The 55,678-nt window shown below is 63.7% G+C and carries 55 protein-coding genes and 1 pseudogene (1 of these 56 only partly in view); 30 read left to right on the forward strand and 26 right to left on the reverse strand.

Going from position 1 to position 55,678, the window contains the following annotated elements; genetic code table 11:
* A partial coding sequence (locus tag HMPREF9696_RS11605; RefSeq protein WP_002713201.1) for a 50S ribosomal protein L25/general stress protein Ctc occupies nt 1-650 on the reverse strand: 650 nt, incomplete at its 3' end.
* Between the two features lie 344 nt (nt 651-994).
* On the opposite strand from HMPREF9696_RS11605, the gene zigA reads away from it, so the two are divergent.
* From zigA to HMPREF9696_RS11620, 3 genes are all read left to right on the forward strand, one after another.
* The gene (gene zigA / locus HMPREF9696_RS11610) at nt 995-2,209 is read left to right on the forward strand and encodes a zinc metallochaperone GTPase ZigA (protein WP_002713202.1); all 1,215 of its coding nucleotides are present in this window, start codon (nt 995-997) and stop codon (nt 2,207-2,209) included.
* 114 nt (nt 2,210-2,323) lie between these two features.
* On the forward strand, nt 2,324-3,433 hold the full coding sequence (locus HMPREF9696_RS11615) for an HD domain-containing phosphohydrolase (protein ID WP_002713203.1): 1,110 nt from the start codon (nt 2,324-2,326) through the stop codon (nt 3,431-3,433).
* 109 nt (nt 3,434-3,542) lie between these two features.
* The gene (locus HMPREF9696_RS11620; protein WP_002713204.1) at nt 3,543-4,535 is read left to right on the forward strand and encodes a Bug family tripartite tricarboxylate transporter substrate binding protein; all 993 of its coding nucleotides are present in this window, start codon (nt 3,543-3,545) and stop codon (nt 4,533-4,535) included.
* On the opposite strand, the gene HMPREF9696_RS11625 is transcribed toward HMPREF9696_RS11620, so the two are convergent.
* Entirely contained in the window at nt 4,522-5,127 is a 606-nt protein-coding gene (locus HMPREF9696_RS11625) for a TetR-like C-terminal domain-containing protein (protein ID WP_002713205.1), read from the reverse strand. The genes HMPREF9696_RS11620 and HMPREF9696_RS11625 overlap by 14 nt on opposite strands.
* 98 nt (nt 5,128-5,225) lie before the next feature.
* On the opposite strand from HMPREF9696_RS11625, the pseudogene HMPREF9696_RS21295 reads away from it, so the two are divergent.
* Nucleotides 5,226-5,342: pseudogene (locus HMPREF9696_RS21295) on the forward strand (tautomerase family protein); the annotation flags it as partial.
* Nucleotides 5,343-5,354: 12 nt separating this feature from the next.
* On the opposite strand, the gene HMPREF9696_RS11630 reads toward HMPREF9696_RS21295, so the two are convergent.
* On the reverse strand, nt 5,355-5,618 hold the full coding sequence (locus tag HMPREF9696_RS11630) for an accessory factor UbiK family protein (protein WP_002713207.1): 264 nt from the start codon (nt 5,616-5,618) through the stop codon (nt 5,355-5,357).
* Between the two features lie 181 nt (nt 5,619-5,799).
* Between HMPREF9696_RS11630 and lgt the strand changes: the two genes are divergently transcribed.
* From lgt to proC, 8 genes are all read left to right on the forward strand, one after another.
* Nucleotides 5,800-6,648: a prolipoprotein diacylglyceryl transferase gene (gene lgt, locus HMPREF9696_RS11635; protein WP_002713208.1), complete on the forward strand. Its 849-nt coding sequence runs from the start codon at nt 5,800-5,802 to the stop codon at nt 6,646-6,648.
* A gap of 52 nt (nt 6,649-6,700) precedes the next feature.
* Nucleotides 6,701-7,813: a class I SAM-dependent methyltransferase gene (locus tag HMPREF9696_RS11640; RefSeq protein ID WP_002713209.1), complete on the forward strand. Its 1,113-nt coding sequence runs from the start codon at nt 6,701-6,703 to the stop codon at nt 7,811-7,813.
* On the forward strand, nt 7,810-8,577 hold the full coding sequence (gene pgeF / locus HMPREF9696_RS11645) for a peptidoglycan editing factor PgeF (protein WP_002713210.1): 768 nt from the start codon (nt 7,810-7,812) through the stop codon (nt 8,575-8,577). The genes HMPREF9696_RS11640 and pgeF overlap by 4 nt, the downstream gene beginning before the upstream one ends.
* A gap of 55 nt (nt 8,578-8,632) precedes the next feature.
* Nucleotides 8,633-9,565, forward strand: coding sequence for a MerR family transcriptional regulator (locus HMPREF9696_RS11650; protein ID WP_002713211.1), 933 nt, complete (start codon nt 8,633-8,635; stop codon nt 9,563-9,565).
* 154 nt (nt 9,566-9,719) lie between these two features.
* Nucleotides 9,720-10,346: a hypothetical protein gene (locus HMPREF9696_RS11655; RefSeq protein WP_002713212.1), complete on the forward strand. Its 627-nt coding sequence runs from the start codon at nt 9,720-9,722 to the stop codon at nt 10,344-10,346.
* Between the two features lie 185 nt (nt 10,347-10,531).
* Complete coding sequence (locus HMPREF9696_RS11660; protein ID WP_040301992.1) at nt 10,532-11,485, forward strand: ribose-phosphate pyrophosphokinase; 954 nt, start codon at nt 10,532-10,534, stop codon at nt 11,483-11,485.
* Nucleotides 11,486-11,924: 439 nt separating this feature from the next.
* On the forward strand, nt 11,925-12,425 hold the full coding sequence (locus tag HMPREF9696_RS11665; RefSeq protein ID WP_002713214.1) for a type III secretion system chaperone family protein: 501 nt from the start codon (nt 11,925-11,927) through the stop codon (nt 12,423-12,425).
* Nucleotides 12,426-12,562: 137 nt separating this feature from the next.
* The gene (gene proC, locus HMPREF9696_RS11670; RefSeq protein ID WP_002713216.1) at nt 12,563-13,393 is read left to right on the forward strand and encodes a pyrroline-5-carboxylate reductase; all 831 of its coding nucleotides are present in this window, start codon (nt 12,563-12,565) and stop codon (nt 13,391-13,393) included.
* Between the two features lie 152 nt (nt 13,394-13,545).
* On the opposite strand, the gene HMPREF9696_RS11675 is transcribed toward proC, so the two are convergent.
* From HMPREF9696_RS11675 to HMPREF9696_RS11685, 3 genes are all read right to left on the reverse strand, one after another.
* Entirely contained in the window at nt 13,546-14,934 is a 1,389-nt protein-coding gene (locus tag HMPREF9696_RS11675; protein ID WP_002713217.1) for an ATP-binding protein, read from the reverse strand.
* Between the two features lie 226 nt (nt 14,935-15,160).
* The gene (locus HMPREF9696_RS11680) at nt 15,161-15,886 is read right to left on the reverse strand and encodes a response regulator (protein WP_002713218.1); all 726 of its coding nucleotides are present in this window, start codon (nt 15,884-15,886) and stop codon (nt 15,161-15,163) included.
* On the reverse strand, nt 15,883-16,413 hold the full coding sequence (locus HMPREF9696_RS11685; RefSeq protein ID WP_002713219.1) for a MarR family winged helix-turn-helix transcriptional regulator: 531 nt from the start codon (nt 16,411-16,413) through the stop codon (nt 15,883-15,885). The genes HMPREF9696_RS11680 and HMPREF9696_RS11685 overlap by 4 nt, the downstream gene beginning before the upstream one ends.
* A gap of 305 nt (nt 16,414-16,718) precedes the next feature.
* On the opposite strand from HMPREF9696_RS11685, the gene HMPREF9696_RS11690 reads away from it, so the two are divergent.
* Nucleotides 16,719-17,834, forward strand: a complete 1,116-nt coding sequence (locus HMPREF9696_RS11690; RefSeq protein WP_002713220.1) for a branched-chain amino acid aminotransferase — start codon at nt 16,719-16,721, stop codon at nt 17,832-17,834.
* Between the two features lie 15 nt (nt 17,835-17,849).
* On the opposite strand, the gene HMPREF9696_RS11695 is transcribed toward HMPREF9696_RS11690, so the two are convergent.
* Complete coding sequence (locus tag HMPREF9696_RS11695; protein WP_002713221.1) at nt 17,850-18,767, reverse strand: LysR family transcriptional regulator; 918 nt, start codon at nt 18,765-18,767, stop codon at nt 17,850-17,852.
* A 114-nt stretch (nt 18,768-18,881) separates the two neighbouring features.
* Between HMPREF9696_RS11695 and HMPREF9696_RS11700 the strand changes: the two genes are divergently transcribed.
* Both HMPREF9696_RS11700 and HMPREF9696_RS11705 read left to right on the forward strand, forming a co-directional pair.
* Nucleotides 18,882-19,751 (forward strand): pirin family protein, encoded by an 870-nt coding sequence (locus tag HMPREF9696_RS11700; RefSeq protein WP_002713222.1) that lies wholly within the window; start codon nt 18,882-18,884, stop codon nt 19,749-19,751.
* A 144-nt stretch (nt 19,752-19,895) separates the two neighbouring features.
* A complete protein-coding gene (locus tag HMPREF9696_RS11705) occupies nt 19,896-20,549 on the forward strand; it encodes an isochorismatase family protein (protein ID WP_002713223.1) in 654 nt (217 codons plus the stop codon).
* Nucleotides 20,550-20,685: 136 nt separating this feature from the next.
* Here the strand turns inward: HMPREF9696_RS11705 and prmB are convergent, their stop codons facing one another.
* The 5 genes from prmB to uvrC all read right to left on the reverse strand — a co-directional run bounded on the left by prmB (nt 20,686) and on the right by uvrC (nt 25,194).
* Nucleotides 20,686-21,723, reverse strand: a complete 1,038-nt coding sequence (gene prmB, locus HMPREF9696_RS11710; protein ID WP_002713224.1) for a 50S ribosomal protein L3 N(5)-glutamine methyltransferase — start codon at nt 21,721-21,723, stop codon at nt 20,686-20,688.
* Nucleotides 21,723-22,187: a molybdenum cofactor biosynthesis protein MoaE gene (locus HMPREF9696_RS11715; RefSeq protein WP_002713225.1), complete on the reverse strand. Its 465-nt coding sequence runs from the start codon at nt 22,185-22,187 to the stop codon at nt 21,723-21,725. The genes prmB and HMPREF9696_RS11715 overlap by 1 nt, the downstream gene beginning before the upstream one ends.
* Nucleotides 22,188-22,193: 6 nt before the next feature.
* Nucleotides 22,194-22,445, reverse strand: a complete 252-nt coding sequence (moaD, locus tag HMPREF9696_RS11720; RefSeq protein ID WP_002713226.1) for a molybdopterin converting factor subunit 1 — start codon at nt 22,443-22,445, stop codon at nt 22,194-22,196.
* On the reverse strand, nt 22,442-23,056 hold the full coding sequence (pgsA, locus tag HMPREF9696_RS11725; protein ID WP_002713227.1) for a CDP-diacylglycerol--glycerol-3-phosphate 3-phosphatidyltransferase: 615 nt from the start codon (nt 23,054-23,056) through the stop codon (nt 22,442-22,444). Before pgsA ends, moaD begins: the two co-directional genes overlap by 4 nt.
* An 83-nt stretch (nt 23,057-23,139) precedes the next feature.
* Entirely contained in the window at nt 23,140-25,194 is a 2,055-nt protein-coding gene (uvrC, locus tag HMPREF9696_RS11730) for an excinuclease ABC subunit UvrC (protein WP_002713228.1), read from the reverse strand.
* Nucleotides 25,195-25,452: 258 nt separating this feature from the next.
* Here uvrC and HMPREF9696_RS11735 point away from each other — a divergent pair, with 258 nt between their 5' ends.
* The gene (locus tag HMPREF9696_RS11735; protein WP_002713229.1) at nt 25,453-26,079 is read left to right on the forward strand and encodes an outer membrane protein; all 627 of its coding nucleotides are present in this window, start codon (nt 25,453-25,455) and stop codon (nt 26,077-26,079) included.
* 80 nt (nt 26,080-26,159) lie between these two features.
* Here HMPREF9696_RS11735 and HMPREF9696_RS11740 read toward each other — a convergent pair whose 3' ends face one another.
* The 4 genes from HMPREF9696_RS11740 to HMPREF9696_RS11755 all read right to left on the reverse strand — a co-directional run bounded on the left by HMPREF9696_RS11740 (nt 26,160) and on the right by HMPREF9696_RS11755 (nt 29,002).
* Nucleotides 26,160-26,375, reverse strand: coding sequence for a cold-shock protein (locus tag HMPREF9696_RS11740; RefSeq protein WP_002713230.1), 216 nt, complete (start codon nt 26,373-26,375; stop codon nt 26,160-26,162).
* Between the two features lie 284 nt (nt 26,376-26,659).
* Entirely contained in the window at nt 26,660-27,520 is an 861-nt protein-coding gene (locus tag HMPREF9696_RS11745; RefSeq protein WP_002713231.1) for a 23S rRNA (adenine(2030)-N(6))-methyltransferase RlmJ, read from the reverse strand.
* Between the two features lie 167 nt (nt 27,521-27,687).
* Entirely contained in the window at nt 27,688-28,410 is a 723-nt protein-coding gene (locus HMPREF9696_RS11750; RefSeq protein ID WP_002713232.1) for a ribonuclease T2 family protein, read from the reverse strand.
* A 121-nt stretch (nt 28,411-28,531) separates the two neighbouring features.
* Complete coding sequence (locus tag HMPREF9696_RS11755) at nt 28,532-29,002, reverse strand: hypothetical protein (protein WP_002713233.1); 471 nt, start codon at nt 29,000-29,002, stop codon at nt 28,532-28,534.
* Between the two features lie 176 nt (nt 29,003-29,178).
* Here HMPREF9696_RS11755 and HMPREF9696_RS11760 point away from each other — a divergent pair, with 176 nt between their 5' ends.
* Together HMPREF9696_RS11760 and HMPREF9696_RS11765 are read left to right on the forward strand one after the other, a co-directional pair.
* Nucleotides 29,179-29,478 carry a hypothetical protein gene (locus HMPREF9696_RS11760; protein WP_002713234.1) on the forward strand — a complete coding sequence of 100 codons (300 nt, stop codon included), beginning with the start codon at nt 29,179-29,181 and terminating at the stop codon, nt 29,476-29,478.
* 20 nt (nt 29,479-29,498) lie between these two features.
* Nucleotides 29,499-30,026, forward strand: a complete 528-nt coding sequence (locus tag HMPREF9696_RS11765; protein WP_002713235.1) for a DUF3617 domain-containing protein — start codon at nt 29,499-29,501, stop codon at nt 30,024-30,026.
* 83 nt (nt 30,027-30,109) lie between these two features.
* Here HMPREF9696_RS11765 and HMPREF9696_RS11770 read toward each other — a convergent pair whose 3' ends face one another.
* The 7 genes from HMPREF9696_RS11770 to HMPREF9696_RS11800 all read right to left on the reverse strand — a co-directional run bounded on the left by HMPREF9696_RS11770 (nt 30,110) and on the right by HMPREF9696_RS11800 (nt 35,548).
* Nucleotides 30,110-30,325: a hypothetical protein gene (locus HMPREF9696_RS11770; protein ID WP_002713236.1), complete on the reverse strand. Its 216-nt coding sequence runs from the start codon at nt 30,323-30,325 to the stop codon at nt 30,110-30,112.
* Between the two features lie 95 nt (nt 30,326-30,420).
* Nucleotides 30,421-30,816, reverse strand: a complete 396-nt coding sequence (locus tag HMPREF9696_RS11775) for a thioesterase family protein (RefSeq protein WP_002713237.1) — start codon at nt 30,814-30,816, stop codon at nt 30,421-30,423.
* A gap of 33 nt (nt 30,817-30,849) precedes the next feature.
* The gene (locus HMPREF9696_RS11780) at nt 30,850-31,050 is read right to left on the reverse strand and encodes a tautomerase family protein (RefSeq protein WP_002713238.1); all 201 of its coding nucleotides are present in this window, start codon (nt 31,048-31,050) and stop codon (nt 30,850-30,852) included.
* A 30-nt stretch (nt 31,051-31,080) separates the two neighbouring features.
* Nucleotides 31,081-31,491, reverse strand: a complete 411-nt coding sequence (locus HMPREF9696_RS11785) for a DUF2000 family protein (RefSeq protein ID WP_002713239.1) — start codon at nt 31,489-31,491, stop codon at nt 31,081-31,083.
* A 17-nt stretch (nt 31,492-31,508) separates the two neighbouring features.
* Nucleotides 31,509-32,993 (reverse strand): histidine--tRNA ligase, encoded by a 1,485-nt coding sequence (gene hisS / locus HMPREF9696_RS11790; protein WP_002713240.1) that lies wholly within the window; start codon nt 32,991-32,993, stop codon nt 31,509-31,511.
* Between the two features lie 234 nt (nt 32,994-33,227).
* Nucleotides 33,228-34,853 (reverse strand): TadG family pilus assembly protein, encoded by a 1,626-nt coding sequence (locus tag HMPREF9696_RS11795; protein WP_040301996.1) that lies wholly within the window; start codon nt 34,851-34,853, stop codon nt 33,228-33,230.
* A 185-nt stretch (nt 34,854-35,038) separates the two neighbouring features.
* On the reverse strand, nt 35,039-35,548 hold the full coding sequence (locus HMPREF9696_RS11800) for a TadE/TadG family type IV pilus assembly protein (protein ID WP_002713242.1): 510 nt from the start codon (nt 35,546-35,548) through the stop codon (nt 35,039-35,041).
* A 211-nt stretch (nt 35,549-35,759) separates the two neighbouring features.
* Between HMPREF9696_RS11800 and aptA the strand changes: the two genes are divergently transcribed.
* The 3 genes from aptA to HMPREF9696_RS11815 all read left to right on the forward strand — a co-directional run bounded on the left by aptA (nt 35,760) and on the right by HMPREF9696_RS11815 (nt 39,676).
* Nucleotides 35,760-37,103, forward strand: a complete 1,344-nt coding sequence (gene aptA / locus HMPREF9696_RS11805) for an omega-aminotransferase AptA (RefSeq protein WP_002713243.1) — start codon at nt 35,760-35,762, stop codon at nt 37,101-37,103.
* Between the two features lie 222 nt (nt 37,104-37,325).
* Complete coding sequence (locus HMPREF9696_RS11810; protein WP_002713244.1) at nt 37,326-38,768, forward strand: EAL domain-containing protein; 1,443 nt, start codon at nt 37,326-37,328, stop codon at nt 38,766-38,768.
* Nucleotides 38,769-38,800: 32 nt separating this feature from the next.
* Nucleotides 38,801-39,676: a TIGR01459 family HAD-type hydrolase gene (locus HMPREF9696_RS11815; RefSeq protein ID WP_002713245.1), complete on the forward strand. Its 876-nt coding sequence runs from the start codon at nt 38,801-38,803 to the stop codon at nt 39,674-39,676.
* Nucleotides 39,677-39,831: 155 nt separating this feature from the next.
* Here HMPREF9696_RS11815 and HMPREF9696_RS11820 read toward each other — a convergent pair whose 3' ends face one another.
* Entirely contained in the window at nt 39,832-40,227 is a 396-nt protein-coding gene (locus HMPREF9696_RS11820; RefSeq protein ID WP_002713246.1) for a response regulator, read from the reverse strand.
* Between the two features lie 243 nt (nt 40,228-40,470).
* On the opposite strand from HMPREF9696_RS11820, the gene HMPREF9696_RS11825 reads away from it, so the two are divergent.
* From HMPREF9696_RS11825 to HMPREF9696_RS11855, 7 genes are all read left to right on the forward strand, one after another.
* Nucleotides 40,471-41,445, forward strand: a complete 975-nt coding sequence (locus tag HMPREF9696_RS11825) for a bifunctional riboflavin kinase/FAD synthetase (RefSeq protein ID WP_002713247.1) — start codon at nt 40,471-40,473, stop codon at nt 41,443-41,445.
* Between the two features lie 180 nt (nt 41,446-41,625).
* On the forward strand, nt 41,626-44,637 hold the full coding sequence (gene ileS / locus HMPREF9696_RS11830; protein ID WP_002713248.1) for an isoleucine--tRNA ligase: 3,012 nt from the start codon (nt 41,626-41,628) through the stop codon (nt 44,635-44,637).
* Nucleotides 44,634-45,134: a signal peptidase II gene (gene lspA / locus HMPREF9696_RS11835; RefSeq protein WP_009734178.1), complete on the forward strand. Its 501-nt coding sequence runs from the start codon at nt 44,634-44,636 to the stop codon at nt 45,132-45,134. The genes ileS and lspA overlap by 4 nt, the downstream gene beginning before the upstream one ends.
* A gap of 103 nt (nt 45,135-45,237) precedes the next feature.
* Nucleotides 45,238-45,957, forward strand: a complete 720-nt coding sequence (locus tag HMPREF9696_RS11840; protein WP_002713250.1) for a hypothetical protein — start codon at nt 45,238-45,240, stop codon at nt 45,955-45,957.
* 210 nt (nt 45,958-46,167) lie between these two features.
* Nucleotides 46,168-47,511, forward strand: a complete 1,344-nt coding sequence (locus tag HMPREF9696_RS11845) for a M16 family metallopeptidase (RefSeq protein WP_085946842.1) — start codon at nt 46,168-46,170, stop codon at nt 47,509-47,511.
* A complete protein-coding gene (locus HMPREF9696_RS11850; protein WP_002713252.1) occupies nt 47,508-48,881 on the forward strand; it encodes a M16 family metallopeptidase in 1,374 nt (457 codons plus the stop codon). Before HMPREF9696_RS11845 ends, HMPREF9696_RS11850 begins: the two co-directional genes overlap by 4 nt.
* Nucleotides 48,882-48,911: 30 nt before the next feature.
* On the forward strand, nt 48,912-49,361 hold the full coding sequence (locus HMPREF9696_RS11855) for a GNAT family N-acetyltransferase (RefSeq protein ID WP_002713253.1): 450 nt from the start codon (nt 48,912-48,914) through the stop codon (nt 49,359-49,361).
* Here the strand turns inward: HMPREF9696_RS11855 and HMPREF9696_RS11860 are convergent.
* The gene (locus tag HMPREF9696_RS11860; RefSeq protein ID WP_002713254.1) at nt 49,354-50,301 is read right to left on the reverse strand and encodes an alpha/beta fold hydrolase; all 948 of its coding nucleotides are present in this window, start codon (nt 50,299-50,301) and stop codon (nt 49,354-49,356) included. The two genes, HMPREF9696_RS11855 and HMPREF9696_RS11860, sit on opposite strands and share 8 nt — an antisense overlap.
* 421 nt (nt 50,302-50,722) lie before the next feature.
* On the opposite strand from HMPREF9696_RS11860, the gene HMPREF9696_RS11865 reads away from it, so the two are divergent.
* Nucleotides 50,723-51,187, forward strand: a complete 465-nt coding sequence (locus HMPREF9696_RS11865) for an Hsp20 family protein (protein ID WP_002713255.1) — start codon at nt 50,723-50,725, stop codon at nt 51,185-51,187.
* 97 nt (nt 51,188-51,284) lie between these two features.
* Here the strand turns inward: HMPREF9696_RS11865 and HMPREF9696_RS11870 are convergent, their stop codons facing one another.
* Nucleotides 51,285-52,148 carry a hypothetical protein gene (locus HMPREF9696_RS11870; RefSeq protein WP_002713256.1) on the reverse strand — a complete coding sequence of 288 codons (864 nt, stop codon included), beginning with the start codon at nt 52,146-52,148 and terminating at the stop codon, nt 51,285-51,287.
* A gap of 621 nt (nt 52,149-52,769) precedes the next feature.
* Between HMPREF9696_RS11870 and gltB the strand changes: the two genes are divergently transcribed.
* On the forward strand, nt 52,770-55,678 hold the 5' portion of the coding sequence (gene gltB, locus HMPREF9696_RS11875; RefSeq protein WP_002713257.1) for a glutamate synthase large subunit. Its footprint extends 1,810 nt past the window's final position; 2,909 of the gene's 4,719 nt are visible here — the first part of the coding sequence; the start codon lies at nt 52,770-52,772; the stop codon falls past the right edge of the window.

The raw sequence follows: 55,678 nt of genomic DNA on the forward strand, positions 1-55,678 counted from the left end.
GCCGCAGGAGCCGCGGCACCGGCTGCGGGAGCAGCACCGGCCGCAGGCGCAGCGCCTTCGGCACCGGCCGCCTTGGTCTCTTCGCCGTAACCCGACGGCGGCACGACCGTGACCAGCGTCTGGTCGTCGCGAAGGGCCTTCACGCCCTGCGGCAACTGAACGTCGCTGAGGTGAACCGAGTTGTTGATTTCGAGCTTGGAGACGTCGACCTCGATGAACTGCGGAATGTGCTCGACGTCCGCTTCCAGTTCGACGGTGTGATTGACGATGTTCACCGTGCCGCCGCGCTTCACGCCCGGCGAGACTTCAGCGCCGGTGACATGCAGCGGAACGCTGACGCGAATCTTGGCGCCTGCGCCGAGACGCAGGAAGTCGACATGCAGCGGGAAATCCTTGACCGGATCGAGGGAGAAGTCGCGCGGAATCACGCGGTGCTTCTTGCCATCGAGGTCGATGTTGAAAATAGTGGTGAGGAAGTGACCGGCGAAGATCGCCTGACGCGCAGACTTGTCGTCGAGCGAGATGGTCAGCGGGGCCTGATTGTCACCATAGATCACAGCCGGAACACGGCCTGCGCGACGTTCTGCCCGGGCGGCCCCCTTGCCGGCCTTCGGACGAGCGGTCGCCTTCAATTCCTTGACGGTCGCCATTGTTGAATTCCTTGAGTTTTGAAAAGTGAAGGGCCGCAAAGCGGCCCGGTTTTACGCCGCAGCAAGCCTCCAGGGGTGCGGGGGCCGCAGACGTGGCGGGTTCTTAGCCCCAAAGCGCCCGAAACACAAGAAAATCGGCCAATTTTATCGGGGCCCGAAGACCGCAGGCCGAGCTGGCAGCCCGCATTGTCCACGTCTGCCGGCAGCGGCCAAAGCGAAAATCTTACAGGCCTTGTTCCAGCCATTTTACGTGTGTTATGTTATAACATAACAATACCGAAGGCGATCCCTCATGCCGCCACGCCGCCTCTCCCGCATCGCATTGAAAAGGCTGTTTGATTCCGATGAAAAAGCTGCCCGTTACCGTGCTCTCCGGCTTTCTTGGAGCCGGCAAAACCACCCTGATGAATCATGTTCTGAACAACCGGCAGGGCCTGAGGGTCGCTGTGATCGTGAACGACATGAGCGAGGTGAATATCGATGCGGACCTTATTCGCGCTGGCGGTGCGAACCTGTCGCGGACGAATGAAACCCTGGTCGAGATGACCAACGGCTGCATCTGCTGCACGCTGCGGGACGATCTTCTCAAGGAGGTTCGCACACTGGCCCGTGACGGCCGGTTCGACTACCTGCTGATCGAATCCACCGGAATCTCCGAGCCGCTTCCGGTGGCCGCCACCTTCGATTTCCGCGACGAGAGCGGTGAAAGCCTCAGCGATGTCGCGAAGCTCGACACCATGGTGACGGTCGTGGACGCGGTGAACCTGCTGCGCGACTACGCCTCGCATGATTTCCTGCGCGACCGCGGCGAATCCCTCGGCGATGACGACAGGCGCACGCTGGTGGATTTGCTTGTCGAGCAGATCGAATTCGCCGATGTCATCATCCTCAACAAGGTGGATGACGCGACGCCGATGCAGCGCGAAACCGCGCGGCAGATCCTGATCGCGCTCAATCCCGATGCCGATATTGTCGAGGCAAATTTCTCTCGCGTTCCGCCCGAGCGGATTCTCAACACGGGACGCTTCGACTTTGAAAAAGCGCAGGAACATCCGACGTGGTTCAAGGAACTGTACGGTTTTGCCGATCATGTGCCGGAAACAGAGGAATATGGCGTCAGCAATTTTGTCTATCGCGCGCGGCGGCCGTTCGACCCGCAGAAATTCCACGCCTTCATTCATTCAAGCTGGCCCGGCGTGATCCGCGCCAAAGGGCATTTCTGGCTGGCGACGCGGCCGCAATGGGTCGGCGAGTTGAGCCAGGCGGGAGCGATCGTGCGCAACGAAGCGATGGGATTCTGGTGGGCGGCGATCCCGAAGGAGCGCTGGCCCGATCATCCGCAATGGCGCGCGGCGATTGCAAGAAGCTGGTCGGATGTCTGGGGTGATCGTCGGCAGGAAATCGTGTTCATCGGCGCCGGCATGAACACGGCTGACCTGACCCGCCGCCTCGACGCATGTCTCGTGGCCGACAGCGGCAAGGAGGAAATGAGAGTCGCAGCGTGGGCGAAACTGCCCGATCCATTTCCGGTGTGGCGGCGGGCAAACGAAGCGGCGTGACAAATCGCGGCATTATTTCAATGGTCCATTAACGACGCACGTTAAGGGACGGGAACCGGTTTTTCGCTACATCTGCGGGGTAGATACCCACCGAACGCCCCGCAGAGGACGGATATGGCCGCTTTGGCAAAACTCCCGGCTTTGGAACACGCGCAATCGACGCGGCGCCTGCTGCTCGCATCGGATTGCGAAAACCAGAGCGAGGAGCTTGCGCGCATCCTGCGCAACGCAGGCAATGTCGAGGCGATTTCGATTTTCGATCTCCCCGATCATCCGGCCAGCGATTTCGCCGGCGTGGTGATCGACATTGACCTGACATCGGCCGCCGCCGTGCAGCGCGTACGCAGCAAGCTCACCGGCAAGGCATATCAGTCATTGCCCCGGCTGTTCGTGCTGGCCGACGCGCTTCATCACGGATCGGCGCAGGCCTGGGCGCTCGGCGCCACCGACACAATCCAGCGGCCATTCCAGCCGGAAAGCATCCTGCACCGGATCCGCCAGGTGTTTCCGGAAACGCCGGAAGACGAACATGAAGCCGACGCGCGCATCCTGAGCACCGGCGTCACCGCCGCGCTGGTCGTGATGTCGAAAATCTTCCGCCGGCTGCCCGCCGGAATCCCGCTGTCGCTCAACGACGTGATGGAAGCCGAAACGCAGATCCTGCGCGCGCTGAAGCGCTGCTCGCTGCGGCAATGGCTGATCGCGGTGAACAAGCATCACAACAAGAGCTATCGCCACACCCTGCATGTCACCGGCTACGCCGTCGCCTTCGCGCATCATCTCGGCATGCGCGAGGACGACCAGCGCCGCCTGACCCGCGCCGCATTGCTGCACGATGTCGGCAAGGCGTTCGTGCCGCTGCCGATCCTCGACAAGCGCGGCGAACTCACGGACGAGGAACAGAACATCCTCGCCCAGCACACACAGCTCGGCTACAACGCGCTGAAGGAACAGCGCGGCTTTCCGGGCGAAGTGCTGGACGTGGTGCTGCATCACCACGAAATGCTGGACGGCACCGGCTATCCGGACGGCCTTCGCGGGCAACAGATCAGCGACATCGTCCGCATCATGACGCTGGTGGATACCTATGCCAGCCTGCTCGAACCCGACGCCACCACAGCGGCCATGACGCCCGAACAGGCTTTCGGAATCCTGGAACTGATGGGCGGCAAGCTCGACGGCGCCCTGCGTCAGGCCTTCCGGCCGGTGGCGCTGGGGACGTAACCGCGTCCCGCTGCAACACCGTTGCTTTTGGCCTATCCCCGCGATTAGATGCACCTGCAACTAATTGAAGCGCGGACCGGCACGCATCGGCCGCGCAGGGAGGATTTCCATGCCGATCCATGCGCCGCTCACCCGCCGCTCGTTCATGACTGCGACCGCCGCATTCGGCGCGGGGCTGGCGTCACCGTCCTTCGCGCAACAGGCCTATCCGGCGCGGCCGGTTCATCTCATCGTCCCCTACGCTGCCGGCGGCGGCACCGATTTCTTCGCGCGGCTGGTCGGCGCGTCGATGGGCACGACCCTCGGCCAGCAGATCGTGGTGGAGAACCGCCCCGGTGCGGGCACGCAGATCGGCGCGGAAGCCGCCGCCAAGGCGCAGCCCGACGGCTACACCTTCCTGCTCGGCGACACCTCCACCTACGCTTCCAACAAGAGCCTGTATCAAAAGCTCCCCTACGATTCGCAAAAGGATTTCGCGCCGATCTCGCTGACCGGACGTTTCGCCATCGTGCTGCTGGTGAACACCGACAAGCTCAATGTCACCTCGCCGCAGGCACTGATCGACGCCGCGAAGAAAGCGCCAGGCGCCATCGACTATGCCAGCGCCGGTGTCGGCTCGCCGTTCCATCTGGCGGCGGAGCTGTTCGCGCAATCTGCGGGCATCAAGCTCAACCATGTGCCCTACAAGGGCGCCGGTCCAGCGCTGCAGGATCTCGCCGGCGGGCAGATCGGCATGATGTTCGTCGACTTCGCCACCGCGCGCTCACAACTGAATCTGAAATCGATCAAGGCGATCGGCGTGTGCTCGCCGGGCGAATTCTACGGGCTGCCCGGCGTGCCCGCCGTCGCTGCCACGGTGCCGGGCTTCGAGGCGTGGGCTTGGCAGGGTTTCTCCGCCCCGGCGAAGGTTTCGCCCGACATCATCGCAAAATTGCGCGAGGCCTATCTGAAGGCAGTCAACGATCCGGCGATCAAACAGAAGCTGATCGACGCCGGCATCGACCCGCTGCAGAGCACGCCGCAGGAGATGGCCGCCTATGTCGCGTCGGAAACCGCGAAGTGGGAGAAGGTGATCAAGACCGCTGGCATCAAGCTGGATTGACCCGGCCGTCGTTTACCGCAAGCTTGTCTGCTGTGATCGAGGCGTCGCGAAGCGCATCGAGCCCGCTCACGAACATCTCGACAGCGAACACGTAGCTCTTTTGATACTCCATGGGCCGCGCCACCGGCGCGGACATCTCGCCGAGAACGAATCCGCGCACCAGACTCTTGAGAATGCGGATGGCATGCTTTGCGGATTCGTCGGCGATCCCCACGCCCGAGAAAACACGCCGCACCGTCTGCGCCAGTTGTCCGGCGGCCTTCTGGTATTCGGGATTGTCGACCTCCGGATCGCGGAACGACGCGACCGCCAGCCCGGGACTGCCGAGCGCGAAGCTGCGCATCGCAAACGCCATCGCCCGCACCGCATCACGGCCGGTCTTGCCCTCGACCGCCTTTTCGATCTGCCGCCGCAACCCCTGATAGCCTGCGATGGCGAGCGCCTGCTTCATCTGCGGGATGGTGTCGACCTTTCCGAAGAAGGCTTCCATTTCCGTGACGAGATCGGCGGCGATCTTCTTGTCCCAGCGCGAAGCCGGCGCCTTGATGACGCGCTCAACCTCCGGAAAATGTGTGCGGTCGAACGGAACCATGACCACCTCGCAACCAAGGGGGCGATTCTGAACGCCAATGGTCAACGTCCCTGGCGAAAACTCCGGCTTTTTCGATTCAAATGGTTCGCACCACGCGCATCGCCGATGACCTGCACGCGCCACTGAACATCCGCCGCGAAGACGTGTTCATCAATCTGGTGGAAGTGGCGAAGGAAAACTGGTCGTTCGGGAACGGTATCGCGCAGTATGCGTAACGCGCTCCGGCCTCACGTCTCGGCGACGGGGCCGGTCTTCTTCTCCAGCGCCTCGATCCGGGCTTTCAGCGCCTCGTTCTCCTCGCGGGCAAGACGGGCCATGTCCTTCACCGCCTCGAACTCCTCGCGCTTGACGAGATCGAGGTCGCGCAGGATGCGCTCGGCCTGACTGCGCACGACGGTTTCCACCTCGCGCTTGACGCCGGAGGCGGCGCCTGCGGCATCGTTCATCAGGCGCGCGATCTCGTCGAAGAAACGGTTGCTGGTCTGGGTCATCATCAAACTCCGAAGGGCCCCGGTTACCGCAGTTGAGGTGCCCAGACAATGGTGATGGCGCTGCCAGCGCGCAAGATGTCAGGAACACGTGAGTTGTTAATCGTGAATTCTTGTCGCAAACCGGTGTCACATTCACGGATACCGCGCCCTGATTCTCGCACCCGCCGGACACCGCCAACTCATGTTCCTGACCGTCACGTTTCCCGTCTTCGACCCCATTGCCATCGCCATCGGGCCGATTGCGATCCGCTGGTACGCTCTGGCCTATATCGGCGGCATCGTGCTGGGCTGGCTCTACGCCCGCAAGATCATCCGCAGCGAGAGACTATGGGGCGGCAAGCCGCCGTTCACGGTGACGGATTTCGACGACTTCATCCTGTGGGTAACGCTGGGCATCATCCTCGGCGGGCGCACCGGCTATGTGCTGTTTTACAACCTGAGCTTCTTCGCGCAGCATCCCGCGGAAATTTTCAAGCTGTGGACCGGCGGCATGTCGTTCCATGGCGGCTTCATGGGCTGCGTGATCGCGGTGCTGCTGTTCGGCTGGAAGCGCAACATTTCTGTGCTCTCGCTCGGCGACGTCACCTGCGCGGTCGGCCCGATCGGCCTTCTGCTCGGGCGGGTGGCGAACTTCATCAACAGCGAATTGTGGGGCCGCCCGGCGGACGCCAGCGTGCCATGGCGGATGGTGTTTCCGAACGGCGGCCCCCTGCCGCGCCATCCAAGCCAGCTCTACGAAGCGGGACTTGAAGGCATCCTGCTGTTCATCATCCTTGCGCTGCTCATTCGGGGAGGCGCGCTGAAGCGTCCCGGCTTCATTATCGGCGCGTTCGCTACCCTTTATGGCATCGCGCGCATCACCGGCGAATTTTTCCGCGAGCCCGATCCGCAGCTCGGATTTCTCTGGGGCGGGCTGACCATGGGCATGATCCTGTCGGTCCCGATGATCATTGCGGGCCTGGCCTTTATCGCCGCGGCATGGCGGCGCGGGCCGCGCACGGCGGGTGACGAGGCCGCCAAAGCGGCTTAATACGTCAAATCATATTTGAATTTTCCATTCCCGATTTGTCCGAGAGTTTGCCGTGTCCGATTATTCGCCGCTCGAAACCCTGATCCGGAAGCAGATCAAAGCCAACGGGCCGATGCCGGTGTCGCGCTATATGCAGATCTGCCTGACCGATCCGCAATACGGCTACTATCTCAAGCGCGATCCGCTCGGCCGCGACGGCGATTTCATCACCGCGCCCGAGGTCAGCCAGATGTTCGGCGAACTGGTCGGACTGTGGGCGGCATCGGTCTGGCACGCCATGGGCATGCCGGCCGAAGTGAAGTTCATCGAGCTTGGCCCCGGCCGCGGCACCATGATGGCAGACGCGCTGCGGGCGGTGAAAATCCTTCCCGCCTTTCGCGAAGCGATCAGCGTGCACCTCGTCGAGAAGAGCCCGACCCTGCGCGAGAAACAGCGCGACAAGCTCGCCGACGCCGCGCATGTGGAATGGTACGAGCAGATCGAGGACGTTCCCGAAGGCCCTGCCATCATCCTCGCCAACGAGTTCTTCGATGCGCTGCCGGTCCATCAGGCCGTGCGCAGGGACAGCGGGTGGCATGAACGCACCATCGAGATCGACAGCGATGACATGCTCGCCTTCGCCACCGCGCCAAATCCGATTCCGCGCTTCGACGTGCTGCTCCCGCCGGTGGTGCGCGCCTCCCCTCCCGGTGCAATTTTTGAATGGCGCCCCGACAACGAGATCATCACGCTGGCGCGGCGGGTCCGCGATCAGGGCGGCGCGGCGCTGATCATCGACTACGGCCATGTCCGCAGCGACGCGGGCGAAACCTTTCAGGCGGTGGCGCGGCACAACTACACCAATCCGCTGCGCAATGCCGGTCTTGCCGACCTCACGGCGCATGTCGATTTTCAGGCGCTCGCCCGCGCAGCCGAGGATGTCGGTGCACGCGCTCATGGACCCGTGGAGCAAGGTACCTTCCTCAAGACTCTCGGGATCGAAACCCGTGCGCAGGCCTTAATGAAGAACGCCAACGAAGACAGCCAGAAGCTCACCACCGCCGGCCTCGCCCGCCTGACCGGCCCAAGCCCCGAGGGCATGGGATCGCTGTTCAAGGTGCTCGGCATTTCTCATCCCGCGATCAAGACACTGGCGGCGCTGTCGGATCAGGTTGCGAAGTCATGACATTCTCATCGTCCCTGCTCTCCGCCGTGCCCGGCCTGCGCCACGCATTTTTTTCGCGCGAGGGCGGCGTGTCGAAAGGGATTTACGAGAGTCTCAACGGCGGCATCGGCTCCAATGACAATCCGGCGGATGTGATCGAGAACCGCCGCCGCATGGCCGGGCATCTTGGCGTTGCGCCCGCGCAGTTTCTCACCGTGTTCCAGATTCACTCGCCAGATGTCGCGGTTGCCACCGCGCCATGGGAGACGGAGACGCGCCCGCGCGCCGACGCCATGGTGACCAACGTGCCGGGCCTCGCGCTCGGCGTCACGGCTGCGGACTGCGGGCCGATCCTGTTTGTCGATCCCGACAAGCGCGTGATCGGCGCGGCGCATTCCGGCTGGAAGGGCGCAATCGGCGGCGTGCTGGAAAACACCATCGCGGCGATGGAAAAGCTCGGCGCCGCGCGCGGTTCGATCATCGCCGCCATCGGTCCCTTGATCCGCCAGCGGAGCTACGAGGTCGGCGCGGAGTTCGTCGCGCGCTTTTGCGAAGGCGCGCCCGGCAACGCGCGCTTCTTCGTGCCATCCAGCCGCGCCGATCACGCCATGTTCGATCTGGCAGATTACATCCGGATGCGGCTGGAAAACGCGGGCATTCTGATGATCGACGATGTCGGCGTCGACACCTATGCGGATGAGCGCTTCTTCAGTTACCGCCGCACCACCCATCGCAAGGAACCGGACTACGGCCGCAACATCCACGCCATCGTGCTGGAAGGCTGAAATCTCCGTTTATCGGCCTTGACTCTCCACCTGGTGGAAGCCCCACAACGCTTCCATGACACAGCGCACCTACACCATCGGCGAAGCGGCGCGCCTGAGCGGCATATCGGTCAGGCGGCTGCGGTTCTATTCCGACAAGGGATTGCTGCCGCCCGCCGGACGCACCGAAAGCGGCTATCGCGTCTTCACGGACGAAGAACTCGTCCGCCTCGACCTGATCCGCTGCCTGCGCGATGCGGGCATCGGCCTTGATGCCATACGCGACGTGCTCGCGCGCGAACTCTCGCTGACCGACGCACTCAAACTCCGGCTCCGCGCCCTTGAAGCCGAAATCGCGGCGCAGCGCCGCGTGGCTTCCGCGCTGCGCGCAGTACTCGCCTCCCCCGCACTCACCGAAGCCGACTTGAGGAGATTCTGGACCATGACCAATCTGTCCCGCCTTGAACGCCGCAATGTGATCGAGCGCTTCTACACGCAGGTGTCCGAAGACGTCCGCATCGACCCCGAATGGATGCGCCAGATGATCGAGGCCAGCACACCGGAATTGCCGGACAATCCGACGCCCGAGCAGTGCGATGCCTGGATCGAGCTCTCGTCCATCCTCGCCGATCCGGACTTTGTCGCCAATATGAGGGCCAACGCGAAGGAAGTCTGGAACCAGAACGACTTCGATCTCACCGCCTGGCAGGCGGCAGGCGAGCCGTTCGTGGCGAAAGCCAAAGCCGCGATCGAACAGGGCCATGGACCGGACTCCGAAACCGCGCATGCGCTTGCGCAGGAGTGGCTGGAAACCTCCGCGCGCGTGATGGGCCGCACGCCGGACGATGACTACAAGGAATGGCTGCGCACGCGATACGCTGCGCACGATGCCCGTGCGGTGCGCTACTGGGAGCTGGTCGCGATCATGCGGGGCCAGCCGCCACAGACCAGCCCCAACCGGGAATGGAACTGGATCATCGACGCGATGAAGCACCATCTGGCGGGATAGGCGGTTCGTATTTGGCTCAAATGCGGATCGCGCCGGTCGCCGATTGCAAACCCTGCCCACAGCCCGCCCTAGACGTTAACGCTCATTAACGATATCGCTGGACCGAACCCCGCCGCGCAGGGCACAACCCTGCCGGCGATGTATCGGGGCCGGCATGGATTTCACTGAGCGAACAGTCACTTGGGCAGCCTCCCGGACAGCGTCATGGGCAGCGCCACGCGTGGTGCGGACCTCGCTGCTGCTGGCCCTGCTCGGCCTCACCGCCGCCTGCACCACCAATGGCCCGGGCCCGATGGCCACCGCCTCGTCCTTCGGGCCGACGGTCGCCTTTGAATCGGTGGACGGCCCGCCGCCGCAGGTGTTCGACAAGCTGGTGCGGGCACTCGAAGCCGAATCCACCGCCCGCAGTTTCACCATCGTCTCCCGCGAGGCGCAGGCCTCCTACCGGGTCCGCAGCTACCTGTCGGCGCAGGTCCGCCAGGGCAAGACCACCATCGCCTGGGTCTGGGATGTCTACGACCGGGATCAGGAACGCGCCCTGCGCCTCAGCGGCGAGGAGCCAGCGGGCAAGGGCCGCGACGCCTGGGCCATGGCCGACGACCAGATGATGCGCCGGATCGCGCTGGCCGGACTGAACGGCCTCAACGGCCTGATCAGCGGTGCCGGCGTTCCGGACTCTCCGGCTCCGCCGCGTTCCGGCCCCGCCGTCGCGCAGGCCGACGAGAATCCGCCGGAATCGGTGCCCCCGCGAATGCAAACGCTGGCGTTCAGCGCCCATTAGGGATGCAGCCGCGGTCCTGCGCCGGTTTTTGCAGGAAAACGCATCTGAATCCCCGGCTCCGTATTGCCAGCCTTGTCATGTCCTTGTTATCACGCGCGCCTGTGAAGGCGTCAGGCCCCCGTTCCGTTTCATAGGCAAGCGACATGTTGAAAAGCGTTTCCCCCACGTCAAAAGGAGAAGCCGCGATTTCAGCGAAGAACGGCTCCATCAAGCTGGTGGCTGGCAATTCCAACCCCGAACTGGCCGCCCAGATCGCGGCGTGGCTGAAGCTGCCGCTGACCAAAGCCAGCGTGCGGCGCTTCGCCGACAACGAGGTGTTCGTCGAAATCCTCGAAAACGTTCGTGGCTCGGACGTCTACGTCATCCAGTCGACGTCGTTCCCGGCCAACGACCACCTGATGGAATTGCTGATCATCACCGACGCGCTGCGCCGCGCCTCGGCGCGCCGCATCACCGCGGTGATCCCCTATTTCGGCTACGCCAGGCAGGACCGCAAGGTCGGCTCCCGCGCCCCGATCTCGGCCAAGCTGGTTGCGAACCTGATCACTCACGCCGGCGCCGACCGCGTGATGACGCTCGACCTGCACGCAGCCCAGATCCAGGGCTTCTTCGATATTCCGACCGACAACCTGTTCGCCGCGCCAGTGATGGCGCGCGACATCAAGGAGAAGTTCAATCTCTCCGAGGTGATGGTGGTCTCGCCCGACGTCGGCGGCGTGATCCGCGCGCGCGGCCTCGCCAAGCGCATCAACGCGCCGCTGGCGATCATCGACAAGCGCCGCGAGCGCGCCGGTGAATCCGAAGTGATGAACGTGATCGGCGATGTCGCCGGCTACACCTGCGTCCTGATCGACGACATCGTCGATTCCGGCGGCACGCTGGTGAACGCGGCGGATGCCTTGCTCGCCAACGGCGCCAAGGACGTCTACGCCTACATCACCCACGGCGTTCTCTCCGGCGGCGCGGTCGCCCGCGTCACCGGCTCGAAGCTGAAGGAACTGGTCATCACCGATTCCATCCAGCCGACCGAAGCCGTGCGCAAGGCGCCGAATATCCGCCTGCTCCCGATCTCGTCGCTGATCGGCGAAGCCATCGGCCGCACCGCGTCCGAAGAGTCGGTTTCGAGCCTGTTCGACTGAGCTCCAGCCGGATTCCAAAAAATATTTTTTGTCGTGTCTGGCGCGCAGCGGATTCGCACGGCTCGCAATGCGCGAATCCGATTCCGTTTTGTTCTCGTTCGCGCCACGCGCGAGGCGCGGCGCCAGCCGGCTTAAGAGTCTGTGCAGACTCATGAATCGGCGCGCCTGATCGCAAAACACAGCGCGCTGTTTTCGCTTGTCCCGCTTCCTGTTGAAGACTGAGGAAATCAGGCCATTGCCTGTGGACGGGATTCGGCGCGGCGTTGCGCGGATTCAGCAAATCACCGATCAATTCTCTTACAAGGTTGCCGTTGCGGCGCACGTCCTGAAAGCCGGGTCGTCATGATCGTGAACGGAGAACTTGCAGCGACAGTTCTCGCTCGTTCTTTGCGTTTCGTTCGGCGTTCACATCCCACAACAACAGAGGATGCAGGCAGGCATGTCCCATCTGGACATCACATCGGATTCGCACAGCAGCCCGCTGTCGGTGGTCGAGGAAATCGCCTCCACCAACCAGTGGTCGTTCGAGCGTTCGGGCCAGGACGAAATCACCATTCTCACGCAGGGACAGTGGACGGATTATCAGCTCGCCTTCACCTGGATGGGCGAGATCGACGCGCTGCATCTGGCCTGCACCTTCGACATGAAGATCCCCGAGGCGCGGCGCAGCGAAGTGCAGCGTCTGGTCGCGACCATCAACGAACAATTGTGGATCGGGCATTTCGATGTCTGGCTCGCCACCGGCTCGATCATGTACCGGCAGGCGCTGATCCTTCCGGGCGGGCTGACAGCTTCGCCCGCGCAGTGCGAGCTGATGCTGGAAGGCGCGCTGCATGCCTGCGAACGCTACTATCCGGCGCTGCAGTTCGTGGTCTGGGCCGGCAAGACCGCCGCCGAGGCCATGGACGCGGCGATGTTCGACACCGTCGGCGAGGCGTAGGCCTGTTCGTCATGCCCGGCTTTATGCCGGGTATCCACGTATCCCTTGCAAGATGCTCCGTTTGAGGCGTGGATGGCCGGGACAAGCCCGGCCATGACGACTATAAATCCTGCAATCGATATTGCAGGATTTGTCCAATGACCACTTCCTCCGGCGCGCTGAAAAACTTCACCGGCTCCCTTGTGCTTGCGGGCGCGGGCAAGATGGGCGGCGCGATGCTGTCCGGCTGGCTCGACGGCGGCCTCGATCCCAAGCGCGTCACCATCATCGAACCCTATCCGTCCGACGAGACGCGCGGCTTCGCGGCGCGCGGCGTGCAGCTCAATCCGGAGATGAAGGCCATCGGCACCGCCGACGTGCTGGTGCTGGCAGTGAAGCCGCAGATGTTTCGCGATGCCGGGTCGCAACTGCGCAGCATCGCCGGCGCATCAACGCTTGTGGTGTCGATCATGGCCGGCACCACCATCGCGGCGCTGACCGACGTGTGTGGCGGCCGGGTGATCCGCGCCATGCCGAACACGCCTGCCGCGATCGGGCGCGGCATCACGGTCGCCGTCCCTGCAAGCGATGTGACGGCAGACCAGCGCGCTGTAGCGGATGCACTTCTGCGCGGCACTGGCAGCGTCGAATGGGTCGATGACGAAGCGCTGATGGACGCCGTCACCGCCGTGTCCGGTTCAGGCCCGGCCTATGTGTTCCTGCTCGCGGAAGAAATGGCGCGCGCCGGTGTCGCCGCCGGGTTGCCCGAAGCACTGGCAACGAAGCTGGCGCGCGAGACCGTCGCCGGCTCCGGCGAACTGCTGCACCGCTCCGACCAGACCAGCGCAACGCTCCGCCAGAATGTCACCTCGCCCGGCGGCACCACCGCTGCCGCGCTTGAGGTGCTGATGGGTGCAAATGGATTCCAGCCGCTGCTGACAAAGGCGATTGCGGCAGCGACCAAGCGCTCGAAGGAGCTGGCGAAGTAGGTTTGCGTCCTTTCCCTCTCCCCTTGTGGGAGAGGGTGCCCGAGCACAGCGAGGGCGGGTGAGGGGTAACCCGCCATCGCAGCACCCCTCACCCGGCTCAGTTTCGCTTCGCTCAACTTCGCCACCCTCTCCCACAAGGGGAGAGGGAAAAACTACACCGGCACTCTGACCGTCGCGCGCAACCCGCCCATCGGGCTGTCGCCGAGCGTGATGTCGCCGCCGTGCGAGCGCGCGATATCGCGCGCAATCGCAAGACCGAGCCCGGTGCCGCCCTCGTCCTGATTGCGCGCATCGTCGAGCCGCAGGAACGGCTTGAAGACTTCCTCGCGCATGTCCGGCGGAATCCCGGGCCCGTCGTCGTCCACCGTCACGGTGAGATAGCGATGGTCGCGATGGCCGGTGAGCGCGAGCGCATTGGCATGACGTCCCGCATTCGACACAAGATTGGCGATGCAGCGCTTGAACGCGGCGGGTTTCACGATCACCACCGGCAGGCCGTGGAAGGTGACCGTGGCGGCATGGCCGTGCCGCTCGGCATCGCTGCGCAGTTCTTCGAGCGCCTGCTCCATGTCGGTGGGCTGCGCCTGCTCGCCGCTGTCGCCACGCGCGAACGACAGATAGGCCTCCAGCATGGCGCTCATTTCATCGACATCCTTGCGCATGCCCTCGACCTCCGGACTGTCGCCGATCAGCGCCAGTTCGAGCTTGAAGCGCGTCAGGATGGTGCGCAGGTCGTGGCTGACACCCGCCAGCATGGCGGTGCGCTGTTCGAGGCTGCGCTCCACACGCGCCTTCATCTCAAGGAACGCATAGGCCGCGCGCCGCACCTCGCGTGCGCCGCGCGGGCGGAAATCCGGCACCTCGCGGCCCTTGCCGAAACTCTCCGCCGCATCCGCCAGCCGCAGGATCGGCTTGATCTGGTTGCGCAGGAACAGCACCGCGACGATGAGCAGAATCGAGGATGTGCCCAACATCCAGAAGATGAAGATTTCGGAATTCGACGCATAGGCGGCGCTGCGCTGGGCGAAGATGCGCATCACGGTATCGTCCAGCTTGATGCGGATTTCCACCAGCGAGGAGCGCCCGACAGTGTCGATCCAGAACGGGCGCGCGATCTGGCGGCTGAGTTGCACCGACAGCGTCTGATCGAGCAGCGAGAAAAACGGCTTCGGTCCCGGCGCCGGCATGTCGTTGACGGGGAGGAAATCCACCACCAGGCCGAGCCGCTGCTGCGCGATGCGCTTGATCTGGGTCCGGTCCTTGTCCTGCGGATAGGTTCTGTAGATGTCGATCAGCGCGGAAATGTCCTGCACAACGGCAGCGGAGAGACGCCGCGTCACCGTGTTCCAGTGCCGCTCCATGAATACGAAGGCGACCACCGACTGCAGGATCACCATCGGCACGATGATGATGAGCAGCGCGCGGGCATAGAGCCCCTTCGGCATCAGTTCCTTGAACCACCGCCCCAGCCACTCACTGGCGCTGGAGACGCGCCGTGACGCCGTGCGGATGAAGCTCAGGCCGGTGTCGAGCGTGCTCATGAGCGCTTCTTCTTCACCTCTCCCCGTGGGGGAGAGGTCGGATCGCTCTTGCGATCCGGGTGAGGGGGGTCGGATTTCAATAGCAACATTGAGAGCCCCTCACCCCAACCCTCTCCCCACCGGGGAGAGGGAGCAAATTGTACTCGCCGCGCGTTCCAGGCAATCTTGTTCTGGTGCAGCGCCAAACTGACTGCATTTTTGTGGAGCACGGCAACACACTCGGCTGTCACGGCGACGCCACGAGGCGATAGCCGATGCCGCGCACCGCCTGCAGGAACAGTGGATTGGCGGGATCGCGCTCGATCTTGCGGCGCAGCCGGTTGATCTGCACGTCCACCGCACGCTCGTTGACGCTGCCGTCGCCGCCGGTCAGCGCCGCGCGCGGTACCGTTTCGCCCGGCGTCGCGGCCAGAATGCGCAGCATGTCCCGCTCGCGGTCGGTGAGATGGATCACCTTGTCGCCGTCGCGCAGTTCACCGCGCTCGATGTGATAGACGTAAGGTCCGAACGCGACCGACTCCACCGGCGGCGCGATCACCGGCGCGGCGCGCTTGAGGATGTTGGCGATGCGCAGCACCAGTTCGCGCGGCTCGAACGGCTTGGCGACATAATCGTCGGCGCCGATCTGCAGTCCCTCGATCCGGCTTTCGGCTTCATGCCGCGCCGTGAGCATGATGATCGGCACCGCCGAGGTGGTGCGGATCGAGCGCGCGAGATCGAAGCCGGTTTCGCCCGGCATCATGACGTCGAGGATCAAGAGATCGAAATGCAAACCGGTCAGCTTGGCGCGCGCATCGGCGGCGCTCTTGGCGGTGGTGACGCGATAGCCCTCATTGCCGAGAAAGCGCGACAACAGATCGCGGATGCGGCGGTCGTCGTCGACCAGCAGCAGATGCGGCGCATCGTCGGCCAGTTGCTGCCGCGCGCGCTCCGATGTTGCGATGTCGATCACCTTGCGTCCTTCGCCATCCTGCGGCTTCGCAGGATTTCCTCCAGCACCTTGTCCGGATCGGTCTGGTCGATCATGCCGAGCAGGAACTGGCGCACGCTTTCCGCGCCTTCGGCGTTCATGGTTTCGAGGGCGCTGTCGATGCGCGCGGTCTGCAGTCCGGCCAGTTTCACCACGAGGGCCTCGCCCTTCGGCGTGGCGAAAAGAAGACGCTGGCGCCGGTCGTTGTCGCCGGCCTTCTGCACGATATAGCCCTCATCGAGAAGCTGCTTCAAAACGCGCCCGAGCGACTGCTTGGTGATCCGCAGCACGTCCAGCAGATCAGCGACCTTGAGGCCGGGATAGCGGGTGACGAAATGCACCACGCGGTGATGCGCACGGCCGAAGCCGAATTCCTCCAGCACATGGTCGGCATCGCCGACAAAGTCGCGATAGGCAAAGAACAGCAGTTCGATGATGTCCCAGCGCAAGGGACCACCCCCCGGATTGACCGGAGAGCCGCCAGTGGGCGGATCGCCTGCTTTCAACATTTTTATGTCAGCCATATTGACGTATATAGGTCTCAATGTTACAAAACAGGCGATGACAACGAAATATTAGTTCGTTTCGTTGGCCGTCCTTGGTCCTAAAGTTCGCACAGAGCTGTGCAGTAACCTCGGGCCAGGCTGGAATTTCTGTCATCGTGCGATTGTCGAGCGGCATTTCGGCAAACATACTGGACTTCACGCCTTCCGCCAAAGCGGAAACCGGCCCTCGGGCCGGCGGGCCGGGGAACAGACACTTGAATCGATCAGCCCGCCGCCGCGTGGACTGCAACCAGAGCCGGGAGAAGACCATGGGCATTTCGGGAGTTTCGTTCGAGAAAAGCGAGGGCGCAGTCGTGTTCGACATGCAGCCATCGGCGAATCCGACGCCTGCAGCAGAGCGCACCGCCAAGCTGGCCGATCCTGGCTTCGGCCGGGTCTTCACCGATCACATGGCGATTGTTCGCTACAGCCAGGACAAGGGCTGGCATTCCGCGCGCATCGAATCCCGCGCCAATTTCGCGCTCGATCCCGCCACCGCGGTGCTGCACTACGCCCAGGAAATCTTCGAGGGCCTGAAGGCCTACAAGCGCGACGATGGCGGCGTGAACCTGTTCCGTCCCGATGCCAACGCCCGCCGTTTCCGCGATTCCGCCGACCGCATGGCCATGGCGCCGCTGCCCGGGCAGGTCTTCATCGAAGCGGTCGAACAGCTCGTGCGCATCGACCGCGACTGGATGCCGGGCGGCGAAGGCAGCCTCTATCTGCGGCCCTTCATGATCGCGAACGAGGTGTTCCTCGGCGTGAAGCCGTCCGCCGAATATATTTTCGCGGTGATCGCCTCGCCGGTCGGCTCCTATTTCAAGGGCGGCCCTGCCCCGGTGTCGATCTGGGTGTCGGAAAACTACACCCGCGCCGCCATCGGCGGCACCGGCGCCGTGAAGTGCGGCGGCAACTATGCCGCGAGCCTGCGCGCGCAGGCGGAAGCGATCCAGCACGGCTGCGATCAGGTGGTGTTCCTCGATGCGGTCGAGCGCCGCTACATCGAAGAACTCGGCGGCATGAACGTGTTCTTCGTGTTTGAGGACGGATCGCTGCTGACGCCGCCGCTCGGCACCATCCTGCCCGGTATCACCCGCGATTCGATCATCACGCTGGCGAAGGCCGCAGGCACGCGCGTGCGCGAAGAGGCCTACACCATCGACCAATGGCGCGCGGACGCGGCGAGCGGAAAACTGAAGGAAGCCTTCGCGTGCGGCACCGCCGCAGTAATCTCGCCGATCGGCAAGGTGCGTTCGGCCAGCGGCGACTTCACCATCAACGGCGGCAATGCCGGCCCGGTGGCGATGGGCCTGCGCAAGCAACTGGTGGACATCCAGTACGGCCGCGCCGCCGATCCGCACAACTGGATCCGGAAGGTTTTCTGATCGAGCGGCGGCACGCTATCCCGTTGTGATGGCGTGCCGCCGTGCGTTGCACTGATTCACCATGAAATCCACCAGTGCGCGCACCGACGGCAACAGTCCGCGACGCGACGGAAACACCGCGTGGATGATTCCGCTCTTGGGAATCCATTGCGGCAGAACATGCAGCAGCCTTCCCGCCTGAACATCGTCCCAGATCATCATCGTCGGCAATTGCACGATGCCGACGCCCTTGAGCGCGGCTTCGCGCAGCGCGGCCATGTCATCGGTGACCAGCCGCGGGGAATGCGGCACGATGGCCGTGCTGCCATCGCCCTGTTCAAGTGACCAGCTATGGTCGCGATGCGGCGGCCCAAGATCGAGGCTCGGCCAGTCATGAAGGTCAGCGGGACTTTCCGGATTTTTTCGTCCTTCAAGCAATGACGTGCTAGCGACAAGAGCCTGCGTGCTTTCGTCGAGCCGGCGCATCACCAGTTCGCTCTTTTCAAGCGGTGGAAAGCGCACGCGGATCGCCAGATCGAACCCTTCGCCGATCACATCGACCCGCCGGTTGGTGCTCTCCAGATGAACCTCGACACGCGGGTTTTCGATCATGAACCGCGCGATTATCTCGCCGAACTGGAAATTGATCAGCGCAGTCGGACACGCCATCCGGATCACGCCCTGCGGTTCGGAGCGCACACGCTCGATCACCGATTGCGCGGCTTCGGCTTCGACCAGCACGGCGACACAGCGCTCGTAATATTCCTGCCCGATCTCGGTCACCGAAAAGCGCCGGGTGGAACGCTGGATCAGCCGCACGCCCAGCCGTTCCTCCAGGAGTGCGATCCGGCGGCTCAGCTTGGATTTCTGCATTCCCAAAGCCCGGCCAGCCGCGGCAAAGCCGCCGCGATCGACGACCTGGACGAAATAGTAGAGATCGTTGAGATCCTGCATCGTCCTATTCATAGGACACAGAGTGCATATTGGCAATCTTCTGGCGAGATCGTCCCGGTTATATACCCGATACATCAGCAATCGGGGATCGCCCCGATGCCCGGGAGACCAATCATGAAGAAGATTCTTGGTGTTTACAGCAATCCGACCATGCACTGGGTCGGCGACGGCTTTCCGGTCCGATCACTGTTCTCCTATGACTCGCTCGGCAAGCATGTCAGCCCGTTCCTGCTGCTCGATCAGGCGGGGCCGTACAACTTCGATCCCGCGAGCAGGCCGCGCGGCGTCGGACAGCATCCGCATCGCGGCTTTGAAACCGTGACGGTCGTCTATGACGGCGAGGTCGAGCATCGCGACTCCACCGGCAAGGGCGGCGTGATCGGCCCCGGCGATGTGCAGTGGATGACCGCGGCGGGGGGAATCCTGCACGAGGAATTTCACTCACAAGGCTTCACGCGCAGCGGCGGACCGTTTCGCATGATCCAGCTCTGGGTGAATCTTCCCGCGAAGGACAAGATGAGCCAGCCGGGTTATCAGACCATCACGGACAGCGACATTCCCGTGGTTGATCTGCCGGATGGTGCCGGGCGTGTGCGCGTGATCGCTGGCGACTTCAACGGCAACAAGGGGCCGGCGCGGACCTTCACACCGATCAACCTGTGGGATGTGAGGCTGAACCGCGATGCGACCGTGACCCTCGATCTGCCCAAAGGTCACACAACCATGCTGGTCGTCGTGTCCGGCAGAATCACGGTCAATGGCACACAGGATGCGGGCGAGGCGGAAATGGTGCTGCTCGACCGTGATGGCGAGGGCGCGACCATCGACGCCAGCAGCGACGCCATCGTGCTGGTGCTGACCGGCGAGCCGATCGATGAACCGATCGTCGGCTACGGCCCGTTCGTCATGAACAGCGAAGCGGAAATCCGTCAGGCGGTCGAGGATTTCAACGCAGGACGCTTCGGCGCTATCGCAAACGCCTGACCCATTGCTCCGGCTCGGCACACCGGGCCGGAGCATCGTCCCGGACACATTTCAGATCAGCGGCGGCGCGCTCGCCCCGCCCGACCCGGTACGGGCATTCGCCTGTGCGCGGCACCCGTGCGAGCATTTGAAGGAGCATCTGTCATGACCAGCGAAACTATCCGAGATCCGCTCAAGGATCATCTGCTGACCCCGCAGAACGCCGCACTCATCGTCATCGACTATCAGCCGGTCCAGGTGAACTCGATCGCCTCGATGGACCGGCCAACTCTGGTCAAGAACATCGTCGGCACGGCGAAGACCGCCATCGCCTACGGCCTGCCGATCGTCCATTCCACGGTCAATGTGAAAACAGGACTGAACAAGCCGCCGATTTCGCAGCTCCAGGCCGTGCTGTCGGATTATCCGACCTACGACCGCACCACGATCAACTCGTGGGAAGACGTCGAATTCCAGAAGGCCGTCAAGGCCACCGGCCGCAAGAAGCTGATCATGACGGCGCTCTGGACCGAGGCGTGCCTGACCTTTCCTGCGCTCGACGCACTCAAGGAAGGCTATGACGTTTACGTCGTGGTCGATGCGGTGGGTGGAACATCGACCGTGTCTCACGAGATGGCGCTGCGCCGGATCGAACAGGCGGGCGGCAAGATGATCACCCTCGTTCAATTGCTGTGCGAACTTCAGCGCGACTGGAAGCGCACAGAGACAGTGCCGTCTTTTCTCGACATCAACATTGAACTGGGCGGCACCGCCGGTCTTCAGTTCGCATGGGATCGGGCCGAACGCGCCAAAGCATAGGCGGCGCGAGTGAGCTACGACAGGATTCAGGCGCGCCGCTACCCAGCGGCCGTCTTCCAGACATTGCCGCGCGCCAGTTCGATCGCATCGCACAGAAAGCGTTCAGCCGACATGGAGCTTCTCCCGGTCTCCTGAGTCAAAGCGCCTCGGCGGGAATCCAGAACACCTCGCCGTAGGAATCTTCGGTGTCGAGCCATAGCAGCGGCAGGTTGGGATAGGCATCGCCCAGCGCATCGCGGCCCCGCCCGATCTCGCACAGCAGCCCGCCGTCCGGCGTGAGATGATCCTTCGCGCCGTCGAGAATCCGGCGCACGATGTCGAGGCCGTCATCGCCGCCGTCGAATGCGATGGACGGTTCGTGCAGACATTCGCGCGGCAGTCCGGCCATGCCCTCGGCATCGACATAGGGCGGATTGGTGATGATGAGATCGTAGCGTGCGTCGTTCACCGCATCGAACAGATCGCCCTCATAGAGCGAGACGCGGTCCTCGAGGCCGTAATCGGCAACATTGCGAGCAGCCACCGCCAGCGCATCCGGCGAAATATCCACCGCGTCCACGGTCGCGTTCGGAAAACTCTGGCAGGCGAGAATGGCCAGGCAGCCGGAGCCGGTGCAAAGATCGAGCACGCGCGTCACATTGAACGGATCGTCGATCAGCGAGCCGCCCTCCTCCTCGGCATCGCCGCCGAAATGCGAGTCCAGCAGTTCGCCGATGAAAGAGCGCGGCACGATGGTCCGCTCATCGACATAGAACGGCAGACCGCGCATGTAGATCCTGTTGACCAGATAGGCGGCGGGTTTGCGGGTGGCGATGCGTTTCTCGAACAGTGCGAGAATTTTCCCGGCTTCCTGCGCGGTGACGCGGGCGTTCGCGAACATCTCGAACTGGTCGGGATGCAGATGCAGAACCTCGCAGACGATGAAGGCCGCCTCCGCCACCGGATCGGTGGTGCCGTGGGCGAACACCACACCGGCTTCGACAAAACGGCTGACGCCGTAGCGCATCAGGTCGAGCAGAGTCACCAGTTCGCCCGGCAGGACTTTCGGTGACAAGACCTTGGGCGATGACGGCTTCAGGATTGTCTTCGCGGTCGCGCGCGACGCGCCGCGCTTCGTAGAGGCTTTCTTTGCTGACGCCTTCTTCGCAGGAGCAGTTTTCACTTTCTTCGCCATTACTTGTTCCACCGCGCCGCTGCATTGTCGTCATGGGCCTGCGCATCGACCCACTGCGTATCGCCAGCGCGCTCTTCGGATTTCCAGAACGGCGCATTGGTCTTGAGATAGTCCATCAGAAACTCCGCCGCCTGAAACGCCGCCTCGCGATGTTTCGAGGCTGCCAGCACCAGCACGATGTTGTCGCCCGGCACGACGCGGCCATAACGATGGATCACCGTGACGCCATCGAGCGGCCAGCGCGCGACCGCCTCGGCCACATGCCGGCCGATCTCGGCTTCTGCCATGCCGGGATAATGTTCCAGCGTCATCGCGGCGATGGCGCCCTCGCCCTCTCCGCCGCGGCAGATGCCGGTGAAGGTGACCACCGCGCCGATGTCGCTATTGCTCCTGGTCAGCGCCGCGATCTCCGCCGCGATATCGAAATCAGCGGACTGGATACGGATGGTGACGGGCGTCGCCATGAGAAATTAGCCGCCGGTCATCGGCGGGAAGAACGCGATCTCGCGCGCGCCCGCAATCGCGGTGTCCGATTTTACATGGGTGTGGTCGATGGCGGCGCGAATGGTTTTCGGCGACGCGAACGCATTGGCGTATTCCTCGCCCCGCGCGATCAGCCACCGCATCAGGTCCGCGACCGTGCGCACGTCCGCCGGCGGATCGAGCGTTTCTTCCGCCTTGCCGATCCGTTCGCGCACCCAGGCGAAATAGAGCACCTTCACCGGTCTTCCTCGGTCAGATGATGGATCCCCGCACGAAGGTAATCCCATCCGGTGTAGATGGTGAGGATCGCCGAAATCCACAACAGCGTGATGCCGATCAGCACGGTCGGCGGCAGGATCGTCTCACCCGCCTCGCCCGCGATCAGGAAGCCAATGGCGACAAGCTGCACCGTCGTCTTCCATTTCGCCAATTGTGACACCGGCACGCTGATGCGGATCGCGGCGAGATATTCGCGCAGACCCGACACCAGAATCTCACGGCAGAGAATCACCATGGCGGCCCACAGCGACCAGCCCTTGATGGTCTCGTCCGCCGCCAGCATCAAAAGGCACGAGGCCACGAGGAGCTTGTCGGCGATGGGATCCAGCATCTTGCCCAGCGACGACGACTGATCCCAGATGCGCGCATAGTAGCCGTCGAGAAAATCGGTCACGCCCGCGGCGATGAACACGAACAGCGCCACCCAGCGCAGCCACAGCGGCGCGCCGAGGATGGACTGCGCATACATGCAGCCGATCACCACCGGAATCGCGGCGATCCGGGAGTAGGTCAGGAGATTGGGCAAAGACAGCGAGCGCTTTGCGGGTTTCGGGGCGGCGACACTGGTCATGGCCTTACCAATACTGCGAAACTGTCCGCGTCAACAGCCCATGCCGCGCATTTGAGGCCTTCAAGGCAAAGATGACAGCGGCGTCATGTATGACTGCCGGGATGGAAGAAATCGAAGATTTTACGCGCACTTTCAGCGCTGACGCCCGGAACCTTGCCGAGATCGGCGACCGAGGCCCGCTCGATCTCCTTCAGGGTGCCGAAATGGTGCAGCAGTGCGCGCTTGCGTGATGGCCCGATGCCGGGGATTTCCTGCAGGCCCGCCTCGCGAATGTCCTTCTTGCGCAGCTTGCGGTGCGATCCGATCACGAAACGGTGCGCCTCGTCGCGCAGCCGCTGGATGAAGTACAACACCGGATCGCGCGGCTCGAGCTTGATCGAGGGTCGGTCCGGCATGAACAGGGTTTCGCGTCCGGCATCGCGGTCCGGCCCCTTTGCCACGGCGATCAGCGACACATCGGTCAGGTTCAGGCCGGTGAAAATCTCCCGCGCCGCATTGAGTTGGCCCTGGCCGCCGTCGATGACGACAAGATCGGGCCATTGCGGCACGGCATCGTCATCCTTGTCAGGCTTCCTGCCCTCGGCGGCGTTGCCGAGCAGCCGCTTGAAGCGGCGCTCCAGCACCTCGCGCATCATGGCGTAGTCGTCGCCCGGCGTCAGCCCTTCCGACTTGATGTTGAACTTGCGGTACTGGTTTTTCAGGAAACCTTCCGGCCCGGCGACTATCATCGCGCCGACCGCGTTGGTGCCCATGATGTGGCTGTTGTCGTAAACCTCGATGCGCTTCGGCACACGCGGCAGACCGAGTACGTTCGACAGGCCTTCGAGCAGACGCGCCTGCGTTGCGGTGTCGGCGAGCTTGCGGCCCAGCGCCTCGCGCGCATTGGTCAGCGCGTGGGTGACGAGATCCTTCTTCTCGCCGCGCTGCGGCGTTGAAACCTCGACCTTGTGACCGGCCTTCACGCCAAGCGCTTCGGACAGCAACTCCTGATCCTCGATGCGGTGCGAGAGCAGGATCAATTTCGGTGGCGGCTTGTCGTCGTAGAACTGCGCGAGGAACGAACCCAGCACTTCCTCCGGCGGCATGGTCTTGTCCGCGCGCGGGAAATAGGCGCGGTTGCCCCAGTTCTGCCCGGTGCGGAAGAAGAACACCTCGACGCAGGAATAGCCGCCCTCTTGATGGATCGCGAACACATCGGCTTCCTCGACCGTGCGCGGATTGATGCCCTGCTGCGACTGGATCGCGGACAGCGCGGCAAGGCGGTCGCGATAGAGCGCAGCGCGCTCGAACTCGAGTTCGTGCGAGGCCTTTTCCATTTCGCCGGCGAGTTCCTGCTTCACCAGCCGCGAGCGGCCGGAGAGAAACTCATTCGCCTCGCGCACCAGTTCGGTGTAGCCGGGAAAGTCGATCTCGCCGGTGCACGGCCCCGAGCAGCGCTTGATCTGGTACAGCAGGCAAGGCCGCGTCCGGCTCTCGAAGAACGAGTCGCTGCAGGAGCGCACCAGGAACGCGCGCTGTAGCGCAGTGATGGTGCGGCCCACCGCCCCCGCCGACGCAAACGGTCCGAAGTAGCGGCCCGGCCGTGTCTGTGCGCCGCGATGTTTGAGAATCTGCGGCGCCCAGTGGTCGCCGGTGATCAGGATATAGGGAAACGACTTGTCGTCGCGCAGTTGCACATTGAAGCGCGGACGAAGCTGCTTGATGAGGTTGGCTTCGAGCAGCAGCGCCTCGGTCTCGGTCGCGGTCGAGATCACTTCGACATTCACCGTCGCTGCGATCATGCGCGCGATGCGCGCCACCTGCCCGGTCGGGCGTGCATAGGACGCGAGCCGCTTCTTCACGCTCTTGGCCTTGCCGACATAGAGTACGTCGCTGGCCGCATTCAGCATGCGATAGACGCCGGGCGAGGTCGGCGCGAGTTTCACCGCGCGCTCGATGGCGGCGCGGCCCATCGCCAGCGTTCCCTCGGCCGCGGGCTCGGCAGACTCGTCCTCCTGCTCCGGAAGCCGCGCCTCTTCATCCTCATCGGCGGCAATCGAGGCCGGATCGACGTCCTGCCCGCGCAGGCTCCGCGGCGACGGTTCCTGCACAAGCGCCGGCTGCTCCGGCTGGTCGGGGTCTGAGGTGTCGTGAATCATGACCGGAATTTAGGAACTCGGGACGCGGTGATCCAGCAGGCAGTGCCGCGCAAAGGAACGGGATTCGCCGGCGGCGGGGCCTCGCTTGTAACACTTTCTTAAGGATGGAAATCGGGCCGCGCGCCGTCTTAACGCCTGTTTAACGTAAAACTCTCGATAAATTTTAAGCAGAAAAGGTGGACTTTCGTAACCACGTCGGTTCGCCGCACCGTTCTGGCCAGCGAGCAGCCACACCGGTGTGCGTTTGAGGAGAGTACGATGAAGACAACAATTCTTGGCGCGATCGTCGCCGCGACATGCGTGAGCGCATCGGCGCAGGCTGCCGATATGTATGGCCGCCGCCCCTATCAGCAGCCCTATACGGTCAACCAGCCGCTCGCCAATAGCTGGATCGGCCCGTATATCGGCGGCAACATTGGTTACGGCTGGGGCGACGTCTCCAACAGCGGCGCCAAGCCGTCAGGCGTGCTCGGCGGCCTGCAGATCGGCTACAACTGGCAGAACGGCGCATGGGTCGCCGGCATCGAGGGCGATCTCCAGCTCAACGCGGCAGACGATACGTTCGCGGCGTGGAAATTCTCGAATCCGTGGTTCGGCACCGTGCGCGGCCGCGTCGGTTACGCCTTCAACAACGTGCTGCTCTACGGCACCGGCGGTCTTGCCTTCGGCTCGCTCAAGGTCGAAGCGCCCGGCGGCTTCTCTGAAAGCAGCACATCGGCCGGCTGGACCATCGGCGCGGGCGCGGAATTCGCCATCAACCAGAACTGGTCGGCGAAGGTCGAATACCTCTATGTCGACCTCGGCGAGCGCAACTACTTGCTCACGGGTCTGCCGAACGGCTACCAGTTCAGCACCGTTCGCCTCGGCGTGAACTACCGCTTCTGATCGGCGTAACATCATCGCACATCATCAATCCCGGGCCTTCCGCCCGGGATTTTGTTTGCGCGCTGATGTCCCGAAACGCGCTAGGGCGAAATCACCAGATCGACCGCCTTCGGTCCCTTGCCCTTCTTGTCGGGCTCGACTTCAAACGAGATACGCTGTCCTTCGATCAGGTCCTTCAGTCCGGCGCGCTCGACCGCGGTGATGTGGACGAACACATCACGCCCGCCGTCGTCCGGCTTGATGAAGCCGTAGCCGCGTTCGGCATTGAAGAACTTGACGACACCTGTCATGGCCATCGGGAACCCCTCCCCGCAATGCACCTCTGGCGCGCAACGCGCGTCAGCCAGGTCCGGCATTCATGCCGGAAAGCGGCGGCCTTGGAGAGCAGCTTCAAACGTCGAAGCGCCCGGGGCCTCTCGTCATTCCGCCGCGGCCATTCGCGGGCGCGGGACGTAAAAGCCGACCTTCACAACAGCAGCATAATACGGTTCCCGGCAAATTGGCCATGCCGCATTTGGGTGCTTTCTTCATCCGCCTGAAGTTTGTGCGAACGCCAACGCCAGCGTGCGTGTGCAGCGCGTCACGCGCGAAGTGTTTCCACGCGGAAGCGGCCCGCGCCGCCGAGGCCCAGCGGCTTTTCAAGCTCGTGCAGGATGGCGCGCAGCTCGTCGGCCAGCGTCCAGGGCGGATTGACGATCAACAGGCCCGCCGACATCAATCCTGAGTCAGCCGTCTGCGGCGCGACACTGAATTCAACACGCAGGCAACGCGCATCCTGGCTGCCCGCGTTCGCCACACGCGCCACATGATCCGCCAGGGAGTCGGTGGCGCGGCGGTCCTTGGCCGGATACCAGAGCATGTAGATGCCGGTCGGCCATTTGGCATGCGCAGCACAGAAGCCGTCGGCAAGCCGGGTGAATTCATCGCGGCTTTCAAACGGCGGATCGATCAGCACTAGCCCGCGCCGTTCGTTCGGCGGCACGAAGGCCGGCAACGCAGTCCAGCCATCAAGATCGACCACGCGCGCCTGCTTGTCGTTGTAGAGCGCGCCGATCAGTTGCCGGCGTGCGTTGGGTTCGAGTTCGCAGGCGACAAGCCGGTCCTGGGGCCGCAGCAGCGCGCGCGCCACCAGCGGCGACCCGGGATAGGCGGTGAGATCGCGGTGCGGATTGAAGGCGCGCACGATGTCGAGATAGGGCGCGACCAGCGTCATCACCGGTTCGGAGAGACGCGTCTGCATCAACCGCGCGATGCCGGTGCGCCATTCGCCGCCGCGTTCGGCTTCGCTGCTGGTGAGATCGTACAGACCCGCGCCCGCATGGGTGTCGATCACACGAAACGCCGCCGGCTTGTCGTGCAGATAGGTCAGGATGCGCGCCAGCGCGATGTGCTTGATGACATCGGCGAAGTTTCCGGCGTGGAAGGCGTGGCGGTAGTTCATGGCGCGACTGTTACGACATCGCGCGATGAAAGTAACGCAGCGCGTTCGTGATCCGTCATCCTGAGGTGCGAGCCATTGCGAGCCTCGAAGGATGGCGGGCGAGAAGACCGCCATCGCGCTTCGAGGCCCGCCGAAAACGGCGGGCACCTCCGGGTGACGGCAGAAAATCAGCCCCCGCGCACCGGCGGCATCACCACCGTGTCGCGGCGGCAGGCGCGGCGGTCGATCTCGTCGCACGCACGGAACTGCAGATCCTTGTTCATGCAAATGCGCACTTCGCTGAGACGCTTGCTGTCGCAGGTCACGGCAATCGCCGAACTCGACAGGCCGGGATTGGCCTTGATGAAGGCCTCTTCGATCTCCAGCGGCGCAACGGTCTTTGCGCTGGAGAGTTCGAGATAGTCCGCGGGAATCTTCACCGCCGCGCGGGCCTTGCGGATGGTCTCGAAATAGGCGCGCGCGGCCATGCCCGAACAGGTGCCGTGCTTGTCCCACTCGTTGTAGATCAGGCCCGGTGCGGGCATCAGGTCGAGCATCGCGGTCATGACATTGCGCGCCAGCCGGGGCGACGGCCGCTGGCAGTAGTTGGGAAAGCCGCGCTCATATTGCGGCCACAGGCCATGCACGACAAAGGAAAACGGACGGCCCGCGCACTGGGTCTGAACGCCACGGCTGGAATTGCCGCGCTCGCTCGCCGCCTCGCAGAACGAGGGCGACCAGGACAGCGACAGCACGTAGAAATCGAATTCGCCCGGCGCATTCTGGCGCTTGTCCTGTGCGGAGGCCGAGCTTGCGGCGATGGCAGTCAACACAAGGCCGAACAGCACGGCAACGCATGACAAGCGGAATGAAAAACCGGCAACCGGCAGGCCGGACCTCGACTGCAACATGACCACGCCCCCTTACGGCAATGGCCGAAGCCTAGCCGGGCAAAAAGAACATTTCAAGAACAAAAGAAAATCCCGTCCACCGGGACGGCGAACGGGATGAATCGAAACCGTTGTGGACAGGTCAGGGCCGCGCGGCCTTGCAGGACGGATTGTAGGCCCAGTTGCGGTCGAGGCCGACCACGCACCACTCGACGCCCGAATCGAATCCGGCGAAGCCACCGTCCTCGATCACGGAGTAGTGCACCTGCCGGGCGCGGCCGTCGTTCAGCATGGCGCTTGCGGTGCAGAACCGGCGCGGAATGCTGTTGGACGCCCAGGGGCGGAAAGCCGTCTCATGCACATCGGCGAAGCCGGTGATCTCGAGCGCGGAATTCCAGAACTTGCTCTCTTTCTCGGCGAATTGCTGGACAATGGTGCCGAGCGCCTCGCTGCAGGGGCGCATGTCGCCGTCGTAGCGCGGGCCGGAGAGCCAGAAATTGCGCTCCAGCACATTGGCGGCCTGCGCCGCCGGAGCGAGCGCCATGAGTCCCGCCACGGCGCCCAGCGCCACGGCCAACGTCAGCTTGCGAAATGTCGAAAAAAGGTCGCGCATGAAGCGGTCCACCGGAAGTGCGGAAATGATGTTGCGCGGAAGGTGCCGCGAAGCCGACAGCCGGTCAAGTGCAGCGCGGCAACACTCGGCCGCCAACCCCGGCCGGAGCGCTCGGCCGTTCTTTCCTTGAGGGTCCGGGCGGCCTATGGTGACGGCGGAATCGAACGGAGAGCATGATGCGAACGACTGCAACGGCCGCCCTGACCGCCATGTTGGGATTGCTGGCCCTGACGCCGGCGAACGCCTTTTTCGACACGGTGCCGCCCTTCAAGGGCAACGACACCGGCGGCATCATTGCCTATTCGCTCTACAAGGACGGCGCGGACATCAAGGCGATGGCTGTCGACCACTGCGCCCGCTACGGCAAGTCGGTGAAGCTGACCGGCGTCGATGCCCAGTATGGCGGCTACATTTCGTTCGCCTGCGTCTGGGTCCATCCGGGCCACGCCGACCGGCCGCTGCGCGTCGGCTACTGATACGATCCCAAGGGGCTGCCATGATGCGAACGCCTTCATCTCGTGTGACGGCGCTGACGCTCTGCGCCGCCCTGATATCGCTTCCCGCGCTGGCCGGCCCGGTGGACATGCCGCCCCGCAAGCCCGGCCTGTGGGACATCAAGGTCAGCCCCGGTCCGCAAATGCCGGCGATGACCATGCAGCAATGCACCGACGCCAGCACCGACAAGGACATGTCGTCCACCTTCAGCCCGATGGCGAAGGAAATGTGCGCCAAACAGGACATGCAGAAGACGGCGACCGGACTGGTGATCGACGCAACCTGCACGGTGAACGGCGTCACCTCGACCTCGCACACCGAGATCACCGGCGACTTCAACTCCGCCTATACGGTCAAGGTCGCCACCAAGAGCAACGGCAAGATTCCCGACGCCGTCACCATGATGGAAGCGAAGTGGATGGGCGCCTGCAAGGCGGATCAGAAGCCCGGCGACATTGTCATGCCCGGCGGCATGAAGATGAACATCAAGGACATGCAGGCCATGAAGGGCGCGCGTCCGAAGCCGTAGGTCTGGCTTTCACCTCTCCCCGTAAGAACGGGGCGAGGGAGAAATTACGTTCCCGATCTTCCGGTTACGTCCCGATCTACCAGTCACTTCCCGATCTTCCAGGGGTCGTACTTCTCTTTCGAATCCGGGATGTTCTTCATCGCTGCGCGGGCGGCGGCTTCCTCGCGCGCCATCCGCTTCTGCGGGTCCTCGCCCTTGGCCTCGGCCGGGCCGCTGGTGTCGGGCCGCGCCCTGCCTTGCGCATGCGCCTGCCCGGAGAACAGCAGCGCCGCCGCGACGATCACCAATCCACCTCTCATCGGACATCTCCGTTGGCCAGCCGCCGGGAAACTAGCGCCGTTCACGGCGCCCCCACAATCAGAAATCCTCAAGATTGCCCGCAAAGCGCGCCGGATCAGCTCACGCCGAAGCGCTTTTCAAAGGCGGCGACATTGATCACGCCGCGCCGGTGGGTGCCGTCGCCGATCTTGCGGGAGCCATCCCAGGCTTCCACCTCGAACAGCACGCTCTTGGCGTCGATCTGCTTCACGCGCGAGGTCACCCGCACCGTGCGCCCGATCGGGGTTGCCGCCAGATGCCGGACATTGACTTCCATGCCGACGCTGACATGGCCGTCCGGCAGCAAGCCGGCGATGGAGGCGGTGCAGGCCTTTTCCATATGCAGGATCATGACCGGCGTGGCGTAGACCGGCGGCATGGTGGACAGGAAATGCTGCACCGTCATGTCGTGGGTCACCGTCACGACCGTCTCGCCGGGAATCCCGACGGTGACTTTTTCAAGCGTGCTCATGCGAATGTCCCGAATCCGAAGTTCGCCCCGGGCTTACTTCGCCGCCGCCTTGCGCTCGAGAAAGGTCTTGCCGCCCTTCATCTTGTGGGTCAGCGGCGCCTCGTTGATCTGCACGGTGACCACTTCCGCATCCACGCCGAGGTTCTTCACCAGCGCCTGGGTGATGTCGAGCATCATGCCCTTCTTCTGATCGTCGGTGCGTCCGGCCGCCATGTTCACGATAACCTCAGGCATGTTCGTTTCCCTTCATTGTTCTTGAAAATATCAGGCGTGAAATTTCAATCCATCGACGATCTTGTCAATCACTTTGCGTTCGGCGCGAAAGGCCAGCCCCACCAGATTGAGGTCGGCGCGTGTCACGGCCTGCACGGCCGCGCGGTTGGCGGCGTCATGCGTTGTTTTAAACATGTCCTCGGTATAGACGGCAGCTTTCACATCCCGCGCCAATGCGCGCTCCAGCGCACGCGACAAGGCCGGGCGGTCTGCACCGTAAATCAGGATCGGCTGGCCGATCAGCGCGTGATAGGTCGTACCGGAACCGTCTGCATAGGGCTCGCCGACAGATTCGGGAAACGCCGCCGCGATGCCGCTCGCAAGAAACGCCGCGACATTCAGCTTCTGCCAGGCTTCGAGATCGTGGCGGATAACGAGGGCAACCTTGGTATCGAACTGCATGCGCGACCGTTGTTGTTCTAGCTCTTGCTGGCCCAGCTCACATTATGACGCGCCAGAACCTCGCGGACTTTCTCGACGAGGTCGCTTTCCTTACACGCGAACTGCGCCTCGGCCTGCTTCTGCAGATAGTCGTCGCGGTCGCCGCTGGCATTGGCGATTTCCGCACCGATAATCAGGTCCTTGATCTGAACCTCACCCTTCGCCTTCTCGTCGCCGCCCTGAATGACGACGCACGGCGAATTGCGCCGGTCGGCATATTTGAACTGCACGCCGAGATTGTTCTTCGGATTGCCAAGATACATTTCGGCGCGAATGCCTTCGTTGCGCAGCGTCGCGACGAACTTTTGGTATTGCGCGATCTCGTTGCGGTCCATCACCACGACAACGACCGGACCGAATTCCGGCGTGGTGTCGATCTTGCCGAGCAGCGTCAGCGCCGCCTGCAGGCGCGAGACGCCGATGGAGAAACCAGTCGCAGGGACCGGCTCGCCGCGGAAGCGCGAGACAAGCCCATCGTAACGTCCGCCGCCGCCGACCGAACCAAACCTCACCGGGCGGCCCTTGTCGTCTTTGGTGTCGAGCAGCAGCTCAACCTCGTAGACCGGGCCGGTGTAGTATTCGAGGCCGCGAACGACGGAGGGGTCGATCTTGATGCGGTCGTCGCCGTAGCCACTCGCTGTGATCAGCGAACGGATTTGTTCAAGTTCGTCGCGGCCTTCACTCAGCAGCTTCGATTCCCCGGCGGGCTTGCCATCGGTGAAGGCAATCACCTGCTCGATCGCTTCATCGGCCAGACCAGCGCCCTTGGTAAAATCTCCGCTCTCATCCTTGCGGCCTTCGCCAAGCAGCAGACGCACACCGTCCGGACCGAACTTGTCGAGCTTGTCGATCGCACGCAGCACCGTCAGCCGTTTGCCCGCGTTCTCATCTCCGCCAAGGCCGATGCTCTCCAGCACGCCATCGAGCACCTTGCGGTTGTTGACCTTCACGACATACTGCCCACGCGGAATGCCGAGCGCTTCCATGGTGTCCGCCGCCATCATGCACATCTCGGCGTCGGCGGCGGGCGATGCAGAACCCACCGTATCGGCGTCGAACTGCATGAACTGGCGGAAGCGGCCGGGGCCGGGCTTCTCGTTGCGATAGACATAGCCGTTGCGATAGGAGCGATAGGGCTTGGGCAGCGTGTCGAAATTTTCCGCGACATAGCGCGCCAGCGGCGCGGTCAGGTCATAGCGCAGCGAGATCCACTGCTCGTCATCGTCCTGAAACGAAAACACGCCTTCATTGGGCCGGTCCTGATCGGGGAGGAACTTGCCGAGCGCGTCGGTGTATTCCATCGCCGGAGTTTCCACCGGCTCGAACCCGTAGCGCTCATAGACCTCGCGAATGGTCTCCACCATCTGCCGCGTGGCGGCGATCTCGGCGGGCGTGCGGTCCACGAGGCCGCGCGGCAGCCGCGCGCGCAGTTTCTGGGGCTTTCTGGGCTTTTTGTCGGACATGGAATTCGCGTGCTTGGATAAGTCGACAGTCGGCTTATCACATTCGCCCACGGGTTATCAGCCGGAATAAGGACGAGCAAGCACGACGGCGCATCCCCTCTCCCCTTGTGGGAGAGGGTGGCGAGCATCGTCAGATGCGAGCCGGGTGAGGGGTCTTTATCAATCGCGAGTTTACCCCTCACCCGCCTTCGCTTCGCTCAGGCACCCTCTCCCACAAGGGGAGAGGGTGAGTTGCTAATTCACCAGCACCGCGCCGTCGCAGCGGATGCCGGTGACCCAGACATCCGCCTGCCCGAGGCCGACGCCCAGCGTCTGCAGCACCGAATTAAGCAGCGTGTCGATGGAGCCGGTGGCCCCGCCGATGATGCCGGCGACCAGCGCGCCGATACCGGGGATCGGCAGGCCGAGCGGCCCGAGTTGCACGCCAAGCTGAAGATCGCCCAGCAGGCTGGTCGTCAGCGACGATGTGAACGAGGTGGTGTTCACCGTCTTCTTGGTCTGTCCCTGAATGTCTCCATAACTGAACGTGACATTGGTCGGCGAGGCATTCGCCATGGTGGCGTGGGCACGGCCCGTCACCTGGATCGCGCCGAGATTAACGATGTTCACCGCCGGCGGATTCGGCTTCGTCGAGAAATTCGTCATCATCGCGGACGTCACGTCGCCGATCCACGCATCGACAATGCCGGGCGACACGCCGAGCGTCGCCGTGGATGTGCTCATGTTCGGATAGCCGCATGACACCGCATTGAGCGTCGCGGTGCCCGCCGCGATCTCGACATAGACCGGCAGGTTGACCACCGACACCGAGCCCGAACCGACCAACTGAATCTTCAGCAGCACGCGGGTCTGCGCGGTGTGAACGCTCGCCCCGGCCGAACCGACCGTGACCCAGCTTGTCCCCACCGGACGCTCGCCGACGGTCGCCTGCAGCGTCACACCGGCAATGCCAGGCAGCGACAAATTCACATTCGCCGCGATCTGGTTGGTGCCGTTGGCGAGCGCTGCCATGGCCGAAACGAGATCCAGCGCCGACACGGTCGCGCCGACCTTCGGCTTTTCGCCGACCGTGAGATTTGAATACGGCCCGACGCCGATCAGCGCCGACGGCGTGATCTTCGTGGTCATGCCGGAGATCGCCGACGAGAGGCTGGACAGCGCGGCAATCGCGCCGCTGTTGCCCATCGCCGCGGTCTGCAGCGCCGCGACGATATCGGTCACCTTCAGGTTGCTGCTGAGTAACGTGTCATAGGTCACGCCGGTGAGGTTGACGCGCGTCGCCAGCGCCGAGAGGAAATCGAAGGCGTCGATTTTCGCCGCCAGCAGCGCGTTGTAGTCCATTGCGGAGAGCGACAGCGTGGTGCCGAGCATGCCGCCGAGCAGCGCATTCAGCAGCCCTCCGTTGAGCGACACCAGCCGCGAGCCGATCGCGAAGGTGGCAAGCTGCGTGGTGCTGGCAATGGCGCTCGCCTTGACATCCCACTGGCTCTCGCCGGTCAGCACCTTGCCGAAGTAGAGCGGTGTCTTTGTCTTCAGCGACACCCGCACCGCATTGGGGGGCGTTGCCCCCGCCACGAACCGCTGCTGCGGCGTCAGAGACGCTTTCGCCGTGTAAACACCAGGCTCGACAGCCACGAGCGAGTCCGGTGGATAGTTATTCCTGGCGACAGTCGCCGCAGCAGCGCGGGACGCATTGTTCAAATCGCTTGCGGCGACAATCGCCGCAAGATCGGCCGCGCTCTGGGTGCGGCGCTTGTCAGCGAAGATCGAACCCACATCGACGCCGAGCGCGGCGCAGGCAATGACCATCAAAAAACTCACCGCGCCCATGATCGCGATGTTGCCGCGCTCGTCGCTGATGAAGCGGCGGAGAAGATTACGGCCTGCACCGCAATTGGACCGGCTCCCTCTCCCCGAGGGGGAGAGGGTCGGGGTGAGGGGGTTCGAGGTTTCCATACAGACACCGAGCCCCCTCACCCGCTCACTTCGCTCGCGACCTCTCCCCGCCGGGGAGAGGTGAGACACAACACCCACATTTCGCATTTTCAATACCCTCCGCGCGGGATCGCAGCCGTTCGCACGATGGTCGATGACGGCGCGGGCACGAATGTCGGCAGCGAATAGATGAACATGCCGGAGGCATCGTAATTGACGGACACAATGAAGACGTTGGCGTCGGACCCCGAGGTGGCCGCGTTGACGGTGAGCCTGGCCGGGTCAATCAGCGGATAGGAATTGACATTGCCGGTGATGTAGCTGTTCGCGAGCGAACTGCGCTCGCTTTCGCTTAGGCCCGCAACGGAGGAGCGCGCCGCTTCCGCCGCCAGTTGCTGCACGCCGTGAACCACGGACAGGTACGAGCCGTACATCACGATCCCGAACACCATCATCAGGAACACCGGCGCGATCATCGCGAATTCGACCGCAATCGCGCCGTCGCACGCGGCAGAAAATCTGCCGGCCCGGGACCGTGCCAGAGCCGCTTTCGCGCAAACCCGTTTCCGGAAAGCCGTTTTCCCGAAGGCTATTTTCCCGAAGGCTGTTTTCTTCGACATGGCGCTCACCCGTTGTGACGCGGGCATTTACGCATACAACTTTTAAGGGCAAACTAATTCGCAAAACAACTATTGGATGTATTATGATCCGCCTGCGCACCGTGAATTCACTTACCGGCGACCATGCGTCGCTGTGCGTTCCGGGCCGCGCCGGAAGCTGATAAGGTCCTCTTCCAAGAAAGAAACTGCTCCTTGCCGGAAGGAACGTCCCTTGAATATTCAGCACCCTCGCCCGACTGTCGCGACGCCCAACGATCTCGATGCCTACTGGATGCCGTTTACGGCCAACCGAGCCTTCAAGCGCAAGCCGCGCATGCTCGCCGGCGCGAAGGACATGCATTACTTCACCACCGATGGCCGCGCCATTCTCGACGGTGCCGCCGGCATGTGGTGCAGCAATGCCGGCCACAACCGCGTGCCGATTGTCGAAGCGATCCAGACGCAGGCCGCGACCATCGACTACGCGCCACCGTTCCAGTTCGGCCATCCGAAGGCTTTCGAGCTGGCCAGCCGCGTCGCCGCGCTGGCGCCGAAGGGGCTTGAGCATGTGTTCTTCTGCAATTCCGGTTCGGAAGCTGTCGACACCGCGCTGAAGGTGGCGCTGGCCTATCATAACGGCCGAGGAGAGGCCGGGCGCACCCGCCTGATCGGCCGCGAACGCGGCTATCATGGCGTCGGCTTCGGCGGCATTTCCGTCGGCGGCATGGTCAACAACCGTAAGATGTTCGGCACGCTGCTGACCGGCGTCGATCATCTTCCGACCACCTACGACCGCGAGAAGCAGGCCTTCACCAAGGGCGAGCCGGAGTATGGCGCGCATCTGGCTGATGAGCTGGAGCGCATTGTCGGCCTGCACGGAGCCAACACCATCGCTGCTGTGATCGTCGAACCGATGGCCGGCTCGACCGGCGTGCTGCCCGCGCCGAAGGGCTATCTCAAGCGCCTGCGCGAGATCACCGAGAAGCACGGCATCCTGCTGATCTTCGACGAGGTCATCACCGGCTATGGCCGCCTCGGCTATGCCTTCGCCGCGGAACGTTATGGCGTGACGCCGGACATGATTACCTTCGCCAAGGGCATCACCAACGGTGCGGTGCCGATGGGCGGCGTGGTGGTGCGCGACAGTGTTTTCGACTCCTTCATGAAGGGGCCGGACTACATGGTCGAATTCTTCCACGGCTATACCTATTCGGCGCATCCTCTGGCCTGTGCCGCCGGCCTCGCCACCCTCGACATCTACCGTGAGGAAGGCCTGTTCGAGCGCGCCCGGGCGCTGGAACCGAAATGGGCCGACGCGCTGATGGACCTGCGCAAGGAGCCGAACGTGGTGGACATCCGCACCGTCGGTATCACCGCGGGCATCGACCTCACCCCGAACAAGGACGGCGTCGGCAAGCGCGGCATGGATGCGCTGGACAGCGCCTTCCACGACCATGACCTGATGATCCGGGTCGCCGGCGACACGATCTGCCTGACGCCGCCGCTGATTATTTCGGAAAGCCAGATCGGCGAGATCATGGACAAGGTGGCCAAGGTGATCCGCGCGGTGGCGTGACGCGGACGCGTTCCTACCCCCTCTCCCCTTGTGGGAGAGGGTGGCGAGATCGAATGAAATGAGATCGAGCCGGGTGAGGGGTCGCTGCTTACCGATACAACCCCTCACCCGGTTTCTCGCTACGCTCGCAACCACCCTCTCCCACAAGGGGAGAGGGGAAGAACTTCGCGCCGAATCAAACTTGGTGATAAGCTCGCCCCCGTTCGGGGCTGGGCACACTTCATGATCCGCATTTCGACGATTTTCATCGCCATCTGCATGGTGCTGATCGCAGCCTCCCTCGGCCTGCTGGTTCACTCGCTGGCGGGGCTGACCGTCTCCGAATCCGCCATCGTCGCGCTGACCGCGCTGACCTTCCTGATCCTCTACAACGCCGTGTCGATGCGGCTGCGTGACCGCACCGATGTCGGCGGCCAGATCGCGGACCTGTCGCGCGGCACCGCCGACCTTGCCCGCCAGGTCGCCGAATTCGGACGCCGCATGAGCGCACTCGAGTCCCGGGTCTCCGCGAACGACGCCAACGGGCAGGAGCGGGTGCAGACGGTGGCCGGCGAAATCAGCGAACTCGGATCGCTGGTCAAGCACCTCGCCTCGTCGGTCGCGGCGCATGACGATCTTCTTGCCAATACGGCGAGCGCTGTTCAGGCCCCGCCCGCGGCGCCAGCCGCCGCCATGGCCGCGCAGGAGGCATCGTCTGCGCCCGCGGCCAATCTCACCGCCGACGCTGCACCCGCCGCCGAGCCGCCGCAACAGCCGGCGGCGGCCGCACTCACCAACACCCAGCTTCTGGTCGCCGTGCGCAACGCCATCGAAGCCAACCGCATCGACCTGTTCCTGCAGCCGATGGTAACCCTGCCCCAGCGCAAGGTGCGGTTCTATGAAGCCGTGGCGCGGCTGCGCGACGACAAGGACCAGTTGCTGGCCGCGGCCGATTTTATCGGCACCGCGGAGGCCGCCGGGCTGATGGGCCAGATCGACCACACCGTGATCCTGCGTTGCGTGCAGGTGCTGCGGCGGCTGATGGTGCGCTCCAAGGATGTCGGCGTGTTCTGCAACATGTCGGGCGCGACACTCAGCAATCCGTCGGTATTCGGACAGTGCCTCGATTTCCTCGAAGCCAACCGCATCCTTGCGCCTTCGCTGGTGCTCGAATTCAAGCAGACCACCTTCCGCCAGCTTGGCCCGGTTGAAAGCGAGCATCTCGCCACGCTGCAGCGGCTCGGTTACGGCTTCTCCATCGACAACGTCACCGACCTGCGGCTCGATCCGCGCGAACTGGCCGATCGCGGCGTGAAGTTCATCAAGGTTCCGGCGGCGATGCTGCTCGACCAGAAGCAACTGTCGTCCGCCGACATCCACGCCGCCGATCTCTCCGACCTGCTCGGGCGTTTCGGCATCGACCTCGTCGCCGAGCGGATCGAGGGCGAACGCGCCGTGGTGGACTTGCTCGACTACGATGTCCGCTTCGGCCAAGGCTTCCTGTTCGCGCCGCCGCGCCCGCTGCGGCCCGAGGGCGCAGGAAATCCATCGGAACCGGCGGCGCCAACGGTTGACGCCCCGGCCCGAAAAGAAGAAAAGCCCGAGGTCAAGTTCGAGCCGCGCGCCGAGGCTCCCCGCGTGACCGGTAATGCCGCGCTTGCTCGTCGGGCTTCCGCGCAGAAATAGCCGAAGTCTCCCTACAGAAGTGATCCGATTTCATGACTCCGCCTGACGTGACCGCCTTGCGCTTCGCCAAAAATTTGCGCGAACTCACCAAAGACGTGGATGTCATCCTCAGCGATGTCTGGGGCGTGATCCATGACGGTGTGAAAGGATTCCTGCCAGCCTGTCAGGCGCTGCAGTCCTTCCGCGAACAGGGCGGCACGGTGATCATGATCACCAACGCGCCGCGCCCCGCCGATTCCGTACAGCGCCAGTTGCGCAAGATGGAAATTTCCGACGAGACCTATGACGCCATCGTTTCGTCCGGCGACCTGACGCGCACCTATGTCGCCTCTCATCTCGGCCAGTCATTTTTCATGATCGGCCCGGAGCGCGACAATCCAATGCTGCGCGGGCTCGATGTCAAACTCACCACGCTGGAAAAGGCCGACACCATCATCTGCACCGGCCCGTTCAACGACGAGGTCGAAACCGAGGAAGACTATCGCGAGATGATGGAGGAGGCGCGCAAGCGTAATCTCACCTTCATCTGCGCCAATCCGGACATCGTGGTCGAGCGCGGCCACCGCCTCATCACCTGCGCAGGCGCTATCGCCGAGCTTTATCGCAGCCTCGGCGGCGAGACGATCTTCTACGGCAAGCCGCACCGGCCGATCTACGACCGCGCGCTTGAACTTGCTGCCGAGAAACGCGGCAAGACCACGCCGCTCAATCGCGTTCTCGCCATCGGCGATTCCGTCCGCACGGATCTCACCGGCGCGAACCGGATGGGGATGGATTGCCTGTTCCTCACCCGCGGCATCCATGCGGTTGAGTTCGAGGGGCTCGATATCGCCGACGAATTCTCGGTGCGGCGCGTGTTCGGCGAAACCAAGCCGCCGCGCGCGCTGATGCAGGATTTGACCTGGTAGGCGTCCGCTTCGTCATTGCGAGCGAAGCGAAGCAATCTACTCTTTAAAGAAAACATGGATTGCTTCGTCGCTGCGCTCCTCGCAATGACGACGATCAAAACAAAATGCCCGGCGCGAAGGCCGGGCATTGAAACTCTGCGAACTGTAACGGCGGCTTACGCCGGCACGTTGTCCGGGAACACCGCCTCGATCTTGGTCTTGAGCGTCGCGGCATTGAACGGCTTGACGATGTAGTTGTTCACGCCGGCCTTCTTGGCGGCGATCACGTTTTCCGTCTTCGATTCAGCCGTGATCATGATGAAAGGCGTCGTCGCGAGGTTCGGGTCGCTGCGCACTTCCTTGAGCAGATCGTAGCCGGTCATCGGCTCCATGTTCCAGTCGGAGATCACGAGACCATACTTCTTGCCGCGCATCTTGTTCAGGGCGGCAGAGCCATCGCTGGCGTCGTCGATATTCTCGAAACCGAGTTGCTTGAGCAGATTGCGGATAATGCGGATCATCGTGTTGTAGTCATCCACAACCAGAACCGGCATCGACAAATCCATGGCCATCGCTGATTTTCTCCCTCGAACGCAGCAACCGGCATGCGTTATTTAGCCTTGCGGCGGTCTTCTGACACCGCAGTCGGGGGGACCCTAGCATCGGTCGCTTAAACAGCCCGTTAATCCGGCGAACGCGGAATACCTGCAAGTTGCAGCAAACATGGATCGCACGGCGGCTTGACTCGGATACCGCTCCGAGGTCAGGTCCGGGCCGGATTTTTCAATGTCTTTAATATCTTCCCGCCGGACCTCATGACGACACCGTTTACGGTCATTCGCGACACCACTCCCGCCAGCGCCATCACCAGGGGCGCTGCGGTGGCGCTCGGCAACTTCGATGGCGTCCATCTCGGCCATCGGGCCGTGATTTCAGCCGCTGTGGACATGGCCCGCAAGCGCGGCGCGCCGGCTTATGCGGTGACCTTCGAGCCGCATCCGCGCAGCTTCTTCAGTCCGAATACGCCGCAGTTCAAGCTGACAGAGCTGAACGACAAGCTGCGGCTGCTGGCCGGGACCGGTCTCGATGGCGCCGTGGTCATGACCTTCGATGCCAAGCGCGCCGGCACGACAGCACAGGATTTCATTAACCACGATCTGATCGAACGGCTCGGCGTCAGCGGAATCTCGGTCGGCTTCGACTTTCATTTCGGCAAGGGCCGCACCGGATCGCCTGCCCTGCTCGCCGCCGAAGGGCCGAAGCTCGGCATCGAGGTGCATATCCAGAACCATATCGACGCCGACGGACGCGCCGTCTCCTCCACCGCGATCCGTAACGCGCTGGGTCAGGGGCAGATCGGCGAAGCCAACATGCTGCTGGGTTATCCCTGGTTCATCTCCGGCGAGGTCATCCATGGCGAGAAGCGTGGCCGCGACCTTGGCTATCCGACCGCGAACATCCGGCTCGATCCAGCCTGCGGCCTGCGGCACGGCATCTACGCGGTGCGGGCCGGAATCGGCGACAGGCGTATCGGCGGCGTCGCCTCGTTCGGCCGCCGCCCGACCTTCGATAACGGCGCGCCGCTGCTCGAAGTCTTCCTGTTCGACTTCAAGGGTGACCTCTATGGCCAAAGGCCGGATGTCGCCTTCATCGGCTTCATCCGCGACGAACTGAAGTTCGACGGCATCGACGCGCTGGTGCGCCAGATGGACGACGACAGCGCGAAGGCCCGCGCCATGCTGGCGGCGGCGCCCGATGCGTTTCCCAACCTTGGAATTGTCACGGATTGAGGGGCTTACGGCTCTTTCCGATGCCCCCCATGCCTGCTATCTAGGCCCCATGTTGGCGCGGCGCACCATAACCGGCATTAGCGGCCCGGCTTCCGTCTGAGCGACCCGCTCGGCGCAAGACCGGGAACGACGTCCTTCGCCGCACATCCAGTGCGCCATTCGAGCCAAGCCAGAGCATTCATGTCCGACAAGCCTCAAAAGCCCGCCGCCGCCAAAGCCGACGGCAACGATTACGCCAGCACTCTCTATCTGCCGCAGACGGAATTTCCGATGCGCGCGGGCCTCCCCCAGCGCGAGCCGGAAATCCTGGCGCGCTGGAACGAGATCGGCCTCTACGGCAAGCTGCGCGAGAGCGCGAAGGGACGCGCCAAGTTCGTGCTGCATGACGGCCCGCCCTACGCCAACGGCAACATCCATATCGGCCACGCGCTCAACAAGATCCTGAAGGACGTGGTGACACGCAGCCAGCAGATGCTCGGCTTCGATTCCAACTACGTGCCGGGCTGGGACTGTCACGGCCTGCCGATCGAGTGGAAGATCGAGGAAGAGAACTACCGCTCCAAGGGCAAGCAGAAGCCGAACCTGAAGGACTCCGCGGCGATGCTCGCGTTCCGCAAGGAATGCCGCGCCTATGCCGACAAATGGCTCAACGTGCAGCGCGAGGAGTTCAAGCGCCTCGGCGTGGTCGGCGACTGGGATCATCCCTACACCACCATGAGCTTCCCGGCGGAAGCGCAGATCGCGCGCGAGATCATGAAGTTCGCCGCCAACGGCACGCTCTATCGCGGCTCCAAGCCGGTGATGTGGAGCGTGGTGGAGAAGACCGCGCTCGCCGAAGCCGAAGTCGAATACGAGGATCACACCTCCGACACGGTGTGGGTGAAGTTTCCGGTCAATGCCGCGCATGGCCGCCTGGCTCATGCGTCGGTCGTGATCTGGACCACGACGCCGTGGACGCTGCCCGGCAACCGCGCCATCAGCTTCTCGCCGAAAGTCTCTTACGGCCTCTATAAGGTCACCGATGCGCCTGCCGACAACTGGGCCAAGACCGGCGATCTTCTGATCCTTGCCGACAAGCTCGCGGAAGATGTGTTCAAGCAGGCGCGCGTCACGTCGTACGAGAAGGCTGGCGATGTCTCCGCCGACATTCTCGACGCCATCGAGTGTTCGCATCCACTGAAGGGCCTCGCCGGCGGCTACGAATTCACCGTGCCGCTGCTAGCGGGCGATCATGTCACCGACGACACCGGCACCGGCTTCGTGCACACCGCGCCGGGCCATGGCCGCGAGGACTTCGATGTCTGGACCGCGAATGCACGCGAGCTCGAAGCGCGCGGCATCTCGACCACCATCCCCTACACCGTCGATGCTGACGGCGCGCTGACCGACCAGGCCCCCGGCTTCACCGGCAAGCGCGTGCTCACCGACAAGGGCGAGAAGGGCGACGCCAACGAGGCCGTCATCAAGGCGCTGGTGGAGCGCGGCATGCTGCTCGCGCGCGGCCGCCTCAAGCATCAATACCCGCATTCGTGGCGCTCGAAGAAGCCGGTGATCTTCCGCAACACGCCGCAATGGTTCATCGCGATGGACAAGGACATCGCAGATGACGGCAAGGCGAAGAACGGCGACACGCTGCGCGCCCGCGCGCTGCAGGCGATCAGCGTCACGCGCTGGGTTCCCGAGCAGGGCCAGAACCGCATCACCGGCATGATCGCAGGCCGTCCGGACTGGGTGATCTCGCGCCAGCGCGCCTGGGGCGTGCCGATCGCCGTGTTCGTGCGGGAGACCGGCGACGGCTCCGCCGAAATCCTGCAGGACGAAGCCATCAACAAGCGGATCGCCGATGCGTTCGAGCTTGAGGGCGCCGATGCATGGTATGCCGAAGGCGCGCGCGAGCGCTTCCTCGGGACGCGCGCCAACGAGGACTGGACCAAGGTCGACGACATTCTCGACGTCTGGTTCGACTCCGGCTCGACCCATGCCTTCGTGCTGGAAGACCCGGTGCATTTCCCCGGCCTTGCCGGAATCAAGCGCAAGATCGACGGCGGCAAGGACTCCGTCATGTATCTCGAAGGCAGCGACCAGCATCGCGGCTGGTTCCATTCCTCGCTGCTGGAGTCCTGCGGCACCCGTGGCCGCGCGCCCTATGATGTGGTGCTGACCCACGGCTTCACGCTGGACGAGAACGGCCGCAAGATGTCGAAGTCGCTCGGCAACACCACCGAGCCGCAGAAGGTCATCAAGGACTCCGGCGCGGATATCCTGCGCCTTTGGGTCTGCGCCACCGATTATTCCGACGACCAGCGCATCGGCCCGGAAATCCTCAAGAACACCATCGAAACCTACCGCAAGCTGCGCAACTCGATCCGCTGGATGCTCGGCACGCTGCATCACTTCAAGCGCAGCGAGGCCGTCTCCTTCAGCGAGATGCCGGAGCTTGAACGGCTGATGCTGCATCGCCTCAGCGAAGTCGATGCGGTGGTGCGCGAGGCTTACGCGAATTTCGACTACAAGACGGTGATTGCGACGCTGGCGAATTTCATGAACACCGAACTGTCGGCGTTCTACTTCGACATCCGCAAGGACACGCTGTATTGCGATCCGCCATCGTCGCTCGCCCGCAAGGCGGCGCTGACCACCGTGGATATTCTCTGCGACGCGATCCTGAAATGGCTCGCGCCCGCGATCAGCTTCACCGCGGACGAAGCCTGGCGGCTCTATCGCCCCGATGCCGAACCGTCGGTGCATCTGACCACGTTCCGCGACGATCTGGAGCGCTTCCGCAACGAGGCTCTGGCCAAGAAGTGGGAGACGATCCGCGACGTGCGCCGTGTCGTCACCGGCGCGCTGGAAGTCGAGCGCGCCGCCAAGCGCATCGGCTCGTCGCTGGAAGCCTCGCCGCTGGTCTATGTCTACGACAAGGCGATCTTCGCCACGCTGTTCGATATTGACCTTGCCGAAGTCTGCATCACTTCCAACGCCATGGTCACGGATGAGGACGCCCCAAGCGGTGCCTTCACCCTCGCTGATGTGCCGGGCGTCGCCGTGGTGGTCGAGAAGGCCGTAGGCACCAAATGCGCACGGTCGTGGAAGATCCTGCCCACGGTTGGCGAGGACCCGGACTATCCGGATGTGTCCCCGCGCGATGCGCAGGCGCTGCGCGAATGGAAGGCCTTGGGAGCCGGCGTGTGAGTCCCTTGTTCCGCTCCGGATTGATCGCCGCCGTCGCAGCCTTGGTGCTGGATCAGGCGTCAAAACTCTGGCTGCTGAACGTGTTCGAGCTCGGTCCGCGCGGCACGGTGCGGATCACGCCGTTCTTCGATCTGGTGCTCGCCTGGAACACCGGGATCAGCTACGGCTGGTTCCAGGATTCCGGCCCGGTCGGACAGACCATCCTGCTGGCCTTCAAGGCCGCCGCCGTGATCGTCCTGGGCATCTGGATGGCCCGGTCCGGCACGCGCCTCGCGGTGATCGGCCTCGGGCTGATTATCGGCGGGGCCATCGGCAACGCCATCGACCGGCTGGCCTATGGCGCTGTGGTCGATTTCGCCCTGTTTCACCTCGAAATCGGCGGTAAAACCTACAACTGGTACGTGTTTAACCTTGCGGACGTGGCTATCGTTGCCGGGGTGGCGGCCCTCCTGTATGACTCCTTTGTAACTCCGGATGCCGCAAAAACGCCCCGATAGAAGGGGATATGCAGGCACCCGCAATTCCGTTTGCGGCGGAACGACTTGCGGCGGCACCGCCGCCCTCGGATAACGGTTTGAACGACGGATCGGGATGAACGCAATGACGGGCGGCATCGGTTCAGGTTTGCATTTCGCGCCGCGCGTGACGCGCGCGCTCAAGTTCGCGGCCATCGTGCTTGGCGCCGGTCTGGTGTTCGGCTCAGGTCCCCTTCATGCGCAGGATGAAGACGCCGACGAGAACAAAACGTTTGAAGAAAAGCTGATGGACAACCTGATGAGCGGCCTCGGCGGCAAGAAGCTCGAGGACGGCTCCATCGACTATCGCGAACGCTCTCCGCTGGTTGTCCCGTCGAAGATCGACCTGCCGCCGCCGGAGACCGGAAAGCCGAAGTTCGCGCCGAACTGGCCGAAGGATCCGGATGTCGCCGAGCGGGCGGCCGCCCGCGAGCGCGCCAAGCAGAAGCGCAAGACTCCGGAAGAAGAACGCATGCCGCTGATGCCGAGCGAACTCGCGCAGCGCGGCCCGAAGGGTTCAGGGTCGAAGGACACATCGACTCCCGGCAACAACAATTCCAACGCGCCGACCATGATGATGCCGTCGCAGCTCGGCTATGTCGGCGGCCTGTTCACCAATCCGTTCGGCAGCAAACAGACGGAAACCGAGAAATTCACCTCGGAGCCCGAGCGGACCGAACTCACCCAGCCCCCGAGCGGCTATCAGACGCCTTCGCCGAATTATGCCTATGGCGTCGGCCAGTTGAAGGCTCCCAAGGAAGTCTGCGACTCCGCCAGCGGCAAGTGCGAAAAGCGCTGGGACTAATAGCCGCCATCGTGGCGTCCGCGCGATGACCGCGCCGGGCGGGACTGTGCGGTGTTCACGCGCCGGCTCTCAAGGCACTCTTGTCTCAAGTCCCGCAGCGCCGCCTCTCGCGGATGTGAGTGTTGTCCGGGCGATAAATCTGCGATCCGGTAAAACATCATGACAAAGTCCCGCTCCCTCGTCCTTCAAGCCGTCGCGGCGCTCGGCCTTATGCTCGCGCCCGCCCTCAGCCATGGCGCGTGCGCGCAACCTGCGGCGGCGCCCGCGACATTCACCCTCGGCAACGGCCTTCGCGTGGTGGTCATCCCCGATCACCGCACGCCGGTGGTCACGCAGATGATCTGGTACAAGGTCGGCTCCGCCGACGAGACGCCGGGCAAATCCGGCCTCGCGCATTTTCTCGAACACCTGATGTTCAAGGGCACCGCGGCGCATCCGGCGGGAGAGTTCTCGCAACTCGTGTCCCGCATCGGAGGCAACGAAAACGCCTTCACGTCCTACGATTACACCGCCTATTACCAGCGCGTGGCGCGCGACAAACTCGCAACCATGCTGGCCTTCGAGGCCGACCGCATGACCGGCCTCATCCTCAAGGACGAGAACGTGCTGCCGGAGCGCGACGTGGTGCTCGAGGAATACAACATGCGGGTCGGCAACAGCCCGGATGCGCGGCTGACCGAGCAGATCATGGCCGCGCTGTATCTCAACCATCCCTATGGCCGTCCGGTGATCGGATGGCATCAGGAAATCGAGAAACTCAACCGCGAGGACGCGCTGGAGTTCTACAAGCGCTTCTATGCGCCGAATAACGCCACGCTGATTCTCGCAGGCGACGTCACGGTGGAGGACGTGCGCCCGATGGTCGAAGCCGCCTACGGCAAGATCCCGCCGCAGCCTTCGATTCCGCCGCGCCGGATCAGGCCGCAGGAGCCGACGCCCGCGGGTCCGCGCACCGTCACGCTGGCCGATCCGCGTGTCGAGCAGCCCAGCGTGCGCCGCTACTATCTCGTGCCGTCGTCGGTCACCGCCGCGCCGGAGCAGAGCGCCGCGCTTGAAGTGCTGGCGCAACTGATGGGCACCGGCAGCAATTCGCTGCTCTATCGCGCGCTGGTGGTGGACAAGCCGCTCGCGGTCAGCGCGGGCGCCTGGTACCAGGGCACGGGAGTGGACCCGACCCAGTTCGGCATTTCAGCTTCGCCCAAACCCGGCGTCGAATTCCCGCAGGTCGAGCAGGCCATCGACGAGGTGATCGCGAAGCTGGCGCAAACGCCTGTCTCCGCGGAAGACCTCGAACGCACCAAGACCCAGATGATCGCGCAGGCAGTTTATGCGCAGGACAGCCAGACCGCGCTCGCCCGCTGGTATGGCGCGGCCATCACTGTCGGCCTCAGTGTCGAGGATGTGAGGGCGTGGCCGGACCGCATCCGCGCGGTGACTGCCGAACAGGTCCGTCAGGCTGCGCAGACATGGCTCGACAGGAAGCGGTCCGCCACCGGCTATCTCATCAAGGAGCCGGCTCCGGCCAGCGCGAAGCGCGAGGAGAAACGCTCGTGATTGTCACCCGCCGTCAATTGCCCGCGCTCGCCGCGGCATTCCTCGCCGCCGCCACGTCGCTTGGCGCCTTCGTCACATCCGCGTCCGCCGCCGCCAAGGTGCAGCGCGTGGTGTCGCCCGGCGGCATCGAGGCCTGGTTCGTTCAGGACGCCACCGTGCCGCTGGTGGCGATGGAATATGCCTTCACCGGCGGCTCGTCGCAGGACCCGGCCGAGAAGCCCGGCACCGGATCGCTCACCGCCAACATGCTGGATGAGGGCGCAGCCGATCTCGACTCGAAGACGTTTCACGAGCGTCTCGAGCGCCGCGCCATCGAAATGAGCTTCTCGGTGACCCGCGATTATCTCCGCGGCTCGATGCGGATGCTGAAGGAACACAGCGACGAGGCCTTCGGCCTGCTGAAGCTGGCGCTGACCTCCCCGCGTTTCGACAGCGAACCGCTGGAGCGCGTCCGCGCGCAGATGCTGTCCAATGCGCGCCGCGAAAGCACCAATCCGGTCTCGATCGCGGGCCGCAAGTTCTGGGAGCAGGCCTACGGCACGCATCCCTATGCGCGCGCGCCGAACGGCACGCTGGAAAGCCTGCCGGCGATTCAGGCCGCCGATCTGAAGGACTACGCCAAGCGCGTGATCGCCCGCGACACGCTGAAGATCGCCGTGGTCGGCGACATCACGCCGGAAGCCCTCGGCAAGCTGCTCGACACCGCGTTCGGCGCCTTGCCCGCGAAGGCGGAGCTTGTCCCGGTGCCGATGGTCGAGGCCGCCAAGCCGCCGAAGCATACGTCCGCCATTGTCGATGTCCCGCAGACCTCGGTGAATTTCGGCGGGCCGGGAATCGCGCGCAACGATCCCGATTTCATGGCGGCCTACATCGTCAATCACATTCTCGGCGGCGGCACGCTCTCGACGAGGCTTTACAAGGAAGTCCGCGAAAAGCGCGGGCTGGTCTATTCGGTCTCCGAATCGCTGATCTGGATGAAGAAGTCGTCGCTGTTCGCCGGCGCCACCGCGACCCGCGCCGACAAGGCGAAGGAAACGCTCGACACCATCAGCGCCGAAATCGCGCGCATGGGCAGCGAAGGCCCGACGCAGAAGGAACTGGACGAGGCGAAATCCTATCTCAAGGGATCGCAGATGCTGGCGCTGGATACGTCGTCGAAATTCGCCACCGCGCTGCTGCAGTACCAGATCGACGAACTCGGCATCGACTATATCGAAAAGCGCAACGCCATCGTCGATGCGGTGACGCTGGAAGACACCAAGCGCGTCGCCAAACGCATCTGGGGCCAGGGCCTGCTCAGTGTCAGCGTCGGGCGCGCCGCGCAGGCGGCGACCGAGCCGCCTCCCCACACCGCGCCGAAGGCTAACTGACGCGCAGCACAAGTCCTGCGGGCCGCCCTCATGATCCGTCTCGCACGCCCTGAAGATACGGCCACCGTCGCGGCCATCGTCCATGCCGCCTATGTCGGCTATCAGACCAGCATCGGCACCACGCCCGGTCCGATGCTGGATGATTACGGCGATCTCGTCGCGCGGAAGCTGGTGCATGTTCTTGAGGAAAACGGCGAGATTGCCGGCCTCGTTGTGCTGATCCCGGAAGAGCGGGCGATGTTGCTGGACAATGTCGCGGTTCACCCGGCAGCGCAGGGCCGCAAACTCGGATCGCGCCTGATCGCCTTCGCCGAACAGCAGGCCCGCGCCGCCGGCCATGACAGCATCCGCCTTTATACGCAGGAACTGATGACCGAGAACCGCGCGCGCTATGCGCATCTCGGCTTTGTCGAGACCCACCGCGCCGAAGAGAAGGGTCTCAAGCGCGTCTACATGACCAAGCGGCTTTCGCCTACTTGAACAGCGGCGTGCCGGGAATGAAGGCGTCGAATGCCGCCCAGAACTGCTGGCGGTAACGATCCTGCTCCTGCAGGATTTCATGCTTGGAGCCGGCGATCACCAGATGCGAACCGGCGCGCAGGTGATAGGCGAATTCCTCGATCGCCGCGGTCGAGACGATGGTATCGCTGCTGGCGGCCATCATCAGGATCGGCAACCTGATCTGCGAGGGATAGCTCGCCTCGCGAAATTCCACGATCGCGCGGAACGCGCTGTCGGCCCAGGCAATCGTCGGCGACGCGATGCCGAGTGTCGGGTCTTCCTCATAGATCGCAGCATTGCGCGCGTAGCGCACCGGGTCCGACGTCAGCGGATTGTTGACGAAGCTCGTGGTGCCGGTCAGATCTCCGGTGCCGCCGGGCACGTAGCGGCCGCCCATGCCGAGCCAGCGCAGCGTGCGCACCAGAATGCGCGTCGGCAATTTGGTCGCATAGCCCGGCAGGTCGATCATCGGCGCGGACAGCACCATGCGGTCGAACCAGCGCTTGCCGGCATGTGCCACCCGCAGCATCACCGCGCCGCCCATCGAATGGGCAAGCGCGTAATAGGGCGGCGGACAGTCCGGCATCATCACCTGCTGCACGAAGGTTTCGACATCGACCTCGAAGTCGGAAAACCTGTGGACGTAGCCCTTGCGCGGATCGCGCAACTGCCGCGAGGAATGTCCTTGCCCGCGCCAGTCGATCATCGCGACCGCGAAGCCGCGCTCGCGCAATTCGCGCACCGTCTCGAAATATTTTTCGATGCTCTCGCCGCGCCCGGTGAAGACGCAGACCGTCCCTTTGCGATTGGCAGGCGGCTGCCAGCGCGCAAAGCGCAGTTCGGCGCCGTCGGGCGTCTTGATGGTCCCGCTGACCACATGGTCGGGAACGGGATTGGCGGGGATGGAAACGAGCGTCATGAGGACCGTGAGTCTAAGGACAACGTAAATCTATCGGCTCCGTCATGCCCGGCCTTCTGCCGGGTATCCACGGCTTTCTTGGAGGACCAAACTCCAAAGCCAAGACGTGGATGGCCGGGACATAGGTGTTCTTTAGAACGCCGTTCTTGCGAACGGCTATGCCCGGCCATGACGAAAATTCGGGTATTCAGCGGGCATATGGAGCCCTTGAAAGGAATAACACCCCTCCCATATCAGTTTCGTGCAGGCCAGTTAAGGCTGCACGCAGAACGAAAACCCGGCCCAATGGCGGGTTGTCTGCTCTTTGCAAAAGAGTGGCGCGTTGTGCATGCGAGACGGTCCTTGGAGGCGGCGCGAGCGCTGCCCGCTGGCTGTCCGTCCCGCCTGAGAACGCGCCGGTCGCTCACTTTGGAGGACTAACATGCGTAGCTTCGATCTCACCCCCTTCTATCGTTCCACCGTCGGCTTTGACCGTCTTTTCTCGCTGCTCGACCAGAGCGCCAGCGAAAGCGCGCCGGGCTACCCGCCCTACAACATCGAGCGCACCGGCGAAAACAACTTCCGGATTTCCGTCGCAGTCTCCGGCTTCTCGCCGAATGAAATCTCGATCGTCGCCAAGGAAAACACCCTGACGATCAAGGGCGAAAAAGCCGCCAACGAAAACGGCCAGACCTCCGAGGTGCTCTATCGCGGCATCGCGTCGCGCGCCTTCGAGCGCCAGTTCCAGCTTGCCGATTTCGTGCAGGTGAAGAACGCCTCGCTGGAGAACGGCCTGCTTCATGTCGATCTCGTCCGCGAGATTCCCGAAGCCGCCAAGCCGCGCCAGATTCCGATCACCACCTCGGCCCCTGCGCAGAAGGTCGCCGCCGAGCAGGCCGCGGCCTAACTCTCAGGCTTATCGAACCTCCCCGACTCGAAACGCCCCGGTGCCCCGGGGCGTTTTTTTATCGTCCGCCGTGACCGTGCAATGGCTGCCCCCGGTACTACTCCAGCGTCTGCACGTCGGGCATCGCCTGCGTCGGCCATAGTTTCAGCGTCGATGGCGCGGCCGCGCCGGCAACCCCGACGGTGGTCGCAGACTTGCTTTCGGCAACCACGGGCTTTGCTGCTGCAGGTGAAGCGGGCGCATCCGCCTGCTGCGCGGGCACGGGTGACGCTGCCGTTGCCTTTGGCTGCGAGGACTGTGCATTGCGGCTGGCGGCTTTCGGGGCAGAGCGAGCCGACACTTTCGGCACCGGGGCCGGCGGACGCGGCTTGTGATGCAGGTCGAGCAGCGATCCGCGCCGGTTTTCATAGCCGGCATAAGCCACCGGCGGCGGACCCGGCGGGCCATAGACCGCCATGGTCCGCTCATCGACGGCCAGCGCGGGAATGAAACGGATGATCTGTCCGGTGCGGGCGTCGATAATCAGCCGCCCGTCTTCCCCTCTCCGGTCCATCGCCGCGACCGTATAAATCCAGCCGCGCTGGGTGACCCGGCCGAGCGGCGAAAATCCGCTCGCGCGCAGCACAGACGCGACCTGCTCCGGCGGCAGCATCGGACGCGCGGCGGGGCCGGACCGGGCGTAACGGGATGACGGGATCACGGCGGAGGGACCAGCGCCGTAAGGCCCCGGCGCATAGGGCCGTTCGTCGTAATAGCGCTCGCTGCGCGGCGGATAATAGGCCGGAGGCGGCAATGGATCGTCATCCTCGAGCACACGCACGCGCGGCATCTCGATCCGGATATCGTCCACCACCGGCAGATCGTCCGCGGCCCGAACCGGAGACGCGGCGATGGTGCCGGTCGCAAAAATCGCCCCGGCAGCCACGATCGCGGGCCGGATCATCCTGGAAAACAGCATCATCACGCCTTATCTCCCCTGTTGTCCCTGAGCGGCTCTGCGGCCGCCTGAGGTCCGGTCGCAAGCGTCAATCGGGAATTCGGCGGAGCTAGGACCGGATGGCGGCGGGATTGCCGTATTCGTGAGGCATCGCGGCCACAGCCCGGTGCATTGCAGTGTCCCGGCCTCCGGAACGGCTGGCACCGCTTGCGGGCAGCAGCGGGTTCCGGGACCGCTCGCTTCGCAAAAGCACTGATTTCAGCGCTGTTTGCTGCGTTCGTTCGCCGGACAGACGCCCGCACCGAAGGCGCGGCAGGCGTGCAAACCCGCACACTGGCGGGGGACTCCCGCGCGCTTGTATGATAGGAAAAAGTTTGGCAATCTGGAGGTTAGGACAGGATCGCTGTCCCAATTTCCGGGCCAATTCCCGGCACGGCGTTTGCAGCGCCGGTAGTATTCGCAGGCCGCTCGGCAGCCGGAAACGGCGCGCGCGAACTGCACTTTCGAAAGCAAGGCTCGTGACAACGCGAGCGGTGGCCCCGAGGTTTCCTCAACCGGAAATTTCCGAAGGGTGCCGCGAACGCCGGAGCTGCGGCCAAAACGGGTCAAAATAGACTGCCTCTAAAGTGAGGCGTGAGGATGAGAATGAGCGGGTCAGAGTTCGAGCGACAACAAATCGAGGTGGATGCGCTGGCGGCGGATCCGGCCTTGAAACCGCGCGAACATAACTGGCGTCCGGAAGCCGCCGGTCTCTACGATCCGTCGCTGGAAAAGGATTCCTGTGGCGTCGGCTTCATTGCCAACATCAAGGGCAAGAAGTCGCATCAGATCGTTGCCGACGCAATCAGCATTCTCTGCAACCTCGAGCATCGGGGCGCTGTCGGCGCCGATCCGCGCGCTGGCGACGGCGCGGGCATCCTGGTTCAGATTCCGCACGCCTTCTTCGCCCGCAAGGCGAAGGAAGAAGGCTTCAGCCTGCCCGCTCCCGGCAAGTACGCCGTCGGCTCGATGTTCATGCCGCGCGAGAAGCCGTGGCGGGATGTGATCCAGAGCATCATCACCGACAAGATCAAGTCGGAAGGCCTGCTGCTGCTCGGCTGGCGCGAGGTTCCGACCGACAACTCCTCGCTCGGCGAAACCGTGAAGCCGACCGAACCGCATTGCATGCAGGTGTTCATCGGCTGCGGCGACTGCGCCGACGAGGACGACTTCGAGCGCCGTCTCTACATCCTGCGCAAGGCGATCTCGAACGCGATCTACCAGCGCCGCGAACGCGCGCTCGCCGGTTATTATCCGGTGTCGATCTCGTGCCGCACCATCGTCTACAAGGGCATGTTCCTCGCCGACCAGCTCGGCAAGTATTATCCCGACCTGCACGAACCGGATTTCGAATCCGCGCTCGCGCTGGTGCATCAGCGCTTCTCCACCAACACCTTCCCGGCATGGTCGCTGGCGCATCCCTATCGCATGGTCGCGCATAACGGCGAAATCAACACGCTGCGCGGCAACGTCAACTGGATGGCCGCGCGTCAGGCTTCGGTCTCCTCCGAGAAGTTCGGCGAGGACATCGAGAAGCTGTGGCCGATTTCCTATGAAGGCCAGTCGGACACCGCCTGCTTCGACAACGCGCTCGAATTCCTTGTGCAGGGCGGCTACTCGCTGTCGCACGCGATGATGATGCTTGTGCCCGAAGCCTGGGCCGGCAATCCGCTGATGAGCGAAGAGCGCCGCTCGTTCTACGAATATCACGCCGCACTGATGGAGCCGTGGGACGGCCCGGCGGCGATTGCCTTCACCGACGGCCGCCAGATCGGAGCGACGCTGGACCGCAACGGTCTTCGCCCCGCGCGCTATCTCGTCACCAGGGACGATCGCATTGTCATGGCGTCGGAAATGGGCGTGCTGACGATTCCGGAAGACCAGATCGTCACCAAGTGGCGGCTGCAGCCGGGCAAGATGCTGCTGGTCGACCTGCAGGAAGGCCGTCTCATTCCGGACGACGAGATCAAGGCCGAGCTGGCCAAGAGTCATCCCTATCGCCAGTGGCTCGACAACACCCAGATCGTGCTTGAGGAAATGGCGGACGCGCCGGCCAAGGCTGCGCGCTCGAACCTGTCGCTGCTCGATCGCCAGCAGGCGTTCGGCTACAGCCAGGAAGACCTCAACGTGCTGATGACGCCGATGGCGTCCACCGGCGAGGAAGCCGCCGGCTCCATGGGCACCGACACGCCGCTGTCGGCGCTGTCGAACAAGCCGAAGTCGCTGTTCACCTACTTCAAGCAGAACTTCGCGCAGGTGACCAACCCGCCGATCGACCCGATCCGCGAAGAACTGGTGATGAGCCTCGTCTCCATCATCGGCCCGCGCCCGAACCTGTTCGACATCGAAGGCCTGTCCAAGACCAAGCGCCTCGAAGTGCGTCAGCCGATCCTGACCGACGCGGACCTTGAAAAGATCCGTTCGATCTCGGATGTCGCCGACAATCACTTCAACTCGCGCACGCTCGACACCACCTTCCATGCCGGCCTCGGCGCTTCGGGCATGGAGCAGGTGCTGGAAGAACTGTGCGGCCGCGCGGAAGCCGCGGTGCGTGAAGGCGTCAACATCATCATCCTGTCGGACCGCGCTGCCGGCTCGGACCGCATTCCGATTCCGTCGCTGCTGGCGACCGCCGCCGTGCATCATCACCTGATCCGCACGGGGCTTCGCACCTCGGTCGGCCTCGTGATCGAATCCGGCGAACCGCGCGAAGTGCATCACTTCGCCTGTCTCGCGGGCTACGGCGCCGAAGCGATCAACCCGTATCTGGCGTTCGAGTCCATCATCGCGATGAAGGACCAGTTGCCCGCGAAGCTCGACGACAAGGAAATCGTCAAGCGCTACATCAAGTCGATCGGCAAGGGCCTGCTCAAGGTGATGTCGAAGATGGGCATCTCGACCTATCAGTCCTATTGCGGCGCGCAGATTTTCGACGCCGTCGGCCTGAAGGCGGATTTCGTCGCGAAGTATTTCGCCGGCACCCACACCCGCATCGAGGGCGTGGGCCTTGCCGAGATCGCCGAGGAAACCACGCGCCGTCACAACGAGGCGTTCGGCGACGATCAGATCTACAAGACCGCGCTGGATGTCGGCGGCGAATACGCCTTCCGCACCCGCGGCGAGGACCATGCGTGGAACGCCGAGACCGTATCGCTGCTGCAGCATGCGGTGCGCGGCAACTCGCAGGACCGCTACCGCGCCTTCGCCAAGGTGCTGAACGAGCAGTCCGAAAAGCTGCTGACCCTGCGCGGCCTGTTCAAGATCAAGTCCGCCGAGGACGACAAGCGCAAGCCTGTACCGCTCGATGAAGTCGAGCCGGCCAAGGAGATCGTCAAGCGCTTCGCCACCGGCGCGATGTCGTTCGGCTCGATCTCGCGCGAGGCCCACACCACGCTCGCGATTGCGATGAACCGGATCGGCGGCAAGTCGAACACCGGCGAAGGCGGCGAGGAAGCCGACCGCTTCAAGCCGATGGCGAACGGCGACTCGATGCGCTCGGCCATCAAGCAGGTGGC

Source organism: Afipia clevelandensis ATCC 49720 (assembly GCF_000336555.1).
Taxonomy (GTDB): domain Bacteria; phylum Pseudomonadota; class Alphaproteobacteria; order Rhizobiales; family Xanthobacteraceae; genus Afipia; species Afipia clevelandensis.

What these genes read in the sequence shown, in the direction of transcription:
- ileS (WP_002713248.1), top strand. Translation starts at nt 41,626, where the DNA reads ATGTCCGACAAGCCTCAAAAGCCCGCCGCCGCCAAAGCCGACGGCAAC.
- HMPREF9696_RS11865 (WP_002713255.1), top strand. Translation starts at nt 50,723, where the DNA reads ATGCGTAGCTTCGATCTCACCCCCTTCTATCGTTCCACCGTCGGCTTT.
- HMPREF9696_RS11815 (WP_002713245.1), top strand. Translation starts at nt 38,801, where the DNA reads ATGACTCCGCCTGACGTGACCGCCTTGCGCTTCGCCAAAAATTTGCGC.
- HMPREF9696_RS11785 (WP_002713239.1), bottom strand. Translation starts at nt 31,491, where the DNA reads ATGCAGTTCGATACCAAGGTTGCCCTCGTTATCCGCCACGATCTCGAA.
- proC (WP_002713216.1), top strand. Translation starts at nt 12,563, where the DNA reads ATGACCACTTCCTCCGGCGCGCTGAAAAACTTCACCGGCTCCCTTGTG.
- HMPREF9696_RS11870 (WP_002713256.1), bottom strand. Translation starts at nt 52,148, where the DNA reads ATGATGCTGTTTTCCAGGATGATCCGGCCCGCGATCGTGGCTGCCGGG.
- HMPREF9696_RS11685 (WP_002713219.1), bottom strand. Translation starts at nt 16,413, where the DNA reads ATGTTGAAAGCAGGCGATCCGCCCACTGGCGGCTCTCCGGTCAATCCG.
- zigA (WP_002713202.1), top strand. Translation starts at nt 995, where the DNA reads ATGAAAAAGCTGCCCGTTACCGTGCTCTCCGGCTTTCTTGGAGCCGGC.
- HMPREF9696_RS11770 (WP_002713236.1), bottom strand. Translation starts at nt 30,325, where the DNA reads ATGAGAGGTGGATTGGTGATCGTCGCGGCGGCGCTGCTGTTCTCCGGG.
- HMPREF9696_RS11765 (WP_002713235.1), top strand. Translation starts at nt 29,499, where the DNA reads ATGATGCGAACGCCTTCATCTCGTGTGACGGCGCTGACGCTCTGCGCC.
- HMPREF9696_RS11780 (WP_002713238.1), bottom strand. Translation starts at nt 31,050, where the DNA reads ATGCCTGAGGTTATCGTGAACATGGCGGCCGGACGCACCGACGATCAG.
- HMPREF9696_RS11735 (WP_002713229.1), top strand. Translation starts at nt 25,453, where the DNA reads ATGAAGACAACAATTCTTGGCGCGATCGTCGCCGCGACATGCGTGAGC.
- hisS (WP_002713240.1), bottom strand. Translation starts at nt 32,993, where the DNA reads ATGTCCGACAAAAAGCCCAGAAAGCCCCAGAAACTGCGCGCGCGGCTG.
- HMPREF9696_RS11845 (WP_085946842.1), top strand. Translation starts at nt 46,168, where the DNA reads ATGCTCGCGCCCGCCCTCAGCCATGGCGCGTGCGCGCAACCTGCGGCG.
- HMPREF9696_RS11820 (WP_002713246.1), bottom strand. Translation starts at nt 40,227, where the DNA reads ATGGCCATGGATTTGTCGATGCCGGTTCTGGTTGTGGATGACTACAAC.
- HMPREF9696_RS11750 (WP_002713232.1), bottom strand. Translation starts at nt 28,410, where the DNA reads ATGTTGCAGTCGAGGTCCGGCCTGCCGGTTGCCGGTTTTTCATTCCGC.
- HMPREF9696_RS11825 (WP_002713247.1), top strand. Translation starts at nt 40,471, where the DNA reads ATGACGACACCGTTTACGGTCATTCGCGACACCACTCCCGCCAGCGCC.
- HMPREF9696_RS11675 (WP_002713217.1), bottom strand. Translation starts at nt 14,934, where the DNA reads ATGAGCACGCTCGACACCGGCCTGAGCTTCATCCGCACGGCGTCACGG.
- HMPREF9696_RS11700 (WP_002713222.1), top strand. Translation starts at nt 18,882, where the DNA reads ATGAAGAAGATTCTTGGTGTTTACAGCAATCCGACCATGCACTGGGTC.
- uvrC (WP_002713228.1), bottom strand. Translation starts at nt 25,194, where the DNA reads ATGATTCACGACACCTCAGACCCCGACCAGCCGGAGCAGCCGGCGCTT.
- HMPREF9696_RS11810 (WP_002713244.1), top strand. Translation starts at nt 37,326, where the DNA reads ATGATCCGCATTTCGACGATTTTCATCGCCATCTGCATGGTGCTGATC.
- HMPREF9696_RS11840 (WP_002713250.1), top strand. Translation starts at nt 45,238, where the DNA reads ATGACGGGCGGCATCGGTTCAGGTTTGCATTTCGCGCCGCGCGTGACG.
- HMPREF9696_RS11715 (WP_002713225.1), bottom strand. Translation starts at nt 22,187, where the DNA reads ATGGCGACGCCCGTCACCATCCGTATCCAGTCCGCTGATTTCGATATC.
- HMPREF9696_RS11745 (WP_002713231.1), bottom strand. Translation starts at nt 27,520, where the DNA reads ATGAACTACCGCCACGCCTTCCACGCCGGAAACTTCGCCGATGTCATC.
- HMPREF9696_RS11630 (WP_002713207.1), bottom strand. Translation starts at nt 5,618, where the DNA reads ATGACCCAGACCAGCAACCGTTTCTTCGACGAGATCGCGCGCCTGATG.
- HMPREF9696_RS11855 (WP_002713253.1), top strand. Translation starts at nt 48,912, where the DNA reads ATGATCCGTCTCGCACGCCCTGAAGATACGGCCACCGTCGCGGCCATC.
- pgsA (WP_002713227.1), bottom strand. Translation starts at nt 23,056, where the DNA reads ATGACCAGTGTCGCCGCCCCGAAACCCGCAAAGCGCTCGCTGTCTTTG.
- HMPREF9696_RS11760 (WP_002713234.1), top strand. Translation starts at nt 29,179, where the DNA reads ATGCGAACGACTGCAACGGCCGCCCTGACCGCCATGTTGGGATTGCTG.
- HMPREF9696_RS11740 (WP_002713230.1), bottom strand. Translation starts at nt 26,375, where the DNA reads ATGGCCATGACAGGTGTCGTCAAGTTCTTCAATGCCGAACGCGGCTAC.
- HMPREF9696_RS11620 (WP_002713204.1), top strand. Translation starts at nt 3,543, where the DNA reads ATGCCGATCCATGCGCCGCTCACCCGCCGCTCGTTCATGACTGCGACC.
- HMPREF9696_RS11650 (WP_002713211.1), top strand. Translation starts at nt 8,633, where the DNA reads ATGACACAGCGCACCTACACCATCGGCGAAGCGGCGCGCCTGAGCGGC.
- HMPREF9696_RS11775 (WP_002713237.1), bottom strand. Translation starts at nt 30,816, where the DNA reads ATGAGCACGCTTGAAAAAGTCACCGTCGGGATTCCCGGCGAGACGGTC.
- lgt (WP_002713208.1), top strand. Translation starts at nt 5,800, where the DNA reads ATGTTCCTGACCGTCACGTTTCCCGTCTTCGACCCCATTGCCATCGCC.
- HMPREF9696_RS11665 (WP_002713214.1), top strand. Translation starts at nt 11,925, where the DNA reads ATGTCCCATCTGGACATCACATCGGATTCGCACAGCAGCCCGCTGTCG.
- HMPREF9696_RS11690 (WP_002713220.1), top strand. Translation starts at nt 16,719, where the DNA reads ATGGGCATTTCGGGAGTTTCGTTCGAGAAAAGCGAGGGCGCAGTCGTG.
- HMPREF9696_RS11615 (WP_002713203.1), top strand. Translation starts at nt 2,324, where the DNA reads ATGGCCGCTTTGGCAAAACTCCCGGCTTTGGAACACGCGCAATCGACG.
- HMPREF9696_RS11860 (WP_002713254.1), bottom strand. Translation starts at nt 50,301, where the DNA reads ATGACGCTCGTTTCCATCCCCGCCAATCCCGTTCCCGACCATGTGGTC.
- HMPREF9696_RS11695 (WP_002713221.1), bottom strand. Translation starts at nt 18,767, where the DNA reads ATGCAGGATCTCAACGATCTCTACTATTTCGTCCAGGTCGTCGATCGC.
- HMPREF9696_RS11800 (WP_002713242.1), bottom strand. Translation starts at nt 35,548, where the DNA reads ATGTCGAAGAAAACAGCCTTCGGGAAAATAGCCTTCGGGAAAACGGCT.
- prmB (WP_002713224.1), bottom strand. Translation starts at nt 21,723, where the DNA reads ATGGCGAAGAAAGTGAAAACTGCTCCTGCGAAGAAGGCGTCAGCAAAG.
- HMPREF9696_RS11755 (WP_002713233.1), bottom strand. Translation starts at nt 29,002, where the DNA reads ATGCGCGACCTTTTTTCGACATTTCGCAAGCTGACGTTGGCCGTGGCG.
- pgeF (WP_002713210.1), top strand. Translation starts at nt 7,810, where the DNA reads ATGACATTCTCATCGTCCCTGCTCTCCGCCGTGCCCGGCCTGCGCCAC.
- HMPREF9696_RS11705 (WP_002713223.1), top strand. Translation starts at nt 19,896, where the DNA reads ATGACCAGCGAAACTATCCGAGATCCGCTCAAGGATCATCTGCTGACC.
- HMPREF9696_RS11625 (WP_002713205.1), bottom strand. Translation starts at nt 5,127, where the DNA reads ATGGTTCCGTTCGACCGCACACATTTTCCGGAGGTTGAGCGCGTCATC.
- HMPREF9696_RS11655 (WP_002713212.1), top strand. Translation starts at nt 9,720, where the DNA reads ATGGATTTCACTGAGCGAACAGTCACTTGGGCAGCCTCCCGGACAGCG.